Here is a 56,702-nt window from a genome sequence, read left to right as displayed (position 1 = left end):
GTGCGGACGCAGCCAATCCTGGCGGCGGGTGGTCAGCATATTTCGGGCGACGTGGAGGTTCATGGTTGCACTCTCCTTATGGTTAACAAATACTTATGCTCGATACACGCGCCGGTATGTACACAACGTGCATATGCAATGTATATACATTTACTTAGCGTCACTTTCAACGGCTGGGCCAACAATTATGAACAAAAAGTTGAAATCGCTTCCGAAAGAGGAAGGCGGAAAAAAGAAGGACAGCCAGCTGATCTTGCGGTTGGGAAAAGAAGAACGTGATGAATTTGTTGAACTTTGCAAAGAGCTCGACACAACAGCTGCGCGCGAGATTCGCCATTTCATTCGCAGTTTTGTGAAGAAAAACAAAAAAGGCTGAGCGCGCGGGATGTGGCAAAAGGGCCGCAAACGTGGCCCAAATTCTATTCCGATGCGAGGGAGGATCAGGCGGGACGGCGCATAAAGGCCGTGGCCACGCCCATGCCCATCAGAACCAGCCCGCCACCACGGGTGATCCGCGCAATCGCGCGGGGTTGGGCAATCCACTTGCGCAGCTTGTCCGCCATCAGCGCATAGGCCAGCGCGTTCAGGGCTGCCAAGGTCACAAACGTCGCAATCAGGATCGCAAACTGTGGCAGCAATGGCTGCTCGGGGCGCAAAAACTGCGGGACAAAGGCGATGAAGAAGGCAATCGACTTTGGGTTCAATGCGGTCACCAGCGCATTATGGGCAAAGACCCCGCGCGCTGAAATTTTGGCATTGGGGTCGATTTGCATCCCATCTGCGCCGCGCGCGCTGCACCAGAGTTTGAACCCAAGATAGACCAGATAGGCCGCGCCCACCCATTTCAGCACCACAAACAACTCAGCCGAAGCCATGACCAAAGCGCCCAGCCCCGCAAGCGAGGCGGTCATGGCGATCAGATCCCCGGTTGCCACGCCAAGCGCCGATGAAACCGCAACCTGTCGCCCCTTGCTAATGGCATAGGACAGCACCAGTAAAATGGTGGGGCCGGGGATGATCAGCAAGGCGGTGGAGGCCGCGACAAAGGCAAGCCAAAGATGCAGGTCCATGGGGGCTCCGGTTACATGTGTGAATGGAACCAAGCCTGATCTCGATGCGCCTGTCAAGCTTTAGCGTTTCACAACCCAGCGCATCAACTGTTCCAGCGGGCCAAGGCCAAACGCGCGTGTCCACAGCACGCCAAACACTGCGGAAACAGCGCAGGCCAGCAGGCTGATGGCGAAGATACCGCTGGTCGACAGCTGCCCGCCCAAAAGGCCAAGCGCCTCCAATGTGCCCATGCCCACCAGAATGTGCAGCAAATACAGGCTCAGCGCCATACGCCCCGGCGCAATGAGCCAGGGCGCAATGCGCAGGCGGTCCAAAACGGGTTGCAGCAGCAGCACCAGTCCAAGTGCGGCAACAGCGCTGCCGCTGGCTGCGATCACATAGGTCGGCCCCGGCGGGATCATAGCGGTGTCCAGAAGGGCGCGCAGGTCCGGGTCCTGAAGGGCATGCTGCGGCAGCGCCCCGGCTGCGGCCACAAGGCTGCCGACGGCTGTCATGGTCAGCTGAACCGAACGGCGACGCAGCGGCAAACGGCCAAGCCACAGCCCAAGCAGCAGAAAGGCAAGCCAGGGCAACACCGGATGCCAGCCATTGAACAGCGTATGCAGGGCAAACCCATCAACGGTCCAGAAGCCCTCGTAATACAAAGTGTCCCAGGTCCAATTGCGGTCATAGTCCAGCACCAAATGCGCGGCCATGGACAGGACCAGAATGCCCAGGATCGCAAGCCACAGCTGTTTTGGCGAGGCAGAGAGGAAGGGCAATGCGGCCAGGAAGTAGAACGCGTAGAAATGCAGAATGTCGGCTTCAAAGATCGTCAGATTAAGCAGCCCCAGCGTCATGAGCACCACGGCCCGTTTGAGGGTGTCGCTGGTCCGCGCCCGGCCCAGGGCCAGTCCAACCCCGGCAAGCACCACAAACAGGGCGGCTGCGCGCCCTTCCAGGGCATCTGTGATCCGAGAGGGCCAGTCGCCGGTGCTGGAAACTTCGGCGGCCAGCCGGAAATTCACCAGAACCATGCCGCAGTAGGCAAAAAACCGTGCCGTATCGATCCCGGTGACCCGCATATTTTCCCTCCGCATGTTCACGAGGGACATATGGGGGCTTGTTGGTCTGAAGGAAGACGCGCACATCGGCACGCGCCGGTCTGTTCCGCGGTGTTGTAGAAATGTGTTAGCCCAACACCCGCCCGGCCACGGTGTCCAGTTTGGCCAGCAGTGCAGGGTCGCGTTTGTCTGGAGCGGTCATGATTGCATATTCCAGCGCCTTGTCGCAGCCGTGCGGGCAGTCTTCGCGCGTCGCGCCCAGCAGGGTGGGCAGGCCTTTGACCATTGCTCGGCCCTTGTCCGAATTGCCCTGAAGGGTTTGGATGATGTCGCTGATGTCGACAGCGCCGTGGTCGGGGTGCCAGCTGTCGTAGTCGGTGACCATGGCGACCGAGGCATAGCAGAGCTCGGCTTCGCGTGCCAATTTCGCTTCCGGCATGTTGGTCATGCCGATCACATCGCAGCCCCAAGCCTCGCGGTACATTTTGGATTCGGCCAGTGTGGAAAATTGGGGCCCCTCCATACACAGGTATGTGCCGCCCCGGTGGACAGTGATGCCTGCCGCTTTGGCGGCGGTTTCACAGGCGTCGCTGAGGCGCGGGCAGGTGGGATGTGCGACCGATACATGCGCGACACAGCCCGTGCCAAAGAACGATTTCTCGCGGGCGAAGGTGCGGTCAATGAATTGATCCACCACAACAAAATCGCCCGGTGCGTATGCCTCGCGGAAGGATCCGCAGGCTGAGACTGATATCACATCGGTCGCGCCCAGGCGTTTGAGGGCGTCGATATTGGCGCGGTAGGGCACTTCGGTCGGGGAATGCACATGGCCACGTCCATGGCGGGGCAGAAAGGCCATTTTCACACCGTCGAACCGACCGGTCAGAATTTGGTCCGAGGGCGCCCCCCATGGGGTATCAACACCGACCCATTGCGCGTCCTCCAGCCCGTCAATGTCGTAAATGCCCGAACCGCCGATCACGGCGATCATGGTGTCTTTCGGGGTGGTCGCGGTCATGATCCGTCCTCTCCTGCTGGGTGTGCGCAGATAAGGCCAAGGGGGGTGGCATTTGGCAAGTGTTGGATGCCTCCGGCGGGAGTATTTTAGGCCAAAAGAAAATCAGGATGCGCGTTTGGGCGGGCGGGGGCGTTTCAGGGCCGCATTCATCATGCGGCGAAAGGTCGGGCATTCTCCGTGGCTGGGCGCGGGGCAGTCCGCAGTATGGCGCAGGGCGTCAGCTAGAGCGCTGAGATCTCGGATGTGCGCTTCGATGTCCTCTGCGCGGGACAGCAGGCGTGCGCGGTCAATGGACACCGTGGGAGATGCGGGCAGCATCTCTGAGATTTCGTCGAGGCTGAACCCCGCCCGTTGCCCCAATGCAATAAGAGCGAGGCGTTCCATCACAGACGGCGCGTATTGCCGTCGCAGCCCTTTGCGGGCGGGGGCTTCGATGAGGCCGCGATCTTCGTAATAGCGCAGCGTGGCGGCGGTTAGGCCGGACCGAGCTGCGACCTCTGCAATGTCGAGAAATTCCATATTGACCTCACGCTGACTTTAAGTGGCAGCCTGCGGGCTGACGATCAGAAGTCAAGGATTCCTATCGGAGGGAAGCAGTATGGAAGAGATTTGGCGTGCAGGGCTCGCGGGGCTGGCGGCGACGGCCTTTATGGACGGGGTATCGGTTATGCGCCGTTCGATCACCGGTCGGGCGGGGTTGGATTATGCCCTGGTTGCCCGTTGGGTCGGACATATGAGAAAGGGGCGCTTTGTCCATGAAAACATAATGCAATCCGCGCCCGTTGCGTTTGAGCGCCCGGTCGGCTGGGCGCTGCACTATGTCATCGGTGCGCTTTTGGCATGGGGGCTATTGGGCCTTGCGGGAGCGCGTTGGATTGGCGGTGGGCAGCCTCTGCTGGTGCTGGCCTATGGGGTGGCAACGGTCGTTGTGCCGTTTCTGATTATGCAACCTGCAATGGGGCTGGGGATCGCAGCCTCAAGGATGCCCGCACCATGGGTCGCACGCAAAGGCAGCATGATCTCGCACCTCGCGTTTGGGGTGGGTCTGATGCTTGCGGCCTATTTGGTTTGACCATCATGTGCGGGGGGCGCGTCCTGTCCTCCCCCGCCCCCCTGTACAGCGTCTGTATGGCCCCGTAACACCGGGGCGCAGGCGCGCCTCAAAGGAGAGATTTATGGAAGAGCAGTTTTGGCAAGACCGGTGGCAGACCGGTCGGATCGGGTTTCACGCAGCAGAGCCGAATCCGTTTCTGACACAAAACCTGTCTGCTTTGGACCTGAGCCAAGGCGCGCATATGTTCGTGCCGCTTTGTGGAAAGACGGTCGATATTGACTGGCTGCTGGCGCAGGGATTTCGAGTTTCGGGGATCGAGTTCAACCGTGGCGCGGTTGAAGCCGTGTTCGCGCGGCTGTCGCTGACACCCGTGGTCACCGTACAGGGGACCCTGACCAAGTTTTCGAACGGCGATCTGACCCTGTGGCAGGGGGATTTCTTTGCGCTTGCGGCGGCGGATCTGGGGCATGTTGACGCAGCCTATGACCGTGCCGCCCTGGTGGCCCTGCCACAGAACATGCGCCCGGGCTATGCCCGGCATCTTGCGCAGGTGACAGGCGCTGCGCCGCAGCTGCTGATCAGTTTTGACTATAACCAAAGTCAGACCGACGGTCCGCCGTTTTCTGTGCCAAAGGGCGAGATCGCGGCGCTGTATGAAGGTGTCTACAGGCCCGAATGCCTTGCCAGCGCGCCGCTTTCCGGCCCGATTGCCACGCGCTGTGCGGGGGCGGAGCAGACTTGGAAACTTGCGCCGGGGTAAGCGGGATTTGGCGGACGACCTGCGCCTGCACCGTGCAGGGGCAGCCCCACGCGATCCACTGGTATGTCACTTGATGATTCGACCCGTTCACAGACCGGCGAACCGGCCTTAGGGTGTTTCCTATCACCGCAGTGTTGATTGGAGACACCGAATGAATTCGCAAAACCCGTTTGACGGACCGGACCTGTCCGGCACCCGCTATGAACGTGCCAATATGGCGGCAGCAAAGTTTGAAGGCGTCAACCTCCAGGGCGCGCATTTCTATGCCGTTCTGACCAATGCGGTGTTCACCAATACGAACCTTGGCGCAGCCCGTTTTGATGACGTAAATCTTACAAAGTCGACGTTCCAAAATGTGAACCTTTCTGAGGCCTTGATCAGTGATGCAAACCTCTCGGGCGTCAAGATATCCCAAGCCACGCTTGCTGACGTGGAGATCGCCGATGCCGATCTGAGGGGGATGAAGATCAACGGGGTGCTGGTTTCGGATCTTTTCGAGGCCTACGAACAGACGCGGGGCTGACGTTCTGATTTGACCAGTGTTCAAAGGCCGCTCGGCCGTTGATTTGGGCCCTCTGTTGCAGCGGTTGCGCACATTGAGCCGACCTTTGCCGTGCCGCAGCCCGGAGACATTGTTTTACGCGAGTTGTTTTACGTGGGTTCCGCGCGTCCAGCGCGTCCTGGATCGCGCGCTGAGCAGTGATCTGCGAAGTGGCAGGGCAAGGCGTGTGCCTTTTGGGCAGGCGTGGCCTCGGGGGCGCGGCTTTTGGGGGAAAACCGGGGCAAAGCTTGCTCCACGCGGGCTTTGACGCTAACAGGCGGGTAACTCCTCCCTTCTCCGACGACAGGTATATCCATGACACGCGGCATTATGGCGACGCTCGCCAAGAACATATCTCCTCCGAACCTTTCGATCATGCAGGACGAGGGCTTTACCGCCTCGCGTATTCGTACGGAACTGCTGTCGGGCCTGACGGTGGCGCTGGCCTTGGTGCCGGAAGCGGTGGCTTTTGCCTTTGTTGCTGGGGTGCACCCTTTGGTGGGGCTTTATGCGGCGTTTCTGGTGGGTTTGATCACCGCCGTGTTTGGTGGCCGTCCGGGGATGATTTCCGGCGCGACCGGTGCGCTGGCTGTGGTCATGGTGGCGCTGGTCGCCGAGCATGGGGTCGAGTACCTGTTTGCGACCGTGGTGCTGATGGGGATCCTGCAGGTGATTGCGGGGGCGATGCATTGGGGCAAGTTCATCCGTCTGGTGCCGCATCCGGTGATGCTGGGCTTTGTGAACGGTTTGGCGATTGTGATTTTCCTCGCGCAGCTGACGCAGTTCAAGGACCCGGCCTCGGGCGGGGCGGACTGGCTGGGCAGCGGCCAGATGATGATGATGCTGGGTCTGGTGGCCCTGACCATGGCGATCATCTGGGGCATGCCGAAGATCACCAATATAATCCCAGCGCCGCTGGCGGGGATCGGGATTGTTGCGGTTCTGGTCATTGTCTTTGGTCTGGATGTGCCGCGTGTGGGCGATATGGCCTCGATCGAAGGCGGGCTGCCGATGTTCCACGTGCCCTTGGTGCCGTTGAACCTTGAGACGTTCCAGATCATCCTGCCCTATGCGGTTATTCTGGCGGCAATCGGTCTGATCGAGAGCCTGCTGACGCTGAACCTTGTGGGTGAGATCACCAATAAACGCGGTGGCGCGAGCCAGGAATGTATTGCGCAAGGTGCGTCCAATATTGTCACCGGTTTCTTTGGTGGCATGGGCGGCTGTGCGATGATTGGTCAGTCGATGATCAATGTGAAATCCGGTGGCCGGACGCGGATTGCGGGCATTGCAGCGGCGTTGTTTCTGCTGCTGTTCATCGTTGTGGCCTCGCCGTTGATTGAGCAGATCCCGCTGGCCGCCCTTGTGGGCGTGATGTTTATGGTGGTGATCGGTACCTTTGCGTGGAACAGCTTTAAGATCATGACCAAAGTGCCGTTCACGGATGCTTTTGTGATTGTGCTGGTGACCGTTGTGACCGTGATGACCGACCTTGCGATTGCGGTTGTGGTTGGGGTGATCGTCTCCGCGCTGGCCTATGCGTGGAACAATGCACGCCGCATTCATGCGGTGACCCGTGACAGTGCCACCGAAGAAGGCGCGAAAGTCTATGAGATCCAGGGGCCGCTGTTCTTTGGCTCTACCGATGGGTTTGTGGAGCTGTTTGACGTGTCCGGCGACCCGGCGGTGGTGATCGTTGATTTTGCCGCGTCGCGCGTGGTGGACCAGTCGGCGCTACAAGCGATCGAGACCGTGGCGGCGAAATACGAGGCGGAGGGCAAGACCCTGCAGCTGCGTCACCTGAGCCGCGATTGTCATGAGCTGCTGTCAAAGGCCGGGCATCTGGTTGTCGAGAATGACGACGATCCGGAATACGCGCTGGCGGTGGACTATTCGGTCCGTACCGGGATCCTCGGCGGTCATTGAGGCGGCGTAACATTTTGGCGACTTGGGGCCGCGCCTTCCTTTGGGAAGGCGCGGTCTTTCTTTTGGGGCGAGGGTTTTTGTGAAGGGGCGCTGCCCCTCTGGGCCTGCGGCCCATTCACCCCGGGATATTTGGGAAAAGATGAAGACGCGGGCGTGGTTGTGAGTTAGGGCGCGAAAGTTTCTAGGCGTGCGATATCGCCTTGTCGCAGGGCTGTTTCGGCCTGTTCCAAAGAGGTAATCGGCCAATCCCACCATGCCAATTCCAACAGACGGTCAATCGTGGGGCGGTCAAACCGGTAACGGGTCACGGTCGCCGGGTTGCCAATGGCAATGCCATAGGGCGGGACCCTTCCGCGCACCACTGCGCCTGCGCCAATGATTGCGCCATCGCCGATCTGGGCACCGGGCAGGATCATCGCGCCCGCGCCGATCCAGACGTCATTGCCGATCACTGTATCGCGGGTGTCAGGCTGAAAACCTGTGCGGGTCTCGGCGCTGAAGATCGGGAAGGGATAACAGCTGAGTCCGTCGGTGGCATGATTGGCCGAAGCTGTTATGAACCGCGCCCCATGCGCGATCTGGCAGAATTTGCCGATGATCAGCTTTTCCTGCGAGAAAGGGAAGAGATAGGGGGCCAGATGTCTGCCCCAGTTGGATGGTGGAGCGAAATCCGAGGCATAGGTGTATGCACCCACCTGAAAATTCGGGTTCTCGATAACGGTGCACAACATCACGGTGCCCTTGTGCGCGCTGCCGTCGGGCAGGCGGATTGGATAGGGGGCGTTGGGGTCGGGAAGGGGCATATCAGTCCTTGGAGGGCGGCAGGGTAAAGACATCGCGCACGCGGGTGAAATCCTTGTAGCCCAGCCGGGCCAGCGCGCTGAACTTTTTGTGGTCAAAGCGCCCCGCGGTCAGCAGGTCTTCGCGCAGGTGGATGCCCAGTACCTCGCCCACGGCCATGGTGTTCTGCTGCCCTTTGAGCGGGACCAGCTGGGTCAGGCGACATTCAAGCGCGGCAGGTGCATCGGGCAGGCGCGGGCAGGGAATTGTCTCGCAGGGCACCGTCGTAAGACCCGCCAGCGCGGCCTCGTCCGTTTCGGCGGGGAGGTCCTGTGCGGTGACCTGCATGTTAAAACGCTGGGAATACTCCACGAGGTTGACGCAGAACACCCCGGTGTTGCGGACGTTTGTGATGGTGTCTTTCTCCTGACCGTTGGTTTTTGGGTCATGGGAGGAAAACATCACCTGCGGCGGGTTCGGGGCCAGCAGGTTGAAATAGGAATAGGGTGCGAGGTTGGCCACGCCGTCTGGCGACAGGGTCGAGATCCACGCAATGGGCCGCGGCGCGACCAAGGCGTTCAGGGGGTCATGGGGCAGGGCGTGGCCGTCCTCGGGTGTATAAAACATCAGCGCTGAGGGGCAGGGGGGCGGGGCATCGGGAAGGTGTCTTCGACAACGGCATAGTCCAGGTACCCCATACGGGCGAGAGGCTTGAAGGCGCGAGCATCGAAATAGTCGTCGGTCATGCAGTCATCGCGCAGATGCACACCTGTCACCTCACCAAAGGCGACAAGGTTGGTGTTCCCGGGCAGCTCTACGATCTGTGTCAGCTTGCATTCCAGCGCGGCGGGGGCTTTGGCGACTCGCAGGCAGGGGATGGTCTCGCAGGGCGTCGCCTCCAGCCCGGCGGCGGTGAATTCATCCACATCGGCGGGCCATGCGGCAGCGGTGGCATTCATTGCTTCGCGCATCGCGTATTCCACGATATTGACGCAGAAGACGCCGGTGTCGCGTATATTGGCCATTGTGTCCTTGGTGCCGTCCTGATCGGGTTTGGCCGAGGTGGAGGCAAACATCACCTGTGGTGGCTCGTAAGCCACTGCATTAAAAAAGGAATAGGGGGCGATATTGTCGTGATCGTCGGCACTGCGCGACGAAATCCAGCCGATGGGCCGGGGGGCGACAATTGCATTGAAGGGGTTGTGCGGCAGGCCGTGGCCGTCAGCGGGTCGATAGAACATGGTTCCTCCAAATGTTTGCCCCAGACTGTTTGCTCGAGACTGTTTGCTCGAGACTATGCCTCGTGCTAGGGGCAAATCCAGCCCGTTTCCGGCACGCGACACAGAAGTTGAGACCCCGTGATTACCATTTCGCCAGAACAGCCCGAGGACCAGTGGGAGGTCGAAGCGCTTTATGACCTGTGCTTTGCGCCCGGGCGCACGGCGCTGTCGTCTTATCGGCTGCGCGATGATGTGCCGCCGGTTGTGGGGCTGAGCCAGGTGGCCCGCGACGCGGATGGCATTCTGGCAGGCGCAATCCGGTTCTGGCCGGTGCATATTGGCGCGCAGGATGCGCTTTTGTTGGGCCCCGTGGCCGTGCACCCGACACGTCAGGGCGAAGGCTTGGGCGCGTCCCTTATTCGCGACAGTCTGGAAACGGCGCGCGAAAGCGGCTGGCAACGGGTTTTGCTGGTGGGGGATGCCCCCTACTACGCGCGCTTTGGCTTTTCGCAGCTGTCGGGTGTTGAGATGCCACCGCCGACAAACCCCGAACGCGTGTTGGGGGTCGAGCTGCAAGAGGGCGCCTGGCGTGGTGTTGTCGGGGATGTGACCCGCTGGCAAAGCTGAGCTGTTTTTCGCCGCAGTGCAGAAAAGCCACGCAAGCGGGTTGAAATCTGACACTATGACCCGACTCTCTATCTCAGAGCGGAGGCGGATCTATGGTACAGACGGACGCGGAAATCCTTATCACTCAGCAGGCATTGGACCCATCGGCCATCGAGGCCGAGCTGGACGCGCTGGCCAAACGCTATCGATCTGCCGGGCGGCATGGGGTGCAGCTGATGAATGCGCTGGGCACAAAGGCGGAGGCGGCGTTGACACGTCTGCCGTCACCGGCGCGCGGCGCGATTGAAAAAGCGATACGTCAGGCCTTGCTGCTGTCTCTGCACGGGGCCGGGCACAGCCGACGCCTCTGGCCTGTGCAACCCGAAGGCTGGAGCCGCGTGGTCACGGCGGGTCTTGGCGCGTTTGGTGGGGCCACCGGGCTTCCCGGTGCCTTGGTCGAACTGCCGCTTACAACCACCGTGTTGTTGCGTTCGATTCAAGATGTGGCAGCGGAACATGGGTTTGATCCCGATAGCGAACCCGTGCGTTTTGACGTGCTGGAAGTGTTCTCCTCTGCCGGGCCCCTGCGGCATGATGATGGGGTTGATACTGCCTTTGTGACCCAGCGCCTTGGGCTTGCTGCGGGCGGATTGGATGCGCTGGTGTCACTGGTCGCGCCGCGCATGGCAGTGGCCTTTGGCCCCAAAGTTGCGGCGCAGATGGTGCCGGTGATCGGCGCTGTGGCGGGCAGCAGCCTGAACTTTGCCTATGCGGGGTATTACCGCGATATGGCCCATGTTCATTTTGGTCTGCGCAAACTGGCGCTGGAGGCCGATGAGGAGCACGAGGCGATGCGGGCACGCCTCGCAATCAAGCTAAGTGGCCCGGCCGGGTGAGCGGACCGGCCCGACCTCTTGCATTTGCCCATGTTCAGGATTTAATCAGCCTTTACTGATAAGAGACTGACAATGATACGCTATGCACTGAAATGCGCCGAAGGGCACAGCTTTGAAAGCTGGTTCCAGTCGGCCTCCGCTTACGACAAGCTGGCTGCGGCCGGAATGGTCACCTGTGCGGTTTGCGGCAGCACGTCGGTGGAAAAGGCGATCATGGCACCGCGGGTGCGCCCTGCGCGCTCGGCGGTGTCTTCGGTGGGCGACGCGCCGACTGAAGCGCCTTCTGCAACGACCACCACTCCCGCGCAAACGCCAACCCCGGTGTCTGCGGCGGCTGCCATCCCAGCCCAAGCCCCCGCGACCCCGTCGCTGAGTGCGCCAAATTCTGATCTGGAACGCGCGGTGTCCGAGCTGCGCAAACAGGTTGAGGCCAATTCCGACTATGTCGGCGGCAATTTTGCCGAGGAAGCCCGCGCCATGCATCTGGGCGATGCCCCGGAACGGGCCATCCACGGGGAGGCCAAACCCGAAGAGGCCCGCGCGCTCTTGGAAGAGGGCGTGCCGGTTATGCCTCTGCCGTTTTTACCCAGTCGCAAGACAAACTGAAGGAGACCCGCCCATGCATGTTGTCATTACCGGAACCAGCCGGGGCATTGGGCGGGAACTGGCCCGACAGATGCGAGAGGGTGGCCACGAGGTCACGGGCACCTCGCGCGATCATTCGTCGGGCACGCAGCTGGATGTGACCGACCCGGGCCAGCAGGCGCGTTTTGCCGCGCGCATCAAGGGCGAACCGGTGGATCTGCTGATCTGCAATGCGGGTGTTTATATCGACAAGGCCATGGGCATCGCCGATTATTCAGCCGAGGTCTGGGCAAAGTCACTGGCGGTCAACGTCACCGGTGTTTTCTTGACCGTACAGGCGATGCTGCCCAACCTTCGGTTGTCACATGATCCGAAAATCGTCATCATTTCCAGCCAGATGGCCAGTCATGAGCGGGCGCCGGGGGGCTCTTATGCGTACCGCGCTTCAAAGGCCGCGGCGCTGAATATCGGGCGCAATATGGCCACCGATCTTGCCCCCGAAGGTATTTCAGTTGGCATTTACCACCCCGGTTGGGTGCAGACCGACATGGGCGGTCAGGAGGCAGAGATCACGGTTCAAGACTGTGCCGCCGGGCTGATCCGGGAATTTGACGCCCTGTCGCCCGAGACCACCGGTTGCTTTCGCACCTGGGATGGCCACGACCACGCCTATTGATCGCAGGTTTGCGCCAACAGGGTTGCAGAAAGCACTGGGTGTCGGCGCGGAAACCGGGTAAGGGACGGGACGAACCTTTCCGATCCATTCCTGTCGGGCCGTGTCCGGCAGATCCTGCACCCGGGTGACAGCACATGACCTCCAAGACACGTATCGTGATTTCCAGCGACCACGCCGACATCGGCCTGCGTCAGCGCATTGCCCAATATGTGGCTGACAAGGGCTTTGAGGTCACTGACCTTGGCCCCAACACTGCTGAGAGTACCCATTACCCCAAACACGGTGAAGAAGCGGCGCGGGTGATCGCGGCGGGCGATGCGGATCTGGGCATCCTGATCTGTGGCACCGGTCAGGGCATCATGATGGCGGCCAATAAGGTCAAAGGCATCCGTTGCGGTGTCTGTTCCGACGTGTTCTCTGCCAAGATGATCCGCGCCCATAACAACGCACAGATGCTGTCCATGGGCGCGCGTGTCATTGGCGAAGGCCTCGCGCTTGAGATTGTGGATGCGTTTCTTGCAACCGAATTCGAAGGCGGCCGTCACGGCACCCGCGTGGATATGATCACAGCGATCGAAGACTAATCCCCGCACCCGCCGACCAAAAGAAAAGGCTCCCGAAGATCGCTTCGGGAGCCTTTTTTGTTGCGGTGATCGCGAGGGTTACTCCCAGCAGCTGACCAATGTGGTCAGGCCGTCGGCCTTGCGCTGCAGCTGTGCGATGGGCAGGCGGGTGCTTTGAGCATCTGCGCCGTTGGCAGCAAAGCCTGCATTGGTCAGCGCGCTGCGGATGGCATCGGCCTTCAGCGCGAAGCGCACGCCTTGCGGCAGGGTGGTTGCGCCGTTTTCCACCGGCAGCAGCATGCCCTGAACCGCACCATCGCGATCCAGAAGCGGACCACCGGCGTCACCGTCCTGTGCGGTCAGCTGCAGGCGGGCCAGGGTGTCTTCACCGGCAAGGCCATTTAGTGCATCCAGCTGGCCCCAGGTCAGGCTCGGCGCGCCAAGGACGCCACCATAAGAGAAACCGGATACCGCCAGTTCGCTGCGCAGCGCGGGTGATGTATTGGCCAGTTCCGCATGCCCCATCGGCGCAAGGCTCTGGGCGGGTTTCAGGATCGCCAGGCCAAGCGCCGGGTCGGTCAGGGCGACTTCGGCTTCAAAATCCTGATCGAGCGTGATGCGCGAACAGCCTGCCACAACATCCGCAGAGGTGGCGACAAGACCTGCATCGTTCAGAAAGAAGCCAGACCGGCTGAGGATCGGTTTGCGCACCTCAAGGCCCGAGATCAGATCCACGCTTTGTGCGGTATCCAGACCGGCGTCTGCATCGAGCACACCGTCCAGACGGCGGAAAGAGGCCTGCATCGCCGCCAGAACACGGGCGCGGCGGGCCTCATCTCCGGCGGGCCAGATCAGGGTAAAGCCTTTGATTTCGCCATTGGCAAGCGTGGCTTCGCTGTAGGAGACAATCTGGTCATTTCGACCTTCCAGTGTGAAGCTGTTGCCAGAGCGTTTGCGCGGCCCTTCCAGCGGCACGATCTCCAGCGTCTGCATGATCTCGAACAGGCCATAAAGGGTGCGGCGTTCACCCGGCTGGCTGATCAGCAGAAGCTGCGCGCCCTCCAGTTCGCCGGTGCCTTTGAAGTGCGCAAACGGTGCGTCGTAGCGATCAAAGGTGACAAAATTCGCCGGGATTTCCAGCGCAATGCCCGCACGGTCGTCGACGTATTGGGTCATGCCAGAGGAAATCAGTGGCGCATTGTATTCATCCATCAGCGCCTTGCGTTGCGCGGTGGTCAGAATGCCGGTGGCCTCATAGCCACGGGCGGTCTGCCATTCCCCCATAGAGCGACGGGTGCCGCGGCCAAAAGCGCCATCAATGGTGGAGGTGTAAAAACCAGCCGCTTTCAGGGCCACCTGCAGTTCCATGCGCTGTTCGCGGGTCAGAGCACGTTCGCTGGCACGGGCCTGCGCCGGCGTTTCATCGGGCAGGGCGACGACAGCGGGCTCTTCGGCGGGATCAACTGTTGGAGCGGGCTCGGCTACGGGGGCCAGAGGGGGCGCAACCGGTGCGGTCGGTTCATTGCCAATCGGGTAGAATTTGGTCCGCAGGTTGGCAGTGAAGGTAATGAAACTGTCGCGCGGGATCTGGCCTTCGGTGCGATAGACCTGCAGAACCTGTTCTGCATCCGGGCGCGCATAAGGGCCAAGCACGATGCCGTACCAGCCACCGCCAAGCGCATAGCCGGACACATCGGGAAGGCGCGCAGCAAAGGCGCGAGCCTCGGCTTCGGCTTCGGTCAGAGAGGGGCGCGCGGCGACCTGGATCCAGACGCCTTCTGCGTTCTGTGCCATGGCAGGCGCGCTCAGGCCGAACAGGCTCAGCAGCAGCAAAAACGAGGCGAGCAGCTTCTTCATTGTTATAACCTCTGTCACAAATTGGGTCTCGTCCCGTCGCGTCACTTGGCAAGGTGCCGGGCGTGTTAAACCGGGAGAGTGAACGACGATGCTCTGCCCAATGATACCTTAGAGGTAAAGGTGAACTTACCACATTCGTGGCCTTCCGGTGCGGGCGTGGCTCTTTGGTCACGCGGCGGTGCACTGGGGGACGTACGTTTGGACTGTTTGCGTTAAAACGTCGACACATGGAAAGGTTTCGCATATGCAGCCCGCTAACGAAAATTCACGATCAGCAAAAAGCTGGCTTTGGGACCACAAATGGGACGGGAGAACGTGCAATGACAATTACCGAACAAGATATGGCCGCAGCCTATGGCGCATGGGCCAATGCCTTGGTTGCCTTGTCAAAAACTTACGAAGCAGAAGGTATTGATGCCGCGCGGGCCCTGGCAGGCGAAGCCATTGATGCGCTTTATGCCTATGGCGACGGACCGGTTCTGTTCAAGCCGACCCTGGCCAGTGGGGACCAGACGTTCCGCCCCACGCGCGACGGCGCTTTGGCCTATTTTGTCGGCCATGACGATGTCTACACGCGCGATCAAGGCTTTGGCATTCTGGGCTGGCGCAACGCAGAGTTTCACACCAAAGCCACCTTTACCCAAGGTGATGTCGCCATCTGGATGGGGCGCGTGGAATTCACCGACAAGGACGGTAAAGTGATCGAAGCTGACAAGAGCTTTGGGTACAAACGCGACGCAGCAGGCGATCTGCGGATTGTGCTGCACCATTCTTCGCTGCCCTATCAGCCGTAAGGCCGAGCCCGGCGAACCCTCGTATGTCCGGTTGACCCTGTGCGGGGGCTTTACTAGGAAGGCGTGATACATCTCGCAGGGCGGGGCGTGCGACATAAGTCGGGACGTCTCGTCGCTGCTGAGTTCGCGAACAAGAGTTTCCCAGAGGAACAGGACATGACAAACATCGCCGCTCCGCGCTCGTTCCAGGAGATCATCCTGCGGCTTCAGACCTATTGGGCGTCCAAAGGCTGCGCCATTATGCAGCCCTATGACATGGAAGTGGGTGCAGGCACGTTCCACCCGGCGACCACGTTGCGTTCGCTTGGTTCCAACGCCTGGGCTGCGGCCTATGTCCAGCCTTCGCGCCGTCCGACCGATGGCCGTTACGGTGAAAACCCCAATCGTCTGCAGCACTATTATCAGTATCAGGTGCTGATCAAACCGAGCCCGCCGGATCTGCAAGAGCTGTATCTCGGCTCGCTTCAGGCGATTGGCGTCGATATGGAGCTGCACGACATCCGCTTTGTCGAAGACGACTGGGAAAGCCCGACACTGGGGGCCTGGGGGCTGGGCTGGGAAGTCTGGTGTGACGGTATGGAAGTGTCTCAGTTCACCTATTTCCAGCAGGTCGGCGGCCATGACTGTCACCCTGTGTCCGGCGAACTGACCTATGGTCTGGAACGTCTGGCGATGTATGTTCTGGGCGTTGATCACGTGATGGACATGCCCTTCAACGATCCGCAGTCGCCGATCCCGCTGAAATATGGCGATGTGTTCAAACAGACCGAAGAAGAATACGCGCGCTGGAACTTTGACGTGGCCAACACCGAGGTGCTGCTGCGCCATTTTGAGGAAGCCGAGGCCGAATGTGCCGCGATCCTCGCGCAGGAGCATATGGATCCGAAAACCGGCAAGCGCATTATCATGGCGCACCCGGCTTACGACCAATGCATCAAGGCCAGCCATATCTTCAACCTTCTGGACGCGCGTGGGGTGATCTCGGTCACTGAACGTCAGGCCTATATTGGCCGCGTCCGCGCGCTGGCCAAGCAATGCGCCGATGCCTTTGTCCTGACCGAGGCCGGTGGCTTCAAAGGCGAAAACGCGGCGTGATCCTAACCCACCAGTTAGGTCGCCAGTTACGTTGCGAGGCCTGGCAGCAGGGCTTTCAGCCCTGCAACCACCATGCCAACTGCGATGGCCATCAGGATCATCCCCATGATCCGGGTCATAATGGTGCGCATGGTGGCAGTCAGCAGGCGGCCAATATCGCCCGCAAAGAACAGCACCAGACCCAGCGCCCCAATCACGGCGCCGACACACAGCCCGTAGGCAATCCAGTCCAGCGTATCCTTGGCCTTATGGGCAAAGAGGATCAGGGTGGTCATTGTGCCGGGCCCAACCAGCATTGGGAAGGTCATCGGGTAGAAGGCGATGTTCTCCACCGCCGGGTGATCCGCCTGTTCGGTTTTGGTCCCATGGTGGGCAGAGCTGTCGTTGCCATTGAGCATATGCAGGCCGATCTGCATCAGCACCAGCCCGCCTGCGACGCGGAAGGCATCGACCGAAATGTCAAAGAACGACAGGATCGCCGATCCCGCCGCCGCGACGACCGCGCAGGTGATCGCGGTATAGATCAGGATCATCACCGCCGTCTTGCGTTGGGCCCCGCGGTCCGCACCCGCCGTGAGGCTCAGAAAGATCGGCAGGTTCACAAATGGGTTCATCACTGCAAACAGCGCGCCGAACATGGCAATGGCGAAGTCTGTGTTCATCCCGAAAGGCCCTCCTGGCGTGCTGGGAAACGTGACTTTCTTCCGATTACCCCATCGTTCAGTGCAGACAAAATGAAATCTCGCCCCTGTGTCGGGGCCTTGGGCAAGGACTGGGCCACATGACCGGTAAACTCCTCTCCGTTATTCTGATCCTCAGCGGTCTTCTGGCCGGTGCGGCTATGTATTACCTGCAGGTCTATGGTTTCTACCAATCGGTCGACGCGCGACCCGGACAGGATGTGGTGCTGCTGCCGCTGGGCCGTGAGACGCCGCAGGCGATCCAGTATTCCGCATTCGAGGCCATCGATGCCGACAGTTCGCCCATCCGCTACCGGGCCTGTTTTGAAACCACGCTGCGCGCCGATGAACTCGCGCAGCTGTACACCCTGTCCGAAACCCAAGATCCGCGCAATGCACCGGGGTGGTTTGACTGTTTTGATGCCGCCGCCTTGGGGGCCGCGCTGAAAGACGGCTCGGCGACCGCCTTTATGGGGCAAAAAAACATTGAGTTTGGCGTCGACCGGATTGTGGCCATCACCAATGACGGGCGCGGCTTTGTCTGGCACGAGCTGAACAACTGCGGCAAGAAAGCCTATGACGGCACTGTGGTTGGGGAAGTCTGCCCCGAACGCCCCGAAACCCACTGACCACCAGTCGCAGCGCTTGACAGTGCTGCGGTATCACCTATTCACCTTTCCACGTCGCCACTGCGGTTCTGCAGGCTGCGACGATCCGTTTCCCGGCCCCGCAACAGGGGAAAGACCTTAAGGACATCCGATGCCCGACCTGCTGATTGAACTCTTTTCCGAAGAAATCCCGGCCCGCATGCAAGCGCAGGCTGCCGAGGATCTGAAAAAGCGCATGACCGATGGTTTGGTCGAGGCGGGTCTGACCTATGCCGGTGCCGCAGCCTTCTCAACACCGCGCCGCCTGACACTGGCTATCGACGGCCTGCTGGATCATTCCCCGACCGTGCGCGAAGAGCGCAAGGGCCCGAAAGTGGGCGCGCCGGAAAAAGCCATTGAGGGCTTCCTGCGTGGGGCTGGCCTGACCATGGAGCAGCTAGAAGAGCGCGAAACCCCGAAGGGCAATGTCTATTTCGCCACGATCGAGAAACCCGGCCGTCCGGCAGCCGAGATCATTGCCGAGGTGCTGGATACAACGATCCGCAACTTCCCCTGGCCGAAGTCCATGCGCTGGGGGGCGGGCACCCTGCGTTGGGTGCGCCCGCTGCAGTCGATCCTGTGCATCCTGTCCAAGGACGAGGGCACCGAGGTTGTGCCGTTTGAAATCGAAGGCATCAAAGCAGGCGATACCACCAAGGGGCACCGCTTTATGGCGCCTGCTGAACTCACCGTGCGCAGTTTTGAAGACTACGCCACCCAGCTGAAGCGCGCTTTTGTTGTGCTGAACGCCGAGGAACGCGCCGAAGCAATCTGGCAGGACGCCACAAACCAAGCCTTCGCACTGGGTCTTGAAGTGGTTGAGGACAAGGGCCTGTTGCGCGAGGTGGCTGGGCTGGTCGAATGGCCGGTGGTCCTGCTGGGCGCCATCGACGAGGAGTTCCTTGAACTGCCGCCCGAGGTCCTGCAGACCTCGATGAAAGAACATCAGAAGTTCTTTTCCGTGAAGAACCCGCAAACCGGCCGGATCGAACGTTTTGTCACCGTGGCGAACCGCGAAACCGCGGACACTGGCGCGACAATTCTGGCGGGCAACCAAAAGGTTCTGTCGGCCCGTCTGGCGGATGCGAAATTCTTCTGGGAAAACGATCTGCGCACCGCAAAATCCGAGGTCGGCATGTCCGCTTGGGTGCAAAACCTGGGCAATGTGACCTTCCACAATAAACTCGGCACGCAGGCCGCGCGCATTGATCGCATTGCCGCGCTGGCACGCGAGATCGCGCCGGTGGTTGGCGCCGACGCTGATCTGGCCGAACAGGCTGCGCGTGTGGCAAAGGCGGATCTGTCCTCTGAAATGGTCTATGAGTTCCCGGAACTGCAGGGCCTGATGGGCCGTTATTATGCCGAGGCAGCGGGCCTGCCGCAGGAGGTCGCAAACGCTTGCGAGCTGCACTATTCGCCGCTCGGCCCATCTGATGACGTGCCGTCCGAGCCGGTCTCTGTCGCGGTGGCGCTGGCCGACAAGATCGACACGCTGACCGGCTTCTGGGCGATTGACGAAAAACCGACAGGCTCCAAAGATCCATATGCGCTGCGCCGCGCGGCGCTGGGGGTGACCCGCCTTGTTCTGGAAAACAATGCACGCGTCGGTCTGAAAGAGATCTTTGCCAAGGGCTTTGACGGTGCAGATGCCGACAACCTCCTGTCCTTCTTCCACGACCGTCTGAAGGTGTTCCTGCGCGACCAAGGCATCCGCCACGATGTGATCGACGCCTGCATTGCCATGGACGGCAATGACGACCTGACCCTGCTGGTCAAACGCGCCCGCGCGCTGGAAGATTTCATGAAATCTGAGGATGGTGAAAACCTGCTGCAGGGCTTCAAACGCGCCAACAACATCCTGACTCAGGCCGAAGACAAGGACGGGGTCGAATACTCCTTTGGGGCGGACGAAAAGTTTCTGGAAGACGACAGCGAAAAAGCGCTTTTCGCGGCGCTTGCAGCGAGCGAAGGGGCGATCTCCTCGGCCATCGAGGCCGAAGATTTCGCGGCAGCCATGGGCGGCATGGCAGCCCTACGCGCACCGGTTGATGCGTTTTTCGAGGCCGTACAGGTCAATTCCGACAATCAGATCGTGCGCCGCAACCGCTTGAACCTGCTGTCCCAGATCCGCAAAGTCTGCACCCAGGTGGCCGATCTGACCAAGATTGAGGGCTAAGCCCCTTCTTTTGGCCGAAAATACTCTCGCCGAAGGCAGCGGCCTCCCAATTGGGAGGCCGCTTTTGTATCTGCGGCAGTGGTTCTTCCCCTTGCGGGTCGCGATGCCTGCTTTATTGTCTTTGGCAACAAGGAAGGTGCTGCAGTGCAGAAAATGACCACTGATACCCCGCAAGCCACGTTGATCACTCAGGCCGCCCCGATCGCGGTGGTGACCCATGGCGGGCGGGCCAAATGTCTGCAACGTCTGGTGCGGCTGGACCTGCCGGTGCCGCGCACGGTGGCGCTGTCTTTTGATGCGGTTCATGCAATCGCAGCCGGTGAAATGGTGGATCTGGATGCAATCCTGTCCGAATTTCCCGAAGACGCCATCCTTTGTGTGCGCCCCTCGTCCGAAGACCCTGACTGGGGGGGGCCGGGGGCGGTTTTGAACATTGGCATGAACGACGCCCGTTTTGTCAGCCTCAGCGACACGCTGGGCAAAGAAGCGGCCTCGGCGCTTTATCTGCGGTTTGTGCAGGCCTATGCGGTGCATGTGGCGCGACTGGACCCGGATGTGTTTGAGGATGTCGAAGACGGCGGCCCCGATGCGCTGTCCGAGGTTCTGCATGCCTATGAGGCCGAAGCCGAGGAACCTTTCCCGCAAAACCGGGGCGAGCAATTGGCGGCTGTGCTGCGGTCGATGGCGCGGGCTTGGGAAGGCACCACAGCACGGCTCTTGCGCGAAGCCAAAGGGGCGCCCGCAGATGCAGGCCTTGGGTTGATTGTGCAGGAAATGGCGCTGGGTCTGGGGCAGGGCGAATGCGGATCCGGTGTGATGCAGCTGGCCAACTCCCAAACCGGAGAGCCTCAGGTCACCGGACGATACCTCAGCCAGTCGCAGGGGCGCGATGCGCTTGGCGGTGGCGTTGAAGCCATGTTCCTTGCCCAAGATGACCGGGGACGGTCGTTGCAGGATGAGGCACCAGAGGCCTTCGCGGATCTAAGCCGACATGCCGCCCTGATGCGCGCGCGTCTGCGCGAAGAAATGCAGGTCGAATTTGTGATTGAAAACAATCAGGTGCATATCCTGGATGGGGTACGTATCCAACGTTCGGCCCGGGCGGCGGTGAAAATCGCCGTGCGTCTGGCCGAAGATGGTGTGATCCCTGCAGAGGAAGCCTTGATGCGCGTGGATGCCCATGCCCTGAACGAACTGCTGCACCGACAGGTGGCCCCGGATGCCACCCGTGACGTTTTGGGGCGCGGGATCGCGGCCAGCCCCGGTGCGGCGCGTGGCAAACTGGTCTTTACCGCAGCCGAGGCGCAGGCCAGTGCCGCCCGCGGCGAACCCTGCATTCTGGCCCGGCGCGAGACCTCTCCCGAGGATGTGCGCGGCATGCATGCGGCCGTGGGGGTTGTGACTGAAAAAGGCGGCATGACGTCTCATGCGGCGGTGATTGGTCGCGGGCTTGGTCTGCCCTGTATCGTGGGCGTGTCGTCCCTGCGGTTCAATATGCGCCGCAAGCAGCTGATTGCGCCGGATGGGCGCGTGGTCTCTGCGGGCACACAGGTGACTTTGGATGGCTCGACCGGAGAAATCCTGCTGGGCGAGCCAGAGATGCTGGAAGCGGCGCAGGATGACGCGTTCCAGACGATGATGGCCTGGGCCGATGAGGCCCGCGATATTGGCATCCGCGCCAATGCCGACACGCCCGAAGACGCGATCACTGCGCGCAAATTTGATGCTCAGGGCATTGGTCTGTGCCGGACGGAACATATGTTCTTTGAACCCGGTCGTCTGACTGTGATGCGTGAGATGATCTTTGCCGATACCTCTGAAGGCCGGGCAGCGGTTCTGGCGCGTCTGTTGCCGATGCAGCGCGATGACTTCCGCGAGCTGTTCCGGATCATGGGCGGCCTGCCGGTCTGTATCCGCCTGTTTGACCCGCCGCTGCATGAATTCCTGCCGACAACAACGACTGGACAGCGGGAATTGGCCGAGGCCCTAGGCCTGCCGATTTCTGATGTGACCCGCCGGGTTGAGGAAATGGGCGAGTATAACCCCATGCTGGGTCTGCGCGGCGTGCGCCTTGGCGTTACGGTGCCTGAAATCTATGACATGCAGGCGCGGGCAATCTTTGAGGCCTCGCTGGAGGCCAGCAGCACGGAACCGGAAATTATGATCCCGCTGGTCTCTGCCAAACGCGAGGTCGAGCTGGTCAAAGCCCGCATTGATGCTGTGGCCGCGGCTGTGCGGGCTGAACGCGGGCAGGATTTCAGCTATCGCCTTGGTGTGATGGTCGAAACACCGCGTGCAGCCCTGCGCGCGGACGAGATTGCACAAAGCACCGAGTTCATGAGTTTCGGCACCAATGACCTGACGCAGATGACCTATGGTCTGTCGCGCGATGATGCGGGGCGGTTTATGTCGGACTATGTGCAGAAAGGCGTCTTCCCCGAAGACCCGTTCCACCGTCTGGATGTGGACGGCGTGGGCGAGCTGTTGCAGCTTGGGGTTCAGCGCGGCCGCGAAGGGCGCCCGGATGTGGTTCTGTCGATCTGCGGCGAACACGGCGGCAACCCCGAATCAATTGCCTTTTGCCGGATGGTTGGCTTTGATTACGTCTCTTGTTCGCCCTTCCGGGTGCCCGTTGCGCGGCTTGCGGCGGCTCAATTGGCGATTGCGGAAAAAACCGGCCAAATTTCGCCGACATACGCAAATAATTAAGGTTTTCAGGGTTTTTGCTCCCTCGGCAGCAGGCTGCCACAGAGTATCTCGTTCCCCATTTGTTCCAACGCATAGCTGGGTTGACTAGACGTTTGTGAACAAATCCGTTACTTCGTGCCGTCGCTTGGGGCGGGCTTGCCTGCCGCACGCAGATTGGATGGGGGTATCCACGTATGAAATGTTTGGTGATGGCAGCCGCGGTTATGGCGGCTCTTGGTTTTGGAAGCGCGGCATCTGCGGATGTCGATCTGGGCGCTCTGTTCGAACAGGAACAGACGACGCTTCAGGCTGCGCCAAAGAACCGGATGGAACGTTTTTTGGGATCGTCTCATGGCGCGCGCAAAGCCAAGGCGACCCAGGTTGAATACACCAAAGGCTGGATCGATTCCCGCCCGCTGCCCGATGGTGGGTCCGAATTCGCCTGTCTGGCTGAGGCGCTGTACTTTGAAGCCCGGGGCGAGACCATCAAAGGTCAGTTTGCGGTCGCCGAGGTGATCCTGAACCGCGTGGCCTCCAAACAGTTCCCTGACACCGTCTGCGGTGTGATCAATCAGGGCACAGGCCGCAAGTATCAGTGCCAGTTCACCTATACCTGCGATGGCCACAAAGAGGTCATCCGCGAGCCGCGCGCTTATGAGCGGGTGTCCAAAGTGGCGCGTCTGGCGCTCGATGGGGCGGCCACAGACCTGACACAGGGCGCGACCTACTATCACACCACGGCTGTGAACCCGCGCTGGGCCCGCAGCTTTACCCGCACCGCGCGATATGGGGTGCATCTGTTCTATCGTGACGAGCGTTACCGCACCGCGTCGAACAATTAAATTTCCCGAAAACGGCACGCAGGACCCCCTCGTGCCGTTTTCTGTATCTGGTGCGGCGGTTTTGAGGCTGTTACTTCGGGTCGACTGGGATAGCCAGTGCACCCCGGCACGCCACTCGCCAGATAAAGGCCTGAAGCCATGACCCAAGATCCGAAAACCGACGCCCCAAGCGAAATTGCGCTGGCGTTTGATCATCCCGAGGCCCGCGCGCGTGCGGTGCCCCATGATCCCAGCTCCCTGCCGCTGGACCGGCTGATGGTGCGCGATCATGTGGTCGAGGTCGAAATCGGGGCTTTTCAGGCCGAACGCGATGTGACCCAGCGGGTGCGTTTTAATGTCGTGGTCGAGATCGCCGCCCTGCCGGCGGACCTGGACGACGATGTGGACCGCATCCTGTCCTATGACAAAGTGACCGAAGCGATCACTTATGAGTTGGAAGCCGAGCGGCTGAACCTGTTGGAGACGCTGGCGGAACGCATTGCCGACCGCATCCTGCTGGAACCTCAGGCCCGACGCGTCTTTGTCCGGATCGAGAAACTGGACCGTGGTCCCTATGTGCTGGGTGTCGAGATCGTGCGCGCCGCAGATCAGTTGGCGACACAGGCAGAGGTTGCCACAGGCCCACTGCCGCAGCTTGTTTATCTGTCAAATGCTGCTGTTGCCTCGGGCAATCTGAGCGCATGGATTGATCAGCTTGCGGGGGATGCGCCGCTGGTGCTTTGTGTGGGGCCTCATGATCTGGTCCAGCCGACAGCGGCAACCCCCCGGAGCCAAAAGCATATCTCCCTTCTGGCCACAGAACAAAACGCTTGGGTTCTGGCGGCGCAGGACGACCGCTGTGCGGTGGTTGAAACCCGCACCGAACTCGACTGGGCCATTAAGAATGGCCAGATTTGCGTCTGGGCACCGACGAAGATTGTGCTAGATTCCACGGACGCTCAGGCCACGCCGCCTGCTGAGCCCGTGGCCCTTGCCGCGTGGTTTGCAGATTGGCTCGGGGCCAAGCAACTGACCGTCATTGGCGCGGATCTGCCCGAGGCACCGGGCCTGACCCTGCGCAGCATCTCTGAGGAGCAGAAAGACCTGTGAGCTATTACCGTCCCCTGGTTCGTCACGGAGAAGCCCGCCCCGAAGGCGCGCTGCATTTGGTTGGTGGAGCATTGTGGTTCACCGAGGTGGAGATTTTGGACAGGGGCGCACCGCCGCGGGTGGTGCCTGCGGGGCTGTTGCCCGAGGATCTGAAACTGCGCCTGACCGGGCGTCGCGCCGCGATTGCGGGTCTGGATATGACCCAGCAGCACATCATGGGCATTCTGAATGTCACCCCGGACAGTTTCTCGGATGGTGGCAAACACGATACCGAGACCGCCGCGATCGCGGCGGCGCAGAAGATGATCGCGGATGGCGCCTCGATCATTGATATTGGCGGCGAATCCACCCGTCCGGGCGCAGAAACCGTAGAGGAACTCGAGGAAATCGCCCGCACCGCCCCGGTGATTGCGGCGCTGCGCGACAAAAGCTCGGTTGCGATTTCTCTTGATACCCGCAAGGCGACGGTGGCGATGGAAGGGCTCGAGGTGGGCGCAAGCCTGATCAATGATGTCTCGGGCTTTACCTTCGACGCCGCACTTGCGCCCTTGGCCGCACAGGCGGGCGTGCCGGTCTGTATTATGCATGCCCAAGGTGACCCCGCGACCATGCAGGATGAACCGAGCTATGACAATGTGCTGCTCGACGTCTATGATTTCCTGTCGGCGCAGGTGGACCAGCTTGAAGCGATTGGCATCCTGCGTGAACAGATCATGATTGATCCGGGCATCGGCTTTGGCAAAACGCAGGCGCATAATCTGACGCTGCTGAAGAACCTCAGCCTGTTTCACGGTATTGGCTGTCCGATCCTGCTGGGCGTGTCGCGCAAACGGTTCATTGGTGATATTGGCCAAGCACCTGACGCGGGCGCACGTGCGCCGGGATCGATTGCGGTAGGGCTTGCAGGTCTGGCACAAGGCGTGCAAATGCTACGGGTGCATGATGTGGCCGAGACCGCCCAGGCGCTGCGCCTGTGGAAGGCCCTTCTGTAATCGCACCGGCACGCGAACCGCCGGAGAGACAAGAACCGGCAAGGGACGAGCAAATGCGTAAGCTTTTTGGCACCGATGGTGTCCGCGGCACAGCCAATATCCATCCTATGACCGCCGATATGGCGCTGCGCATTGGCGCCGCCGTGGGGCGCTATTTCCGCCGCGATGCTTCGGCTGGACATCGGGTTGTGATCGGCAAGGATACGCGGCTGTCTGGCTATATGTTTGAAAACGCACTGACGGCGGGGCTCACATCCACCGGCATGAATGTGCTGCTGCTTGGCCCAGTGCCAACACCGGCTGTGGGGCTGATGACCCGCTCCATGCGCGCGGATCTGGGCGTGATGATTTCCGCCAGCCACAACCCCGCCGACGACAATGGGATCAAGTTCTTTGGCCCCGATGGCTACAAGCTGTCGGATCAGGCCGAGATCGAAATTGAAGCCCTGATTGAGGCCGGCGTTGAGCCTGCGCAATCCCAAAACATTGGTCGTGCCAAGCGGATCGACGATGCGCGCTTCCGCTATGGGGAGCGGGTGAAGGGCTCCCTGCCGCGTGATCTGCGTCTGGACGGGCTGAAGGTGGTGATTGACTGCGCCAATGGCGCCGCCCACCGCGCCGCGCCAGAAATCCTTTGGGAGCTTGGCGCCGAGGTGATCCCGGTGGGTGTGTCGCCCGATGGCACCAATATCAACCGCGGCTGTGGCTCGACCCAGCCTGCGGTCGCAGCGGAAACCGTCGTGGCCCATGGCGCCCATGTGGGCATCTGTCTGGATGGCGATGCGGACCGGGTGATCATGATCGACGAAACCGGGCAGGTTGCCGATGGTGACCAGCTGATGGCTCTGTTGGCGGCGACCTGGGCCAATGACGGGCGTCTGGCAGGCGATGCGCTGGTGGCGACCGTGATGTCGAACCTTGGGCTCGAACGCTTCCTTGAGGGCAAGGGACTGGGTCTGGAGCGGACCTCGGTCGGCGACCGCTATGTCGTGGAACGGATGCGCCAAGGTGGGTTCAACCTTGGCGGGGAACAGTCTGGCCACATTGTCATGAGCGATTTTGCCACCACCGGCGACGGTCTGATGGCGGGCCTGCATTTCCTGGGCGAAATGGTGCGCACAGGCCAGAAGGCATCAACTCTTGCGCAGCAGTTCCAGCCGGTGCCGCAGCTGTTGCAGAACGTCCGCTACGCCGCAGGCCAAACCCCGCTGGAGAGCGATCAGGTGCAATCCGCTATTGAGACCGCCGAGCGCGCGCTGGTGGGGCAGGGGCGTCTGCTCATTCGCAAATCCGGCACCGAACCGCTGATCCGCGTGATGGCGGAATGCGAGGATGCGGGCCTGTTGCAAACCACTGTGGCCGATGTTGTGGCGGCAGTTGAGGCGGCGACCGCCTGACCCAAGCCCTGAGGAATTTCGCCCCCTTCGGGGACGACCAGCGCGCCGGGCCTTTGGCCCGGCGCGTTTTCTGTTGCGCTTTGCGATCTGCGTTTTGAACAGATCAAGAAAACGGACAAAAGAAAACGGGGCCGACAAAGTCGACCCCGCCTCCTGATTGCAAATCAAAGACCGATTAGTTTTTCGCTTTGTCGACCATTTTGCCTTCGGAGATCCAGGGCATCATTTCGCGCAGTTTTGCGCCAACCTGTTCGATCTGGTGCTCGTCGTTTGCACGGCGGGACGCTTTGATGGTCGGCTGACCCACAGCGTTTTCCAGCATGAAGTCGCGCACGAACTTGCCGGACTGGATGTCCTGCAGAGTTTCTTTCATCGCTTTCTTGGTCTGCTCGTAGGGCAGGATGCGCGGGCCGGTGACGTACTGGCCATACTCCGCGGTGTTGGAGATGGAGTAGTCCATGTTCGCGATGCCGCCTTCGTAGATCAGGTCCACGATCAGCTTGGTTTCGTGCAGACACTCGAAGTAGGCCATTTCCGGCGCATAGCCCGCTTCAACCAGAGTTTCAAAGCCGCAACGGATCAGTTCGACGATACCGCCGCACAGAACCGCTTGTTCACCGAAGAGGTCGGTTTCGCATTCTTCGCGGAAGTTGGTCTCGATGATGCCGGAGCGGCCGCCACCGATGGCGGAGCAGTAAGACAGCGCGGTTTCCAGCGCGGAGCCGGATGCGTCACGGTCGATAGCCACCAGGCAGGGCACGCCGCCGCCTTTGGTGTATTCGCCGCGCACGGTGTGACCCGGGCCTTTCGGCGCCATCATGATCACGTCGACGCCTTCTTTCGGCTCGATCAGGCCGAAATGCACGTTCAGGCCGTGTGCGAATGCAATCGCGGCACCCGGCTTGATGTTGTCGTGGACGTATTTCTTGTAGGTCTCTGCCTGAAGCTCATCGGGCATGGTGAACATGATGACGTCACACCATGCGGCCGCTTCGGCGATGCCCATTACTGCCAAGCCTTCGGCTTCGGCTTTTTTCGCGGAAGGGGAGCCGTCGCGCAGCGCGATGACGAGGTTCTTTGCGCCAGAATCGCGCAGGTTCAGGGCGTGTGCGTGGCCTTGGGAGCCGTAGCCCAGGATGGCTACTTTTTTCTCTTTGATGAGGTTCACGTCGCAATCGCGGTCGTAGTATACGCGCATGGATCTGTCCTTTCGGGTTGCGTTTGACGGGCATCATACGGGGTGGGCGCGCGAAATCGACCGGGATGCGCGCATAAATTCGCGAAAATTCGCAATGGTCATTCGTGAATTTGACATTTATGCTTTCAATCATGCTTGATGACCTCGACCGACGCATACTTCGCAATCTGCAGGCTGATCCGGCCCGGTCGATTCCTGATCTGGCCGATCATCTGGGCCTGACTGCCTCGCGCCTGTCGCGGCGGCTGGAGAAACTGCGGGAGGGGGGCGTGCTGCGCGGGTCCCGCGCGGTGATCGATTGGCAGGCCTTGGGCTATGCAGTCGAAGTCAGCCTGCGCGTGACGCTGGACAAGACAAACCCGCGCGCCTTTGACGAATTTATCCCAGCCGCGCGGCAGATCCCCGAAGTGCTGGAGATCCAGACCTTCCTCGGTCAGGTGGACGTGCGCCTGTCGCTGATCGCGCGGGACATGCGGCACTATCAATCCATCTACCGCGAAAAGATCCTCTATCTGCCGCATATGGCCGACATCGAGGCCCTGACCCATGTGGCGCGGATCAAGGCGAACAAAGGTTTGCCGATATGAGTCTGGATGATCTCGACTTTGCCTTGCTGCGTGCGCTCTCCACGGACGCAAGCCAATCGGCAGGCGCATTAGGGCGGGAACTGGGACTGTCACAGCCTGCCACGTGGCGCCGGATCAAGCGGCTGGAAGAGGCGGGCATTATCACCGGTCGGCGTCTGGAACTAGATGCAGAGAAGCTCGGCTTTGGGGTAACTGTGTTTCTTGGTGTGAAGCTTGCGACCAAAGGGCGGCTGAGCCTTGAAGATTTCGAACGCGCCGTGACCGCCATCCCCGAAGTCCAGAGCATTGAACATGTGCTGGGTCTCTATGATTATCGTCTGCGGGTGGTGGCGCGCGATATTTCTGACTTTGAGCGCGTCCTGCGCCGCCGGATCATGACCCTGCCGGGGGTCGGCAATGTGGATGCCAACGTGCTCTTGTCGGACGAACGTCGTCCCGGACCGCTGGGCGCGGCCTAGCAGTTCTTCAGGAAAATCCTGAAACTGACCTGATGAATTTCTCTTGAGTGGCGAAGATTGCTCTGCAAGAACATGGGCAAACTCCCCTGAAGGAACGTCCCATGGCCCTGCTTGATACTGTTGATCCCACCGGTCTTGATGAATTTTCTGTGGTCTTTACCGACCGCTCTTTGAACCACATGTCGCAGGCGTTCCAGACTGTGATGCGCGACATTGATGGCATGCTGAAAGAGGTCTACAGCGCCTCTGCCACCGCATTGGTGCCGGGCGGCGGCACCTTCGCGATGGAGGCCGTGGCGCGCCAGTTCGCCCGCGACCAGGATGCGCTGGTGGTGCGCAATGGGTGGTTCTCCTATCGCTGGTCCCAGATCTTTGAGGCCGGGGGCTTTACCAAATCCGCCACCGTTCTGAAAGCGCGCCCAACCGGCAATGCGGTCGGCAGCCCCTTTGCCCCCGCCCCGATCGAAGAGGTCGTTGCGACCATTCGCGACCAGAAACCGCAGATCGTTTTTGCCCCGCATGTGGAAACCTCGGCAGGTGTGATCCTGCCCGACGACTATGTAACCGCCATGGCCGAGGCCGCGCATGAGGTCGGCGCGCTGATGGTGCTGGACTGTATCGCCTCGGGCTGTGCCTGGATCGACATGAAAGCCACCGGCGTTGATGTGCTGATCTCTGCGCCGCAAAAGGGCTGGTCGGCCTCCCCGTCGGCTGGCTTGGTGATGATGTCGGACCGGGCGCTGGCCCGTCTGGAAGAGACCACCTCTGACAGTTTTGCCATCAACCTCAAGCAGTGGCATGCGATCATGCAGGCCTATCTGAACGGCGGTCATGCCTATCACGCCACCATGCCGACGGATGCGCTGCGCGCGTTCCGCGACACAATGGCCGAGACGCGTGACTACGGCTTTGAACGCCTGCGCGAAGCGCAATGGAAGCTCGGCAATGGCGTCCGCGAGATGCTGGCAGTCAAAGGTGTGACTTCGGTTGCCGCCGAAGGTTTTGGCGCACCGGGCGTCGTGGTCAGCTACACCTCGGACCCTGAAGTGCAAAACGGCAAGAAGTTCGCAGCACTTGGCATGCAGATTGCCGCAGGCGTACCGTTGGCCTGTGACGAAGGGGATGCGTTTAAAACCTTCCGTTTGGGTCTCTTTGGGCTCGACAAACTCTATGACGTCGATGAAACCCTCGCGCGCCTGAAAGCGGCGGTCGATCAGGTTCTCTGACGGCTGCAACGCCAACCGCAGCTTCTTTTGGCGAAAAATACTCCCGCCGGAGGCAGGCCCTTTCCCGATGGGAAAGGGCCTTTTTCTTAGCGCACCCCCAGCCCCATCTGCATCAGCATCCGCCGCACCTGCGGCAGGGAATACAGGGCGGCCAAACCCGCCGCACGCATGTCGCGCAGGGGGCGGGCTTCGATCATGGAGGCCCGGTTCAAGGCATCAATACCCGCAACGCGCAGGCCAATGTCGTTGTGTCTGGCGCGGTGGTAAGCCTCTAGCATCACTTCATCGCCCAAGCCCTCGGGGCGGGCTGTGGCCAGCTCCAGCAGGGTGCCAAGATCTGCCAGTGACATATTCAGCCCCTGCGCCCCAATGGGCGGCACAACATGGGCAGCCTCCGCCATAAGGGCCACGCGTTCGCCGCTCAGGCGCGCGGCGCTTTGGGCAATGATCGGCCAGAGCGTGCGGCGCGACGCCAGCTTCATCGGCCCGAGTACTTCGCAGGACCGTTCGTTCATAGCCGCTTCAAATGCCGCCTCATCCAGTGCCGCAAGCGCGTCGGCATTGGCCGAACGCTCCATCCAGACAATCGCCGACGAATGTTGCCCTTCAAGATCGGGCAACGGGACCAAAGTGAACGGCCCACCCGAGCGGTGGATCTCGGTCGAGACATTTTCGTGCGGCTTTGGATGTGTGACCGCAAAGGCCAGCGCTTTCTGGCCATAGCGGGTGGTCTTAACGCTGATGCCTGCGGCATCTCGCATGGGGGAGCTGCGCCCGTCACAGGCCAGCACCAGCCGACAGGAAACCTTTGTGCCATCGGTCAGCGTGACGCGCGCTTCCTGCGTGCGGGTGAACAGGGACTTGGTGCCGACGCCTGCGCGGAACGTCGCATTCGGCAGTTCGCCCAGACGCGCCAGCAGTTCACGGCGCAACAACCAATTCGGCAGGTTCCAGCCAAAGGGCAGCTCCGAGATCTCGGTGGCATTGAATTCGCGCACCACGCGGGGTTTGGGCTCTGCGCCGCCGGCATCAATAATGCGCATGATCTGCAGCGGCGCGGCATAGGGCGCCAGGCGTGTCCAGATGCCAGCTGCTTCGAGCAGGGCTTTGGCGGGTTGCAGAAAGGCCGTGGTGCGCAGATCAGACCCTTGCGCATTGCGTTCGGTCACAGGCGCGCTTGGGTCGACGCAGATCACCGAAAACCCATTGGCGGCAAAGGTTGCAGCCGCCGTGAGCCCTGCAATTCCGCCACCGGAAATCAGGATGTCGCAGCTTGTGGTCCCGGTCGTTGTCATCGCGCCCGCCCTTTCGTCACGTTTCGTCAATGACATAGAGCGCGGCGGACGGGAAAGACAAGTGACATCCTGTCACTCACCCAAGGGTCTTAGCCGCGCGAGACTGCGATCAGCAAACCCATCACCACCGGCACCAGGCACAGTGCCGGAATATAAAGACCCGGCAGGCCAAACAACAGGATCGCACAGCCCCAGGCGCTGACAAAACTGGCAAGCGCATAGTAGATATTGTCCGCATCGCCATATGTGACCTCTTTTGCCATACGGCCCAAGACGGGCACGGCAAACAGCAGGCGCTGGGACAGGGACAGGCGCGGGGGCAGGGTATAGGCGGTCAAAACGGGGTTCCTATAAACATTCATCCTTTATGAAGGATATAGGATGGCCGGTATTTGAGGTGGATGCGTCCTACCGCCGCAGATCAGCTCAATGCCTGTAAAAACTGTGCCAGCACATCCGTGTGGTGATGCACGTGATCGCCTGCGTGTTCGCCGGTGTGGGGTTCGTCCGCCACATGGACGGTTTTCATTCCCATCGCATGGGGCACCGCGAGGTTGCGGGGGTCGTCTTCGAACATGGCGCCAACAGATCCATCTATCCCTGCTTTGGCAAAGACGGTTTCAAAGGCTGCGGCTTCCGGTTTTGGGCGGTAGCCTGCGTGTTCCACCCCCCAGATGCTGTCAAACAACCCGTCCAGCCCGCGCGCTTCCAGAACCCGGGCCGCGTAGGGCGCGGTGCCATTGGTGTAGACGATCTTTTTGCCGGGCAGGGCGGCGATGGCCGCGGCCAGTGCGGCGTCTTCCTCCAGATGCGCGAGGTCGATGTCATGGACATCCAACAGGAACGGGTCTGGGTCGATCTGGTGGACTTCCATCAACCCCGCCAGCGTGGTGCCATGGTTGCGCCAATAATCGGCGCGCAGGGTGCTGGCTTCGGCCTCGGTCAGGTTCAACTCCGCCACCATATAGGCGTTCATCTTCGCCTCGATCTGATCGAACAGCCGGGCGGAAGGGTGGTAGAGGGTATTGTCGAGGTCGAACACCCAGTGACGCACATGAGAGAAGCTTTGTTTCACCATAGCTTGCACTTAGGCCGCAGACGGCCCCTTTGCAATGATTTCCGCAGCCGGAGCGTCCCGATGGGTTGATTGCAGTGGCTTTGGGCAGGTAGGAAAGGGGATCGACGAAATCCGGAGCCGACATGAGCCAGTCCCGCAGCCCTTCGCATAAAGACGCCTATTCCCTGATCCTTGACGCGATCGATGTGGGCATGTTCAAGCCGGGCGATCGTTTGGTCGAAAGCGATCTGGCCGATCGTTTTGGGGTGTCGCGCACGCCGATCCGCGAGGCGCTGCAGCGGCTGGAAACTCAGTCCCTGCTGGAACGCGATGGCCGGTCGTTGATCGTGGCGTCGCTGGATCACAATCAGATGGCTGAACTTTATGTGGTGCGCCGCGAGCTCGAGGGTCTTGCGGCCAGCCTTGCCGCCCGCCACGCCACCGCAGAAGAGGTGCAGGTGCTGCATGACATGGTCGCCGCCGATGATGCGCTGATTGACGACCCGGTAGAGCTGGCCAAGGCGAACCGCCGCTTTCACCAGCAGATCCATTTGGCCTCGCACAACCGCTATCTGGTGCAGCAGCTGGATCTGGTGCACCGCTCCATGGCGCTGATGGCGACCACGTCGTTGGCGGCTGAGGGGCGTGGTAAGATCGCGCAGGACGAACATAAGGCGATTGTGGCAGCCATTGCCAACCGGGACGAAGCCGCAGCAGGGCAGGCGTTGAAAGACCATATCTCGGTTGCCTTCACGACCCGCCTGAAACAAGACGCCGACGGGCGCGCGACGAATAGCTGACAGCCCTATTCGGCACCGCCATGGTCGCCATGCTGTGTCTTGTCCCAGAAAAACGGCGCGGCAAAAACCTCGTAAAGCGCCTTTAGGGCTGCCGCGCAGGACATCAGGAAATAAAGCGGCATCAGGGGCGCATTCCACGCCAGATACCCCCGTCCTGATGCCCGTGCCCCGGCAATCCAGATGGAAATGCTAAGCGCCTCGAACAGGATCAGCGCGGTTGCGCTGAAATGCAAAATCGCGGGCGGCACATAGGCCGATGCGGGATGACCCAGCCCCAGCACAATCAGCCAGAAGCTCCATAACACCGGACCCATCAGCGACTGACCAATAGTGCCGAGGAAAAACGCCTGAAACCCGAGAAAACGCCGGGGTCCCAATTCGCGCCACAGACGGCGGGGATGGCGCATATGCACCAGATAGGTCATCATAAATCCCTTCAGCCAGCGCGAGCGCTGCTTGATCCAGGGGATGACGCGGCTGTTGGCTTCTTCATAGGTGGTGACGGCAACCATTTCGGTGCGCAGCCCGCGGCGGGCAATGCGCACCCCCAGATCGGCGTCCTCGGTCACATTATGGGCATCCCATGCGCCAAGCTGTTCCAGCGCATTGCGGCGGATGAACATAGTGGTACCACCCAGCGGCAGCACCAGACGCAGCCGCGCAAGACCTTGCATCAGCACCCGGAACCAGCCGGCATATTCCAGCGTGAAACAGCGCGAGATCCAATTGTGATCGCAGTTGTAGTAGTCCAGCACCCCTTGCAGGCAGACGACTTCGGGTGGAGCGGTGGCAAAATGATGGGCCACGCGGTGCAGCTGGTGAGGCTCTGGCGCGTCTTCTGCATCCCAGACCCCAATAATATCGCCCCGGCAGAAATTCAGCGCATAGTTCATCGCGCGGGGCTTGGTCTTGAGCGCGCCGTAACCCGGTACTTCGACCACCCTGAACCAATCGGGCAGGTCCGCCAGGCGTATGGCGTCTTGGGTGATCTGGTCGTCCTCTTCGACCACCAGCAAAACTTCCAGCCGGTCGCGTGGATAGCTGAGGCGGCAGAGCCTGCGCAGAAGGTGGCGGCCAATCTCGGCCTCGCGAAACAGCGGCACCAGCATCGAAATACGCGGCAACACTTCGGAGGGCAGGGCAACGGGTTTGAGGCGGGGCGGCCGGAACTGACCAATCAGCCCGGTCGCGCGCAGAGCAGTGAACATAAGCAGCCCAATCAGGGCAAAGCCAGAGGCAAGCGTCGCCAGAAAGGCTGGGGCGACGAAACACAGGGTGATCAGCAAGCCGAGGCAGGCAAAGGCCAAGGGGCGCGCAGCCGTTGGGTCAAAGCTGCGGCAGCTTTCGACAGCCGGGACAGATTGGCTGGCGTCTTTGGTCAGCTCTGGGTCGAACTGGGCCAAGAGGTGCTTTTCTATAACATCGGCTGCGGCCATGACGGGCAATAGCGTGTCGAAATCGTCTTTTAGGGCCTCTTGCAGGCTGGGCAGCACGGCCGGGTCGGCCACCAACACCAGGGCTGTTCGGCCCAGCCGGTCAAAGGGCAGGGCCGTGTGGCGCAGCCAGAATTGTGGCGGGTATTTGGCCAGTACATCGGTCAGCGGCCCCCGCGTGGGCACCAAAGGGCGGCCCTGATGCAGATGGCCGACCGTGTCGCGCGCGGGTTTTCGCAGCACACGATCCACCGCGTCGGCGCGCAGTTTTTTCAAGCGTTGAATATTGCGCAGATGGTCTTCGTGCAGCGCATCTGCGGCAATAGAGTGCTGTTTTCCGCGCGGCCCAAGCGGTGACGGCGGTGTGTCAAAAGAGGTCGGCGTGCCGGGGGTGGGGGCCTCCGGACGATGGCGATAGAGGATCCGCGCGCGCGGTCCGTGAGTGGCACGGATGTTCGATACCTTGCTGGCCATGCTCTAGGGCTAGCAGGGTTTCTCCGTTCTCCTAAGTCAATCGCGCATAAGCCCGCAAAGGCTTCATAAGAAACGCCCCCGCGCGATGGGCGCAGGGGCGTGTGTAAACGTCGTCCAGATCAGCCAGTTCAGGAGGCTTTGCGGGTCGCCATGGCGTCGGCAAAGCGTTCAAACAGGTAGAAGCTGTCCTGCGGACCCGGGCTTGCTTCCGGGTGGTGCTGCACTGAAAACACCGGGCGGCCGGACATGGCGATACCACAGTTCGAACCGTCGAACAGCGAAACGTGGGTTTCTTCCACGCCCTCGGGCAGGGATTGCGCATCAACCGCAAAGCCGTGGTTCATCGAGGTGATCTCGACCTTGCCGGTGTTGTTTTCCTTCACCGGGTGGTTCGCACCGTGGTGGCCGTGGTTCATCTTGATGGTCTTGGCCCCCAGGGCCAGCGCCAGCATCTGGTGGCCCAGGCAGATGCCAAAGACCGGCAGGTCGGTATCGCCGAGGATGGATTTGATCATCGGCACCGCATATTCACCAGTCGCGGCCGGGTCGCCCGGACCGTTGGACAGGAACACGCCATCGGGATTATGGGCCAGAACCTCTTCTGCGGTGGCTGTCGCCGGCAGGACGGTGACGTCACAGCCCGCAGAGGCCAAGCAGCGCAGGATATTGCGCTTGGCGCCATAGTCGATGGCAACAACCTTATGCGCGGGCGCATCCTGCTTGGTGTAGCCTTCGGGCCAGGCCCAACGCATTTCGTCCCAGCGATAGGATTGCGCGCAGGTGACCTCTTTGGCGAGGTCCATGCCTTCAAGACCGGGCCAGGCGCGGGCTTCTGCCACCAGCGCCTCAATGTCGAAGTTGCCTTCGGGATCGTGGGCCAGCGCCACATGCGGCGCGCCCTGCTGGCGGATCGCACGGGTCAGGCGGCGGGTGTCAATGCCGCCGATGGCGATGCGGCCGGTGCGGGTGAGCCAGGCTTTCAGTTCTTCGGTGGCGCGCCAGTTGGAGGATTGTGTCGGGTCCCATTTGACAACCATGCCAGCAGCGACGGGATCACCGGTTTCGTCGTCTTCCGGGGTCACGCCAACGTTGCCGATATGCGGGAAAGTGAAAGTCACGATCTGGCCCGCATAAGACGGGTCTGTCATGATTTCCTGATATCCGGTCATCGCGGTGTTAAAGCACAGCTCGGCGACACATTGACCGGTTGCGCCAAAGCCGTGACCGTAAAAAACGGTGCCATCAGCAAGGGCCAGACAGGCGGTGGGCTTCATTTGGGCGGTCTCAGCCATGACGCGACTCTCCATGCGGGCAAAATTCATGGGTGTTTAAGGGGCGCACGGTTTCTGGTCAAGCGTTGTTCGGGGCGTTGTTGCGGGTTGTGGGAGGCAGATATGCATATCGCCGCGCCCCGATTTGGTTGGGTTGAAATGGTAAAGGGTTTTCTGTAACCCTGCGCTTTCTGGATCCACTTGGACGACGAGAACACATGGACACGCGAACCCGGGTCAACACGGCCCTCAAACAGGCGATGAAAGACAAGGACGCAAGCCGTCTTGCCACCCTTCGCCTGATCAATGCCGCCATCAAAGACCGCGAAATTGCGGCCCGTGGCGCAGGCGAGGACACCGTGATTGGTGACGCCGATATCCTTGCCATTATGGGCAAAATGACCAAACAGCGCAAAGAAAGCGCACGCGCTTACGAGGAAGGCGGCCGCCTTGATCTCGCTGAGCGCGAACTGGGCGAGATTTCGATTATCGAAGAGTTCCTGCCCAAGCAGCTGAGCGATGACGAAGTTGAAGCCGCGATCAAAGAGGCCGTCTCTGAAACGGGGGCCGAATCGATCCGCGACATGGGCAAAGTCATGGGCGCGCTGAAAGAGAAGTACACCGGCCAGATGGACTTTGGCAAAGTGGGCGGTTTGGTGAAATCCGAACTGTGTACGGCCAAAGACGCCTAAGCGGGGCCAAAGCCACCGCAGATTGAATAAGGAAAGGGGCCCGCCAGTCGGGCCCTTTTTCTATTGGTGTGTCGTCTTTGATCGCAAAGAACCGTCTGGTCCGCGCAGGATGTGGAAAATTTGTTAGGCTTTTTCTGTGATTGTCCCTGCAAACCAATGTCCTGAGAAGAGGGAGCGGTCCTTTGCAAACGACCACCACAGATTTGAGCCTGCGAGAGCAGGAGCTTGTTCGGATTGTGTCTCAGAAAGCGATTGATATGCATAAGACGCATGTTCAGGCGCAGATCGATGTGATCCCGAAATTCAAACTGCGCAAAGAACATGTCAAAGGCGCAGAGCTGCTTGTTGATCGCGATGAGCTGTTGGAGCGCATGCCAACAGGCGGCAAGGTTGCGGAACTGGGCGTCGATGAAGGCAACTTTAGTGCCCGGATCCTTGAGATCACCAACCCCGCGACACTGCATCTTGTCGATGTCTGGGGGGATGCGCGCTACCACGAAGGCAAGGCGCTGTCCGTACAAAGCCGCTTTGCTGATGAAATTGAAAACGGCCAGGTGGATATCACCCGTGGCCTGTCTCTCGAGGCGGTGGATGCGTTCGAAGACGGGTATTTCGACTGGATCTACATCGACACTGACCACAGCTACCAGACAACCATCCAAGAATTGCAGCAATGGGCCCCAAAGGTGAAAGCCAATGGTGTGATTGCCGGGCACGACTACACCATGGGCAATTTTACCAGCGGCTACAAATACGGGGTGATCGAAGCCGTGGCAGAATTCTGCACGCAGAACAATTGGACCCTCTCTTACCTGACGGCCGATTTTGCAGAGAGCAACAGCTTTGCGATCAAGCGGATGGCGAATTGATCAGCTGATAGACTAACCTGCTGGGGCATCACATTGTGGTGCCCTTTTGCATTGTTTCCCTTCAGGGTTTGCCGAGCGCGACGCGGAGATCGTCGAAAAGCGCCTTGCGTTCGTCCTCGGACAGAAACGCACCGATCTCCACCTCGCGGCCGCCGCCCTTGAGCGTCACATAGTGCGGAACCGGGCCTTCATGCGGGTGCAGGGTGACCTGCGCCCAATAGCGGTTGCAGGACCACTGCTGTTCACCCTGCCGGTCGCGTCGCACCAAAGTGGCCTCATCCGGGCCAAGCGTCAGAACCTCGAGCACTTGCGCATGTGCCCGATTGCGATCCAGCGCGAATTTCATGCCAAACAGCGCAAGCGCCAGAAACGGCAGCAGCCCCCACAGCAGCACCGATCCCAACAGCACCAGCAGTGGCAGCGCAATCAACAGCGCGGTCACGGCCAGAAACCCGGCATAACCCTTTGGGGTCAGGGATTGATGCGGCCAAAGGTGCAGCTCTCCTGCATCTGGGGTGGGCGGTTTTGTCCAGTCGTAGGGCATGGGGAAAGTTTAGCGTGCTTGAGGCAAAGAAAAAGCCCCGAAGCGGTTGCTCCGGGGCTCTTTTGATCAGGTCGCGCAAGCCTTAGTGGGCGTGCGGTTTGTCCCAGTCTTCCTGCTTTGGCAGGATCTCGAACGTGTGCTCCGGCGGCGGAGAGGGCAGGGTCCACTCCAGCGTGTCGGCATATTCGTTCCAGTAGTTGTTCTGCGTGATCTTTGCACCGCGCAGCAGCGAGTAGATCACCACCCCAAAGAACAGGATAAAGGAGGCAAAGGACAGGAACGCACCGTAGGAGGAGACCTTGTTCCAGAAGGCAAAGCCTTCGGGATAGTCAATATAGCGGCGCGGCATGCCCTGGCGACCCAGGAAGTGCTGCGGGAAGAAGGTGAGGTTGGCACCGATGAAGAACATCCAGAAGTGGATCTGTGCGCCCAGCTCGTTGTACTGACGGCCGGTCATTTTGCCGAAGTAGAAGTACACACCGGCAAAGATCGCAAAGACCGCACCAAGGCTCATCACATAGTGGAAGTGGGCCACAACATAGTAGGTGTCATGATACGCCCGGTCCACAGACGCCTGCGACAGCACCACGCCGGTCACACCGCCAACGGTGAACAGGAACAGGAAGCCAAAGGCAAACATCATAGGTGCTTTGAACTCGATCGAACCGCCCCACATGGTGGCAATCCAAGAGAACACTTTCACGCCGGTCGGAACCGCAATGACCATGGTGGCCAGCATGAAGTAGGCCTGTTGGTTCAGGGTCATACCCACGGTGTACATGTGGTGCGCCCAAACAACAAAGCCCAGAACACCGATTGCAATGATCGCCCAGACCATCGGCAGATAGCCAAAGACCGGCTTGCGCGAGAAGGTGGCAATCACGTGGGAAATGATACCAAAGCCCGGCAGGATCACGATGTACACTTCCGGGTGGCCGAAGAACCACAGGATGTGCTGATACAGGATCGGGTCGCCGCCGCCAGCAGGGTCAAAGAAGGTGAAGCCAAAGTTGCGATCCATCAGCAGCATGGTGATCGCACCCGCCAGAACCGGCAGTGACAGCAGGATCAGCCAGGAGGTGACAAAGATCGACCAGCTGAACAGCGGCACTTTGAACAGGGTCATGCCCGGTGCGCGCATATTCAGGAAGGTGGTGATCATGTTGATCGCACCCAGGATCGAGGACGCGCCCGACACGTGCACCGCAAAGATCGCCAGATCCATGGAGTAGCCGCCCTCTTTCACCGACAGCGGCGGGTACAGAACCCAGCCCACGCCAGAGCCCATCTGGCCATTGCCACCGGGAGAGAAGACAGAGCAGACCGCCAGCGAGGTGCCAGCCACATACATCCAGAAGGACAGGTTGTTCATACGGGGGAACGCCATATCCGGCGCGCCGATCTGCAGCGGCATGAAATAGTTGCCAAAACCACCAAACAGCGCCGGGATCACCACGAAGAACATCATCAGGATGCCATGTCCGGTGATCAGAACGTTCCAAAGGTGTCCGTTGGGTGTACAGGGATCGGCCATAAAGCCTTCCTGACACATGTACTGAACACCGGGATCCATCAGCTCGAGGCGCATGTAGACGGTGAATGCCACCGAAATGAAGCCCGCGATTGCCGAAACGATTAGGTAGAGAATGCCGATATCTTTGTGGTTCGTGCTCATGAACCAGCGGGTGAAGAAACTCCGCTCGTCCTCATGGCCGTGACCTTGAATGGCTGCGTCTGCCATTTGGGGTGCCTCCTGTTCAAACCCGACAGGCCTAAACAGGGGTCCCGTACACAATCGTGCACATTGGTGGAGCCCCGGCAGCTCTGCCTCCACCGCTAGTTCTAGATCGCCAATGGTTACCCATCAATGGCGGAGTTTGATCTAGATCAAGAATAATTGTCGCATGTAGCGGCCAGCTCTTGGCAATTTCGGATGGTTTTGCGGTCGGACCCTGTCTGTCAGCGCTAAAGGGGGGCTCTGGGCGCGGATGGCTTGACCTTTGGGGCTATTGCCAGCCACAAACGCGTCAAATAGATCAACGAAAGTGAGCGCCCCATGACTGCGTCCGACCAGAGCCCCGCATATGATTCTGACAATATCTTTGCCAAGATCCTGCGCGGCGAGATCCCGTCGACAGCTGTGTACGAAGATGATGATACGCTGGCCTTCATGGATATTATGCCCCGTGCCGATGGGCACCTGCTGGTGATCCCGAAAACCCCGTGCCGCAATGTGCTGGATGCCAGCCCCGCGCAGCTGGAGGCCGTGATCCGCACGGTGCAGAAACTGGCGGTTGCCGCCAAGGCGGCTTTTGCGGCCGAAGGCGTGACCATTCAGCAATTCAACGAAGCAGCGGGCGGGCAGGAAGTGTTCCACCTGCATTTCCACGTGCTGCCGCGCCACGAAGGTCTGCCGCTGCGTCCGGCAGGTCAGATGGGCGATATGGATGCAATTGCGGGCCACGCCGAAAAAATCCGCGCCGCGCTGTGATGGATCTGGGCACTGCCGCTAGCGCGGCAGCAGCCCTTTTTCCTTCAGAACCGGAAGATAGGTGCGCGATACTGGCAGTGCGCGCCCGTCGCTCAGGGTGACCTCTGCTGCAGAACTCTTGCGCTGGGCTGCGGTCACCGCACCATCGGCGACCCAATGCGACCGGTGGATCTGAAACCCGCCGCCCGCTTCGCGAATGGCATCGGTCAGCCGCATCAGAACCATTTCCCGTCCTTTGGTGGTGGTCACTTCGACATAGTGATCCTGCACCGACAGCGAAATCAGATCGCCGCGTTTGTCCAGGGGCAGCCTGTTGATGAGCGCGGGCACAGGACGCGGGGCGGCCTCGGCTCGGGACCCACTGTCTTGCGATAGCTGATCGGTCACCCATGTAATCAGCCCGTTGACGACAATGGAAATGGCAAGCGTGTTGAGCGCAATTGGCACCGTATATCCCCGGCGCAAAGGCGACAGGCCAAAAACCAGCCAGTTCATGAAGAACACTTCAGCCAGAACCGCCGCGCCGATTGCGCCTCCGACAAGCGCCACCACTGCAATGCCGCCGGGATGGGGTAGGGGCGGGAAGCGTTGCGTGAAAGACCGCATCAGGCAATTCACAAAGCTGCCGGTAAACAATGTCAGGCAGGCCAGAAACACCCAATAGAACAACCGCATCGCCAGAGACAACGTGTCCTCGGTGCCAAAAGGCGCCAGCAGCCCCAGGATCAACCCTGCGCCTGCGGCACAGATCCATGGGGTCGGTATCCGCATCAGGGCATGCAGTTCACGTATCGCGAAGTGCAGAGCGGTGAAGTCCACGTGGTTTTCCTTCCATTGGCGTATGTTCGCTTTTGGCAGCGCGCAGGCTGGGCGAGGGTCGGGTCAGAACTTTCTGCGGCCAGTCTCTTGGCCCCTGATAAACTCAAAGGAGCCCACCCTTGGCAAGTCTTTCCATTGATTTCAGCGTCTTCCTCGCGGTTTCACCAATTGTGCAGGTCCATAGTGTTGCCGGTCTTGCGGCGCTTGCCCTGACGCCGACGGTACTGTGGCGTCAGCGGCGGGATCGGCTCCACAAGGTCTCAGGCTATATTTGGGTGGCGGCGCTTGCGGTGCTGGCGCTGAGTTCGTTTGGGATCTCGGGGATCGGCACGTTTGGCTGGCTCAGCCCTCTGCATGGGTTGGCGGTGCTGACACTTGGTACGCTGGTTGTGGCCATTCGTGCGGTTGTGCGCGGCGATCTCGTCACGCATGAACGCGCAATGCGCAACTTGGCGACCTTTGGAATGGGCCTGCCGATGGTGTTGAATTTCCTGCCGGGCCGCACGTTTTCAAAGGCGGTTTTTGGGGCCAACCCGACGGTTGGCCTGTGGAGCATGGCCACGATTTTTGCAGCGATCCTGATCTGGCGCTTCTGGCGCGGCCGACTGCGGTCGGGGTTCAGTGCTCTTCCGGCGGAGTAAACACATCTTCAAAGGCCCGGCGCAGGGCGACATCGACGTCGTCCATTCCCACGGGCAGGCCCAGATCCACAAGGCTGGTGACGCCAAATTCGGTAATGCCACAAGGCACGATGCCTTTGAAATGGTCGAGGTCAGGTTCCACATTGATCGAAATGCCGTGGAAACTGACCCATTTGCGCAGGCGGATGCCAATGGCGGCGATTTTGTCTTCGGCCAGCGCGCCGGTCACGGTGCGGGGGCGGTCAGGGCGTTCAACCCAGACCCCCACTCGGCCTTCGCGGATGTGGCCGGTGATATTGAACTCGTTCAGCGCATTGATCACCCAAGCTTCGAGCTGCTGAACAAACTTGCGCACGTCCTTGCCGCGTTTGTTCAGGTCCAGCATCACGTAAACCACCCGTTGGCCGGGCCCGTGATAGGTGTACTGGCCGCCACGCTTGGTCTCGTAAACCGGGAAGCGGTCCGGGTCGGTCAGATCTTTGATATTGGCTGAGGTGCCCGCCGTATAAAGAGCCGGGTGCTCCAGGAACCAGATGCATTCCTCCGCCTCGCCTTTGGCAATCGCCTCTGCCCGCGCTTCCATAAAAGCGGCGGCCTCTTCATAGGGCACAAGCGCATCCGATGTGATCCATTCTACCAAGGCCGAAGTCTCCTTTTCGTGTGGGCCGCGCTTATGCGCGAACAAGCTGCAGGATATCCGGACTCGCCACAAGGGCGAAGGCTGGGTTATCCTGCAGACGTAGTATCCAAGTTTCCCAGTGCATAGAGGGCCGTCCCATGACTTCCAAGCCCAAGACCCAAATACAATCTTCAAAATCTGTAACCACAGCCCGTCGTGCCGCGCCCTTAAAGGCAGCACTTGCGGCCTGTCTGTTGACCACAGCAGCAAATCCCGTGGCAGCCGACAATCTTGGTGCCGCTTTGCTGGGCGGTATTGTTGGCGGCGTGATCGTCAATGAAGCCAATAAGAACAAGCAAAAGAAACGCACCGTTGTGCGCAGCAGCAATTACAGTGCCGCGCGGGCTGCCAATCGCGAAACGCAGACCTCGCTCAATTACTTTGGATTTAATGCGGGCACCCCGGACGGTGTGTTCGGCAGCCGGTCGCGCGCCGCGGCGAGCCAGTATCAGGCCTATATGGGCTTTCCCGCCACCGGGCGGCTGACGCAATATGAACGCGATTTCCTTGTGTCATCCTATAACCGCGCTCTGGTGGGCGGCCCGCAGGTGATCAAAGCCATGCAAAGCCCGAATGGCGTGCGCAATGTGCTGATCGTATGGCGCGACGAAGCCATGGGCGGTGGCGGGGCTTCTGGCCACGGGGGCTATGGCTATGCCGGTCTGCCCGTTGAGGTCTCGGATGCGGTGGATGAAATTGCGGCCAGCGCCGAACCCACGGCAGAGCAATTGCTGCAACGCTCGGGTTTTATCTCGCTGGCGGATATGAATGGGGACGGGCGCAACGATTATATGATCGACACATCGGTGTCGGGGTCGTCTTTCTGGTGTGGGGCGTCGCAGTGTTCGGTGATGGTCTTTGCGTCTACCCCCGGTGGCTATCAGCGCAACGATTTCCTTGCCCGGGGTGTGACGGTGGCGGATTTCTCCTGTCATCAGGGCACTTGCCGCCTGAATCAGCAGCCGCAGACGCAGTTGGCCGCCACCCCGGCGCAACCGGCAGCCCCGGCGCCTCAGCCGCAGCAAGAGGCCACCGTTCTGACTAATACAGCGCCACAGCCCGAGCAGGGGCTGGGTGGTTTGCAGCTGTTCCAGGCGCCGACCCCCGCAACGCAGACCGCGTCCCTGACCAGCCATTGTTCGAAGGTGAGCCTGCTGACCAGTTCGAACGGCGGCTATGTCACGGCGGCGACGATGACCGACCCGGAACTGGCGCTGGGCGAACAATTCTGTCTGGCGCGCTCTTATGCGATCAATAAGGGCGAAACGCTGGTCAGCAACCTGTCAGGGGTAACGCCCGCGCAGGTTGATGCGCAATGCGACCAGTTTGGCCCCGCTGTGCAGCCCTATCTGGCAAAGCTGCCCACCCGCAGTTCTGCCGCGCTGATTGCCGAGGTGCAGAAGTTCATCCTGTCGTCCAACATGTCTTTGGAGCAGCTCGAGGTGACCGCGGGCATCTGCCTCTACTCCGGGTATCGCCGCGACAATATGGATGTGGCGCTGGGCGCCGCGCTGACCATGTCCGGACTGGGCAAACGCCCCTATGCCGAATTGGTGGGTCACCATCTGGCCTTGGGATTTGGTGTGGCCCCAATGGTGAGCCAGGCGCAGGACTGGTATTCCACTGCGCTGACCGCGCTGGATGGCGGGGCAGAGCCGGTTTTTGCGCCCGGCCAACCTGAACGCATTGCGCTTTTGAAGGCAGCTGCGGCGGGTCTGGGCGGTCAGACATTGGCGCAGCCGGTGCCGGCCGCAGCTGAAGGCACTGGCCTGCCAAGTTTCTCACTTGGTGACTGATCCGTTCCGGGGTGGTTTTCCCCAGAAAGCAAGGCTTTAGCGAGGGGGCGCGACAGGTTCGTGCCCCCTTTTTTCCTGTTTCGGCCAAAAGTCGAAAAAAACGCGATTTTGCTCTTCACATCCCCAGCGGGCTGGTCTATACGCCCCTTCACCAAGCCTAAGACAGTGCGGTCGTGGCGGAATTGGTAGACGCGCAGCGTTGAGGTCGCTGTGGGGTAACTCCCGTGGAAGTTCGAGTCTTCTCGACCGCACCATTCACACTCTGATGTGAGACTGGCTGAATATCCCCAAAGATCCTGAGCATGAGAGTTCGCGTTTTTCTGGTGGGCTTTTGGGTCCTGTGCTGTTGTGTTCGCTGTTAAATGCGGACGCCTTTCGCCGGCGCCAGCGCATAGCCTTCCCCTTCCAGTCGCGCTTTGAGGTGCCGTGCCATCTGAAGCGCAGTCTCGCCGTCGCCATGCAGGCAGATGGTGTCAATCTGTGCCGGTATGCGTGCGCCACTGGCCGCAAGAAGGGCGCCATCGTGGAGCATCGTCAGGACCCGATCCGCGGCCTCGGCCGGGTCGTGGATGACCGCGCCGGGTTCCCCGCGTGATACCAAAGTTGCATCGTCATTATACGCACGGTCGGCAAATATTTCGCCCGCCCAAGTGCAGCCAAGCGCACGGGCGACACGTTCCTGCGCCGTGCCGGAAATGGCGAAAATGACCAGTTCGGGATCCACCATCAGTGCGGCCTCATAGCAGGCGCGGGCAATCGCTTCGTCCTCGCTGGCCATATTGGCAAGCGCACCATGCAGTTTCAGATGGCGCAGCTGGCCGCCTGCCGCCCGCGCCATCGCCTGAGCTGCCCCCAGCTGGTATGTGACCAGGTTGGCCAGTTCCCGCGGCGACAGCGACACCCGACGCCGACCAAAACCTTGCAGGTCCGCAAAGCCCGGATGTGCGCCAAGACCAACACCGTTGCGTACGGCCTCTGACATGGTCTGTGCCATTGTGTCGGCATCGCCCGCGTGAAATCCGCAGGCGACATTGGCCGAAGTCACGATGTCCAAGAGGGCGGCATCATTGCCCATGGTCCAGGGGCCAAAGCTTTCGCCCATGTCGGCGTTCAGGTCGATGGTTTTGGGCTGAGAAGACATGGGGGCTCCTGTTGGTTTGGCGCTATGGGATGTCCAGATCATCCCCGGCGGTGACGCCGCTGACCAATTGGTAACTGAGCAGGTCACGAATGTCTTGCGGTGCTCGGGTGAGGGGGGTCAGTTTCTGGCGCAAGGCAGATAGGATTTCACTGTCGCATCGCATCGCATCACGGGCCATATCCAGTGTCACCTGCTGGAATTGCAAAGTGGCGCCGGGTTGGCATTGTGCCACACGGGGCAGATCTTCGGGCAGCACAGTGCCAAGTCGCGGATAGCCGCCGATGGTCTGACATTCGCTGAGTAGGACAAAGGGCTGGCCATCGCCGGTCATCTGGATGTCACCTGCGGCAATGAAATCAGACAATAGGCCGGTGGCCGCCGGGGTCGAGAAGCCTTGCCCTGTGCTTTCCAGCGCGACGCCCTGCCGATTGGCGCGCTGACCTTTTGTGAAGCGGGTGTCGTAGAAACGGGCGCATGTCTCGGCTGCAAACAAATCGGTTTGCGGACCCGGCATCACCCGGCAAAGCCCGCCCTCAAAGCGGGTGTCCGTTGGCAAACACAGCGGAGGGGCGTCCGTTTGAACGGCGTCGCCAAATTCCAGCTGGCAGCCCGCTGTCAGCCGCGCTCCGATCCCTGCGGCGAAATGCGTGGCAATACTGCCCTGCCAGGGTGTCACAGCGGTGCCTGTTGGCAGATGCGCAGACAACACAGGCGCAGAGAAGCTCAGATAGCCGTAGGTGCCCGCGCGCACGCCGCCAATCCGAAGCTCTGCGCCGACAGGCAGCAAATGGGACGCATTCCATGCCAAAGGCTGCCCCTCTAACGTGGCGGTCATTGGCGCGCCGGTCAAAGCGATGCGCAAAGGGGCAGTGGCCGTAAAGACCCCACCGGCACCGGCCATTTCGAGCGCGGCCAGGGGCGCAGGCAAAGACAGCAGCGCAGCGCCTTCGAGCAGAGCAAGCCGGTCGGCCGCGCCACCGGGGGATACGCCCTGGCTGACCAGACCATTGCGGCCCATGTCTTGCAGGCTCAGCCCCGGGGCGGCTTGAAGAATTTGCAATTGTGTCATGACAGGATTTCGCAACGTGCGCCTCCGCGGCCGTCGCGGTTGTCTGCCAAAAGACTGTGCATTTCAGCGTCAGAAACGGCGCGGAAGCAGAGCGCATCGCCAGCGTCCAGCAGGAACGCAGTGTTGCGATCGGCAAGAAAGGGGCGAAAGGCGGTCAGCCCCACCTGACGCCAGCCGGTTGGGCTGGGGTTGGCAAAGAGTACAAGCTGTCGCAGCGCGGCCGTGAGCGCGCCCGCCGGAACTTCGGGGGTCAGGTCGCTTTGTCGGGGAAAGTCCCACACGGGCGGCAAGAGCCCAATATAGGGCTGCCCTGGTGCAAAGCCGATGGCCAGCACCCGCAGGTCTGTGTTTGTCAGTGTCCTGATCGTTTCCTGGGTGGTTTGCCCGGTCAGGGTTGCGACCTCGGTCAGTTGTGGGGCGAAATCAGGACCAAAAGCCACCGGGATCTGCCACCGTCGACGGGGCGGAGGGCTGCCGTCCTGATACCAGTCGCGGCTTTCAGCCAGATCTCTGAGCAGCGCAGACAGCGCCCCGACATCTGTTCGGGCCGGGTCAAACACCACGCGCAACGACGCCAGCGCCAGGGCCACCTCGACCACACCATCAAAGGCGATCTCTTTGAAAGCCTGCGCATAAGCCTGCACCGCCCCTGGGTGGTCGCGGCCCCCATGGGTGGCGAAACGCACCACAAAGCTGTCCAGCCCAAGCGGGAGAACGTCGGGCGCAGCGCAGGTGGGTTGAAACGGAGGATCCGAAAGGGAAGGCGGCATAGCTGGATGTGCGGGATCTTTATAGGGGGGCCGAAAGCGGGTGTCCTTTCATGGCGCAAGCTCGTGACCCTATCAAGGGGCAGGCGAAGGCCGTCGTGCCGAGAGTGGCCATTTCTTGCTGAGTGCCTCCAGACAGTCCCAAACGGGGGTTGCGCCCTTCTTTCCTTTGAACGGTTTCCCGACCGATAGGTTAGTTTTTGGACCAAAAGTGATTCGGTTTCATCGATGGTTGGCTGTCGGGGCGTGCGGAATTCTTGCCAAAGCGGTGGCATTGGTTCCATTTCGGCAACTGTGGGGCGGGCAGGGCATTTGGCCTGTGTCTTGTCGACTGAAGCAGGCGCAGTATTTCCGCCCTTGCGCAAATATGGGCCAAAAAGGGGCATTATTTCCGGAAACGGGAAACAATCAGGGCGTCAAGCCGCTTATTGCCAACCAAATCCGAGAATTCCCAGCGCCTCTAAGTTGAAAATATGGCAGGCGGCACACACCGGTTTCCTGCCTACAACGTGTCTATTGAATAGGCTCTTAAAAAATGGGGAGAATTTATTGGCATTTTTATCTTTTTCCGCAGCCCCTTGATGGGGTACCTCCATTACTGCCCATCTGGGGATGGTGGTCTGACGCCTGGCGTCGGCATGGAGTGAGGTGACGGGGGTACGCTTTCGTCACGACATAGACAGGCAAATCTCTTCCTCTGAGAACGGAGGGAATTGCGCAAAGCGGGGGCTCTGCCAAGCGCCCGCCTTGGAATTCTGTCGCGGACGCGTTGCGTCCGCCCATGCTGCTATTTGGATTTCGGTCTGCTTCCCCCGGAAAGTCATGTCCCCGCCGCGCCTGTTGCGCTGTGGACTGGGCATCTTGAAGAGGAGAGTTTGATGATCACGTCGATGAATTCGATTTATCAGAGCCAATATTCCACTGCGCCGACCGCGGTGCAGGACCAGCGGATGGCGTCCGTAAACTCTGCTTTGACCCAAACGACTCTTCTTTTGATCGGCTGAGCCCGACTTGACACGCGCCCCACGGGCTCGCTGACAGCATAAGGACATTTACGATGACAACACCTCGCCAGTTTACACTTTATACCTTCGAAGACCTCAATATCACCGCGACCTTGGGCGGTGTGTTTTACGACGGCGGCGAACCCGCGACCGCGACAGATGGGGATCTGAACGCGATCACCGTCAACCTGACCGACGATGACGGCTACCTCGAGGATCAACCGGGCGCGTATGGTGCGAACGACAGCGGCGACAATCAGGTTCTGACCGAGGACGTCTCTGACGAAGGCACGACCTACCTTGAAGCGGGCGAAAATATTTATGCCTTGGGGTCCGGCACCTATTACAACGAAACAACTGGCGAAACCGGCACCTATTGGGTGATCGGTTCGAGCTCATATACCTCTTCGGAATTCGGCATCTCGACCAGCAGCCCCATCAATGCGGGGGATGTGATCAGCTATGGTCAGATCGACTACTACGACAACGCGCTGCCTTATGGCACCATCGTCGCCCCCGAACCAGAGCCGGATGGGGTTGTGGACGGTGAGGCCACCGGTGAAGTCATGGATGTGGGCTACGACGACGCGGACGGCGCCACCGATGGCGGCGGCGACCTGATCACCAATGGCGACGACACCATCCTGGGCAATGGTGGCAATGACACCATCACCGCAGGCGGCGGCGATGATCTGGTTGAAGGCGGCTCTGGCGACGACAGCATCGACGGCGGCACCGGCGCAGACACCATCTATGGTGACAATGCGTCTGCTGCCGAGGCCACATTCGTACGCGAAAGCTTTGAGTGGGACGAACTGAACGGTGGTGCAATCACCGACGGCACTGCGATTTCCGACGTCACACAGGACACCGGCAATGTGACCGTTGGCTTCCGCGTGCTGTCCAGCAGCGGCGCAGAGAACCAGTTTGCCATCGAAGAACAGAATGTATCCGGCATTGATGACGGCTCAGAGACCATCGACAACACCAGCGGTTTCAGCTCTGATCTGACGCCTGCGGCCGGTGGCTCTGCCAGCTACGAGCTGACTTTTGATCAAGGCGTTGAAAACCTCGACTTCCGTATCAATGACGCGGATGGCTCGGCCATCGTATCTGTGCGCGCCTATGATGCAGACGGCAACGAAATCCCGGTCGATTTCACCCTGGGCAGTGGCCTCAGCGCCTCTGGCAGCACCGGCTTTGAAACGGCACCGGGCAGCATTGGTCATTATGCAGATGAAGACAGCGCCCAATTCTCTGCGCTGGTCGAGGTCGCAGGCCCCGTGTCGCGCATTGTGATCGACCACGGTGAAGGCGACTACAACTCTGGCATCTGGTTCTCGGACGTCTATTTTGACGCGCCCGAAGGCGTCGTGGACACCGGAGAACCCGGCGATGACACCATTGATGGCGGGGAAGGCGCGGACCTGATCTATGGTCAGGACGGCGATGATAGTATTCTGGGCGGAAGCGGCGAAGACACCATCTACGGGGATGGTACCGGCGAGCTGACCTATGCCTACACTGCGACAGCAGATGTTACCAAACAGGCGAGCTTTACCAATCAGGACGGTGATGTGGTCACGCACACCGTCACCAGTAGTATCGGAACCCCCGACACGGTCGCGTATAACGGTTTGGACGGCTATTGGGTCGCAAATTCCAACGACGGCGACAACGAGACCCACACCCACAGCTTCAGCCAAGAAGTCGCAGGCACTTCAATCGCATTCAACGGGACAAATATAGGTGAAGAGTGGTTCATCGTTTTGGATGGCGTCACACTCGACCTGAATGAAGCGATTGCCGAAGGGCTTGTTACCCTGAACGACCCGAGCGGCGATTACGCGATCACTGCAAATGGAGCCGTGACGGGGTTGATTGTGGCGGGTTCTGGTGTAGATCCGGCGGTCGCCACGCTCGACATTCAGATCCCGTTCACCTCGTTGCAGATCCAGCATGTGGATACAGACGGGGCCACCAGCTTTGGCACGGCTTATGAGATTTCAGCTTACACCGACGTCCTATCCACAACCGAGTTCACCGGCAACGACACCATCGACGGCGGTGCAGATGCGGACTTGATCTATGGTCAGCAGGGTGATGACAGCCTGCTGGGTGGCACCGGCGACGACACCATTTATGGCGACAGCGGCTCTGCGGGCAGTGTCGTCTCCGGTGGCGAAGACTACACCCTCGACTGGAGCGGTCTGCCTGCCTCTGGTTCCACTACGTTGACCAGCGGTGGCGAAGAGGTCGATGTGACCTATACCTCTGGTTCGGGCTGGACCACGGGCAATATTGGCGGCACGGACGTTCTGCAGCGCGCCAGCCAGAACGATGATGCACCGGTCGAGATCGCCTTTGACACCCCGGTTGAAAACCTGACCTTTGAACTGTTCGATATCGACGAAGGTACAGGCAGCTGGGACGATGAGTTCACCATTCTGGCGCTGGATGCCGATGGCAATCCGGTCGAAATTCAGGTGACCAACACGGCGCACCATGTCGTGACCGAAAACCCCGATGGCAGCGTCGAGATCGACTCGGGCGGGGCTTCCAACCCGGGCGTCGAAGGTTCCGGCGCGGTAGACAGCGTCACCGTGACCATCCCGGGTCCGGTGAGCGAAGTCACCATTATCCACGGTCCGGGCGAGGTCGCCTCGATCACCGGCACCGTTGGCATTGCCGACCTGAGCTTTACCACCGTTGAAACCACCGAAGGCGACGAGGGTGGCAATGACACCCTGATCGGCGGAGAGGGCGCGGATGTTCTGTACGGTGAAGGTGGCGATGACACCTTTGTTGTGGCTTCGGGTGAAGATGGCGACGGCGACGTGATCACCGGCGGCGCAGGCCCTGACGACACGGCTGACAATGATACGCTGGATCTGCGCGGCGCGGGTCGTGTGACCATTGACCAGACCACAGATGCCACCGACAGCGGGGCCGTCACCGGGACTGTCACGTTTGAAAACGGGGAAACGCTTGAGTTCTCGCAGATCGAGACCATCCTGACCGATCCGCAGAATGTTGACCCGGACGCGCAGGACGACAGCGAAACGCTGGACGAAGATACCAGCGTTACCTTCAACCCGCTGGCCAATGACACCGATGGCGATGGTGATGACCTGACCGTTGTCAGCTTCACCGATCCGGAGCACGGCACCCTGGTGCAGAACCCGGACGGCACCTTCACGTATACGCCGGATGCGGATTACAACGGTGACGACAGCTTCACCTACACGGTTGAGGACGGCTTTGGGGGCAGCGACACCGCGACCGTCAACCTGACGGTGACCCCGGTCAACGACGCGCCGGTTGCCGAGGATGACACTGCGACCACGCCGGAAGACACCCCGGTCATCATCGATGTTCTGGGCAATGACAGCGATGTGGACGGCGATGATCTGACGGTGACTGCGGCGTCGAGCCCGAACGGTGATGTGACCATCAACCCCGATGGCACGCTGACCTTCACGCCGGACGAGAACTACAACGGCCCGGCCGAGATCACCTATACGGTCGAAGACGGGGAAGGCGGTTCGGACGAGGGGACCGTCACGGTTGACGTGACCCCGGTCAATGACGCGCCGGTTGCCGAGGATGACACTGCGACCACGCCGGAAGACACCCCGATCATCATCGATGTTCTGGGCAATGACAGCGATGTGGACGGCGATGATCTGACGGTGACTGCGGCGTCGAGCCCGAACGGTGATGTGACCATCAACCCCGATGGCACGCTGACCTTCACGCCGGACGAGAACTACAACGGCCCGGCCGAGATCACCTATACGGTCGAAGACGGGGAAGGCGGCTCGGACGAGGGGACCGTCACGGTCGACGTGACCCCGGTCAACGACGCGCCGGTTGCCGAGGATGACACTGCATCCACCGACTTCGAGACCGCGGTTGTTATTCCGGTTCTTGCCAATGACACCGATGTGGATGGTGACGATCTGACCGTGACCGAGGCCACCAGCCCGAACGGGACTGTTGTGATCAATGGCGATGGCACCCTGACCTTTACCCCGGATGCGGGCTTTGAAGGGCCGACCACCATTGAATACAGCATTTCCGATGGCAATGGCGGCACGGACTCTGCAACAGTTGATGTGACTGTGAACGACCAGCCGCTGGACGGTATTGTCGAGGGCACCGATGGCGGTGATCTGATCGACGTGGATTACGTCGGCGACCCCGAAGGCGATAGGGTCGACAACAACGACGAAATCCTGCCGGGTGAAGGCCCCAACGACGATATTATCGAAGCAGGTGGCGGCAATGACACCGTCTTTGCAGGCGAAGGCGACGATGACATTCGCGGCGGAACGGGGAATGACAGCCTCGTTGGTGAGGAAGGCGACGACTCGATCAAAGGCGGCAGCGGACAGGACACGCTGGACGGCGGCGAAGGGGACGACACCCTGCTGGGCGGTGGCAATCGTGACACCATTCTTGGCGGCGAGGGCAGCGACAGTGTTCTCGGTGAGGGTGGCAATGACCTGATTGAAACAGGAAATGGCGAAATTCGCCCGGATATCGGCTACCCCGGCCTGTTCCCGGCAGACGATGACCCCGAAGACGACCGCGACTTTGTCGATGGCGGCTCTGGCGATGACACCATCTCGACCGGTGATGACGCTGATACGATTATTGGTGGCAGCGGCAACGACGAAATCGACGGCGGCATTGATGCGGACTCCATCACCGGCGACGAAGGGGCGGACCGTATTGTCGGCGGCGAGGGCAGCGACACCATCCTCGGCGGCATTGGCAATGACACCATCTACGCGGGCAATGACCCGGATGATGGTCTGGACAGCCTGAACATCGAAGATGATGGCTCCAACCCGTTTGGCCCGGATCTGGCGCCCGACAATGGTCAGGATCTGGTCTATGGCGGCGAAGGCGATGACCTTATCTTTGGCGCTGATGACGACGATACGCTCTATGGTGAAACCGGCAATGACACGATTGATGGTGGCATTGATGATGACCTGATCGATGGCGGCGCCGATGACGACAGCCTGATCGGCGGTCAGGGGGACGACACCCTTCTTGGTGGCAGCGGCGATGACGTCCTGTCCGGTGGTATCGGTGCTGACAGCCTGGACGGTGGCGCAGATCGCGACACCTTTGAGGACGTCACCGCAGGCGATACCGTTGATGGTGGCGGCGCGGGCGACGACTATGACGTGCTGGACCTGACGGGCTCTATTCAGGATCCGGACGGGGATCTGACCGTGACCATCACCGGTCCGGACAGCAACGGCAACGGTGTCGACGGCTTTGTCACCTACTTCGACGAAGACGGCAACGAGACAGGTCGTCTGGACTTCACGGAAATCGAAGAGATCATCCCCTGCTTCACTCCGGGCACGCTGATTGCAACCCCGCGGGGCGAGGTCGCTGTCGAGCTGCTGAAGGAAGGCGATCAGGTCATCACCCGTGACAATGGCCTGCAGACCATCCGCTGGGCCGGCGTGCGCACCATGTCGACCGAGGAGCTTTCTGAGGCAGGCAAGCTGCGTCCGGTGATGATCCGCGCAGGCGCATTGGGCAAAGGCCAGCCGCAGCGGGACATGGTTGTGTCGCCGAACCACCGCGTTCTGGTGAACTCTGGTCAGGTCGAGCTGCTGTTTGAAGAGAACGAGGTTCTTGTGGCAGCCAAGCATCTGGTTGGCCTGGAAGGCGTGGAACGTCTGGGCAATGATGAGGTGACATACATCCACATCATGTTCGACCAGCACGAGGTTGTGTTGTCCGACGGTGCCTGGACCGAAAGCTTCCAGCCCGGCGACATGTCCCTCAAAGGTGTGGGCCGTGAACAGCGCGAGGAGATCCTCGCAATCTTCCCAGAATTGGCGACCCGCGATGGTGTCGATGCCTATGTGGCGGCGCGCCGGGTGCTGAAAAAGCATGAAGCCGCGCTGCTGCGCCACTAAGGGCGGGCCTTCTGGCCTCACAGATTGAACAATCGGACACGGGGCGCGCCAAGCGCCCCGTTTTCTTTTGGCGATAGGGTACCGGTGGCCTGCCACGGTAAGGATACTTTTTGATCGTGGTTTTGCGTTCAGGACCGCTCTGCGCCGCATTCTCTGCACTTGCAAACTGAGGATTAAGTGAAGTGCAAGATTGCCTTGTTACAAGGACCGAAGGCTTGAGTAAGTGGTTTGAAAAAGGCGGTTTGAATGAAGTTGGGCCCGATCCTTGCGTTGTTTGCACTGTTGTTGGTGACGGCGACTGGGGTATCTTTCTTGGGGTATCGCTACCTGCTCTTGGCGAGCGAATATCGCGAGCGGAACCTGATCCATCTGAGCACGGTACATGACGCTTTGGCGCTGGCAACGAAACAACGGGTGCCGGGGCCTGTGGACGTTCTGGCGCTCATGGAAAAGATCGACCATGCGGGAAATCAGGCGCGCTGGTGTCTGGACACGCTGTCGGCAGTGGATCGGATGGCGTTTCGGCAAATGGGCGCTGGCCGCGCACTGGAGATTTGCGCGCAGGACATTACCAAGTCCGAACGGGCAGTTGAGCAGGCAACGATGTTGCTGCTGCCGGAACCACAACATGCGATACTGACGCAAAGCGCCATTGCCACCGCCAAAGACTTGGTGTCCAGCCTAGAGACGATGCGGCGCGACAGCCTGCATTTCCAACCCTATGTGGATGTGGTCGAGGAAAAGATCGCCCGTATTGTTAAGTTTGGCACCGGTATTGTCAGCGTCGCCCTGGCGGTCGTGTTTTCTTTTCTGTCACGGCAGTTGCTGCGCGCATGGCGGCTGCAGGCGCAAAAAACCCGCGAACTTGATCTGATCACGCAGCGTTTTACCAGCGCCATTGCAGCAGCGCGTGAAGGTTTTGCTATTGTGGATAGCAACAACCGGATCGTGGCCTGTAATCCGCAATACAGCAATTTGCTTGCCGGTAAGCCGGACTTTGTCAAACTGGGTGAAACACTTTTTGATCTTGGGATCCGTGTGGCAGAAGACGGGGAATATGATCTGGGCGACTTGTCTGCCGAAGAGTTTGTCCGTTCCCATATGCGCCAGATGGAGGCCGCGGGTTTTCATTTTGAACGCCAAATGGAAATGGCGGGAGACCGCCATATGATTGTACGGGGCAGGCCAACAGCGCATGGCGACAAGGTCCTGACGCGCATTGAAATCACCGATCTTGTGCGCAGCGAACGCGAGCAGCGCGAGGTGGCCGAGGCCCTGCAAAACGCCAAGGATCGTATGGAGTATCTGTCTCTCACCGATCCTTTGACCGGGCTTGGCAATCGCCGGTGTCTGGATCGGGCATTGTACGAACGGCTGGAACAGGCGGATGTGACCCTCGTTCGCATCGACTTGGACCGTTTCAAACAGGTGAACGATATTCTGG

At 60.4% G+C, this 56,702-nt stretch carries 53 protein-coding genes and 1 tRNA gene (1 of these 54 running past the window's edge); 32 read left to right on the top strand and 22 right to left on the bottom strand.

Annotated elements, in window-relative coordinates:
• Positions 1–199: 199 nt before the first annotated feature.
• Positions 200–376, top strand: coding sequence for a hypothetical protein (locus tag TRM7557_RS02085; protein WP_165592399.1), 177 nt, complete (start codon positions 200–202; stop codon positions 374–376).
• A 64-nt stretch (positions 377–440) separates the two neighbouring features.
• Here the strand turns inward: TRM7557_RS02085 and TRM7557_RS02080 are convergent, their stop codons facing one another.
• The 4 genes from TRM7557_RS02080 to TRM7557_RS02065 form a co-directional block, all read right to left on the bottom strand.
• Positions 441–1,070: a LysE family translocator gene (locus TRM7557_RS02080; protein WP_058288548.1), complete on the bottom strand. Its 630-nt coding sequence runs from the start codon at positions 1,068–1,070 to the stop codon at positions 441–443.
• Between the two features lie 60 nt (positions 1,071–1,130).
• The gene (locus tag TRM7557_RS02075; protein ID WP_058288547.1) at positions 1,131–2,135 is read right to left on the bottom strand and encodes a DUF418 domain-containing protein; all 1,005 of its coding nucleotides are present in this window, start codon (positions 2,133–2,135) and stop codon (positions 1,131–1,133) included.
• Between the two features lie 106 nt (positions 2,136–2,241).
• The gene (locus TRM7557_RS02070) at positions 2,242–3,132 is read right to left on the bottom strand and encodes an S-methyl-5'-thioadenosine phosphorylase (protein WP_058288546.1); all 891 of its coding nucleotides are present in this window, start codon (positions 3,130–3,132) and stop codon (positions 2,242–2,244) included.
• A gap of 102 nt (positions 3,133–3,234) precedes the next feature.
• Positions 3,235–3,651, bottom strand: a complete 417-nt coding sequence (locus TRM7557_RS02065) for a helix-turn-helix domain-containing protein (RefSeq protein WP_058288545.1) — start codon at positions 3,649–3,651, stop codon at positions 3,235–3,237.
• A gap of 79 nt (positions 3,652–3,730) precedes the next feature.
• On the opposite strand from TRM7557_RS02065, the gene TRM7557_RS02060 reads away from it, so the two are divergent.
• From TRM7557_RS02060 to TRM7557_RS02045, 4 genes are all read left to right on the top strand, one after another.
• Positions 3,731–4,204 carry a DUF2938 family protein gene (locus TRM7557_RS02060; RefSeq protein ID WP_058288544.1) on the top strand — a complete coding sequence of 158 codons (474 nt, stop codon included), beginning with the start codon at positions 3,731–3,733 and terminating at the stop codon, positions 4,202–4,204.
• Positions 4,205–4,307: 103 nt separating this feature from the next.
• Positions 4,308–4,946, top strand: coding sequence for a thiopurine S-methyltransferase (gene tmpT / locus TRM7557_RS02055; protein WP_058288543.1), 639 nt, complete (start codon positions 4,308–4,310; stop codon positions 4,944–4,946).
• A gap of 151 nt (positions 4,947–5,097) precedes the next feature.
• The gene (locus tag TRM7557_RS02050; RefSeq protein ID WP_058288542.1) at positions 5,098–5,469 is read left to right on the top strand and encodes a pentapeptide repeat-containing protein; all 372 of its coding nucleotides are present in this window, start codon (positions 5,098–5,100) and stop codon (positions 5,467–5,469) included.
• Between the two features lie 333 nt (positions 5,470–5,802).
• Positions 5,803–7,413, top strand: a complete 1,611-nt coding sequence (locus TRM7557_RS02045) for a SulP family inorganic anion transporter (protein WP_058288541.1) — start codon at positions 5,803–5,805, stop codon at positions 7,411–7,413.
• A gap of 164 nt (positions 7,414–7,577) precedes the next feature.
• Here the strand turns inward: TRM7557_RS02045 and TRM7557_RS02040 are convergent, their stop codons facing one another.
• The 3 genes from TRM7557_RS02040 to TRM7557_RS02030 are packed head-to-tail and all read right to left on the bottom strand — an operon-like array spanning position 7,578 to position 9,434.
• Positions 7,578–8,216, bottom strand: a complete 639-nt coding sequence (locus TRM7557_RS02040) for a CatB-related O-acetyltransferase (protein ID WP_058288540.1) — start codon at positions 8,214–8,216, stop codon at positions 7,578–7,580.
• 1 nt (position 8,217) lies between these two features.
• Complete coding sequence (locus tag TRM7557_RS02035; protein WP_058288539.1) at positions 8,218–8,820, bottom strand: flavin reductase family protein; 603 nt, start codon at positions 8,818–8,820, stop codon at positions 8,218–8,220.
• Positions 8,820–9,434, bottom strand: a complete 615-nt coding sequence (locus TRM7557_RS02030; protein WP_058288538.1) for a flavin reductase family protein — start codon at positions 9,432–9,434, stop codon at positions 8,820–8,822. The genes TRM7557_RS02035 and TRM7557_RS02030 overlap by 1 nt, the downstream gene beginning before the upstream one ends.
• A gap of 117 nt (positions 9,435–9,551) precedes the next feature.
• Between TRM7557_RS02030 and TRM7557_RS02025 the strand changes: the two genes are divergently transcribed.
• From TRM7557_RS02025 to rpiB, 5 genes are all read left to right on the top strand, one after another.
• Positions 9,552–10,040, top strand: coding sequence for a GNAT family N-acetyltransferase (locus tag TRM7557_RS02025; RefSeq protein ID WP_058288537.1), 489 nt, complete (start codon positions 9,552–9,554; stop codon positions 10,038–10,040).
• A gap of 92 nt (positions 10,041–10,132) precedes the next feature.
• Positions 10,133–10,915, top strand: a complete 783-nt coding sequence (locus TRM7557_RS02020) for an EcsC family protein (RefSeq protein WP_058288536.1) — start codon at positions 10,133–10,135, stop codon at positions 10,913–10,915.
• Positions 10,916–10,987: 72 nt separating this feature from the next.
• A complete protein-coding gene (locus TRM7557_RS02015) occupies positions 10,988–11,521 on the top strand; it encodes a DUF1178 family protein (protein ID WP_058288535.1) in 534 nt (177 codons plus the stop codon).
• Between the two features lie 13 nt (positions 11,522–11,534).
• Positions 11,535–12,176, top strand: a complete 642-nt coding sequence (locus tag TRM7557_RS02010) for an SDR family oxidoreductase (protein WP_058288534.1) — start codon at positions 11,535–11,537, stop codon at positions 12,174–12,176.
• 134 nt (positions 12,177–12,310) lie between these two features.
• Positions 12,311–12,760 (top strand): ribose 5-phosphate isomerase B, encoded by a 450-nt coding sequence (gene rpiB / locus TRM7557_RS02005; protein ID WP_058288533.1) that lies wholly within the window; start codon positions 12,311–12,313, stop codon positions 12,758–12,760.
• A gap of 78 nt (positions 12,761–12,838) precedes the next feature.
• Here the strand turns inward: rpiB and TRM7557_RS02000 are convergent, their stop codons facing one another.
• Complete coding sequence (locus TRM7557_RS02000; protein WP_058288532.1) at positions 12,839–14,596, bottom strand: serine protease; 1,758 nt, start codon at positions 14,594–14,596, stop codon at positions 12,839–12,841.
• 320 nt (positions 14,597–14,916) lie between these two features.
• Here TRM7557_RS02000 and TRM7557_RS01995 point away from each other — a divergent pair, with 320 nt between their 5' ends.
• Both TRM7557_RS01995 and TRM7557_RS01990 read left to right on the top strand, forming a co-directional pair.
• Entirely contained in the window at positions 14,917–15,390 is a 474-nt protein-coding gene (locus TRM7557_RS01995; RefSeq protein ID WP_058288531.1) for a hypothetical protein, read from the top strand.
• A gap of 156 nt (positions 15,391–15,546) precedes the next feature.
• Positions 15,547–16,485: a glycine--tRNA ligase subunit alpha gene (locus TRM7557_RS01990; RefSeq protein WP_058288530.1), complete on the top strand. Its 939-nt coding sequence runs from the start codon at positions 15,547–15,549 to the stop codon at positions 16,483–16,485.
• A 26-nt stretch (positions 16,486–16,511) separates the two neighbouring features.
• Here the strand turns inward: TRM7557_RS01990 and TRM7557_RS01985 are convergent, their stop codons facing one another.
• On the bottom strand, positions 16,512–17,147 hold the full coding sequence (locus TRM7557_RS01985) for a MarC family protein (protein ID WP_058288529.1): 636 nt from the start codon (positions 17,145–17,147) through the stop codon (positions 16,512–16,514).
• A 119-nt stretch (positions 17,148–17,266) separates the two neighbouring features.
• Here TRM7557_RS01985 and TRM7557_RS01980 point away from each other — a divergent pair, with 119 nt between their 5' ends.
• From TRM7557_RS01980 to glmM, 7 genes are all read left to right on the top strand, one after another.
• Positions 17,267–17,794 carry a DUF6446 family protein gene (locus TRM7557_RS01980; protein ID WP_058288528.1) on the top strand — a complete coding sequence of 176 codons (528 nt, stop codon included), beginning with the start codon at positions 17,267–17,269 and terminating at the stop codon, positions 17,792–17,794.
• Between the two features lie 130 nt (positions 17,795–17,924).
• A complete protein-coding gene (glyS, locus tag TRM7557_RS01975; protein ID WP_058288527.1) occupies positions 17,925–19,988 on the top strand; it encodes a glycine--tRNA ligase subunit beta in 2,064 nt (687 codons plus the stop codon).
• 153 nt (positions 19,989–20,141) lie between these two features.
• Positions 20,142–22,697: a putative PEP-binding protein gene (locus TRM7557_RS01970; RefSeq protein ID WP_058288915.1), complete on the top strand. Its 2,556-nt coding sequence runs from the start codon at positions 20,142–20,144 to the stop codon at positions 22,695–22,697.
• 188 nt (positions 22,698–22,885) lie between these two features.
• Positions 22,886–23,518, top strand: coding sequence for a cell wall hydrolase (locus TRM7557_RS01965; protein ID WP_235811376.1), 633 nt, complete (start codon positions 22,886–22,888; stop codon positions 23,516–23,518).
• Positions 23,519–23,656: 138 nt separating this feature from the next.
• Entirely contained in the window at positions 23,657–24,607 is a 951-nt protein-coding gene (locus TRM7557_RS01960; protein ID WP_058288525.1) for a dihydroneopterin aldolase, read from the top strand.
• Positions 24,604–25,599 (top strand): dihydropteroate synthase, encoded by a 996-nt coding sequence (gene folP, locus TRM7557_RS01955; RefSeq protein WP_058288524.1) that lies wholly within the window; start codon positions 24,604–24,606, stop codon positions 25,597–25,599. The genes TRM7557_RS01960 and folP overlap by 4 nt, the downstream gene beginning before the upstream one ends.
• Before the next feature lie 53 nt (positions 25,600–25,652).
• Positions 25,653–26,996, top strand: coding sequence for a phosphoglucosamine mutase (gene glmM / locus TRM7557_RS01950; RefSeq protein WP_058288523.1), 1,344 nt, complete (start codon positions 25,653–25,655; stop codon positions 26,994–26,996).
• Between the two features lie 175 nt (positions 26,997–27,171).
• Here the strand turns inward: glmM and ilvC are convergent, their stop codons facing one another.
• Positions 27,172–28,194 carry a ketol-acid reductoisomerase gene (gene ilvC, locus TRM7557_RS01945; RefSeq protein WP_058288522.1) on the bottom strand — a complete coding sequence of 341 codons (1,023 nt, stop codon included), beginning with the start codon at positions 28,192–28,194 and terminating at the stop codon, positions 27,172–27,174.
• Between the two features lie 131 nt (positions 28,195–28,325).
• Between ilvC and TRM7557_RS01940 the strand changes: the two genes are divergently transcribed.
• From TRM7557_RS01940 to TRM7557_RS01930, 3 genes are all read left to right on the top strand, one after another.
• Positions 28,326–28,781 (top strand): Lrp/AsnC family transcriptional regulator, encoded by a 456-nt coding sequence (locus TRM7557_RS01940; RefSeq protein WP_058288521.1) that lies wholly within the window; start codon positions 28,326–28,328, stop codon positions 28,779–28,781.
• Positions 28,778–29,239, top strand: coding sequence for an Lrp/AsnC family transcriptional regulator (locus TRM7557_RS01935; RefSeq protein ID WP_058288520.1), 462 nt, complete (start codon positions 28,778–28,780; stop codon positions 29,237–29,239). The genes TRM7557_RS01940 and TRM7557_RS01935 overlap by 4 nt, the downstream gene beginning before the upstream one ends.
• A gap of 101 nt (positions 29,240–29,340) precedes the next feature.
• Complete coding sequence (locus TRM7557_RS01930; protein ID WP_058288519.1) at positions 29,341–30,465, top strand: aminotransferase class V-fold PLP-dependent enzyme; 1,125 nt, start codon at positions 29,341–29,343, stop codon at positions 30,463–30,465.
• An 86-nt stretch (positions 30,466–30,551) separates the two neighbouring features.
• Here TRM7557_RS01930 and TRM7557_RS01925 read toward each other — a convergent pair whose 3' ends face one another.
• The 3 genes from TRM7557_RS01925 to TRM7557_RS01915 form a co-directional block, all read right to left on the bottom strand.
• Positions 30,552–31,760 carry a UbiH/UbiF family hydroxylase gene (locus tag TRM7557_RS01925; RefSeq protein WP_058288518.1) on the bottom strand — a complete coding sequence of 403 codons (1,209 nt, stop codon included), beginning with the start codon at positions 31,758–31,760 and terminating at the stop codon, positions 30,552–30,554.
• 89 nt (positions 31,761–31,849) lie between these two features.
• On the bottom strand, positions 31,850–32,098 hold the full coding sequence (locus TRM7557_RS01920) for a hypothetical protein (protein WP_207382609.1): 249 nt from the start codon (positions 32,096–32,098) through the stop codon (positions 31,850–31,852).
• Positions 32,099–32,181: 83 nt separating this feature from the next.
• Positions 32,182–32,838 (bottom strand): pyrimidine 5'-nucleotidase, encoded by a 657-nt coding sequence (locus TRM7557_RS01915; protein WP_058288516.1) that lies wholly within the window; start codon positions 32,836–32,838, stop codon positions 32,182–32,184.
• A gap of 122 nt (positions 32,839–32,960) precedes the next feature.
• On the opposite strand from TRM7557_RS01915, the gene TRM7557_RS01910 reads away from it, so the two are divergent.
• A complete protein-coding gene (locus TRM7557_RS01910) occupies positions 32,961–33,617 on the top strand; it encodes a GntR family transcriptional regulator (RefSeq protein ID WP_058288515.1) in 657 nt (218 codons plus the stop codon).
• A 5-nt stretch (positions 33,618–33,622) separates the two neighbouring features.
• Here the strand turns inward: TRM7557_RS01910 and TRM7557_RS01905 are convergent, their stop codons facing one another.
• Both TRM7557_RS01905 and carA read right to left on the bottom strand, forming a co-directional pair.
• Complete coding sequence (locus TRM7557_RS01905; protein WP_082626482.1) at positions 33,623–35,524, bottom strand: glycosyltransferase; 1,902 nt, start codon at positions 35,522–35,524, stop codon at positions 33,623–33,625.
• 128 nt (positions 35,525–35,652) lie between these two features.
• Entirely contained in the window at positions 35,653–36,816 is a 1,164-nt protein-coding gene (gene carA, locus TRM7557_RS01900; RefSeq protein ID WP_058288913.1) for a glutamine-hydrolyzing carbamoyl-phosphate synthase small subunit, read from the bottom strand.
• 197 nt (positions 36,817–37,013) lie between these two features.
• On the opposite strand from carA, the gene TRM7557_RS01895 reads away from it, so the two are divergent.
• Positions 37,014–37,487: a GatB/YqeY domain-containing protein gene (locus TRM7557_RS01895; RefSeq protein ID WP_058288514.1), complete on the top strand. Its 474-nt coding sequence runs from the start codon at positions 37,014–37,016 to the stop codon at positions 37,485–37,487.
• Between the two features lie 257 nt (positions 37,488–37,744).
• Entirely contained in the window at positions 37,745–38,356 is a 612-nt protein-coding gene (locus TRM7557_RS01890) for a class I SAM-dependent methyltransferase (protein WP_074941879.1), read from the top strand.
• A gap of 61 nt (positions 38,357–38,417) precedes the next feature.
• Here the strand turns inward: TRM7557_RS01890 and TRM7557_RS01885 are convergent, their stop codons facing one another.
• Both TRM7557_RS01885 and TRM7557_RS01880 read right to left on the bottom strand, forming a co-directional pair.
• Positions 38,418–38,900 (bottom strand): DUF2244 domain-containing protein, encoded by a 483-nt coding sequence (locus TRM7557_RS01885; RefSeq protein ID WP_058288512.1) that lies wholly within the window; start codon positions 38,898–38,900, stop codon positions 38,418–38,420.
• Between the two features lie 82 nt (positions 38,901–38,982).
• Positions 38,983–40,641 carry a cytochrome c oxidase subunit I gene (locus tag TRM7557_RS01880; protein ID WP_058288511.1) on the bottom strand — a complete coding sequence of 553 codons (1,659 nt, stop codon included), beginning with the start codon at positions 40,639–40,641 and terminating at the stop codon, positions 38,983–38,985.
• Between the two features lie 315 nt (positions 40,642–40,956).
• Between TRM7557_RS01880 and TRM7557_RS01875 the strand changes: the two genes are divergently transcribed.
• Complete coding sequence (locus tag TRM7557_RS01875; RefSeq protein WP_058288510.1) at positions 40,957–41,391, top strand: HIT family protein; 435 nt, start codon at positions 40,957–40,959, stop codon at positions 41,389–41,391.
• An 18-nt stretch (positions 41,392–41,409) separates the two neighbouring features.
• Here TRM7557_RS01875 and TRM7557_RS01870 read toward each other — a convergent pair whose 3' ends face one another.
• Positions 41,410–42,210, bottom strand: coding sequence for a LytTR family DNA-binding domain-containing protein (locus tag TRM7557_RS01870; protein ID WP_058288509.1), 801 nt, complete (start codon positions 42,208–42,210; stop codon positions 41,410–41,412).
• Between the two features lie 119 nt (positions 42,211–42,329).
• Between TRM7557_RS01870 and TRM7557_RS01865 the strand changes: the two genes are divergently transcribed.
• Positions 42,330–42,851 (top strand): DUF2306 domain-containing protein, encoded by a 522-nt coding sequence (locus TRM7557_RS01865; protein ID WP_058288508.1) that lies wholly within the window; start codon positions 42,330–42,332, stop codon positions 42,849–42,851.
• Here TRM7557_RS01865 and lipB read toward each other — a convergent pair.
• The gene (gene lipB / locus TRM7557_RS01860; protein ID WP_058288507.1) at positions 42,829–43,491 is read right to left on the bottom strand and encodes a lipoyl(octanoyl) transferase LipB; all 663 of its coding nucleotides are present in this window, start codon (positions 43,489–43,491) and stop codon (positions 42,829–42,831) included. The genes TRM7557_RS01865 and lipB overlap by 23 nt on opposite strands.
• Positions 43,492–43,724: 233 nt before the next feature.
• Here lipB and TRM7557_RS01855 point away from each other — a divergent pair, with 233 nt between their 5' ends.
• Both TRM7557_RS01855 and TRM7557_RS01850 read left to right on the top strand, forming a co-directional pair.
• Positions 43,725–45,326 carry a peptidoglycan-binding domain-containing protein gene (locus TRM7557_RS01855; RefSeq protein ID WP_328586531.1) on the top strand — a complete coding sequence of 534 codons (1,602 nt, stop codon included), beginning with the start codon at positions 43,725–43,727 and terminating at the stop codon, positions 45,324–45,326.
• Between the two features lie 167 nt (positions 45,327–45,493).
• Positions 45,494–45,580 (top strand) — tRNA-Leu (locus TRM7557_RS01850).
• A gap of 104 nt (positions 45,581–45,684) precedes the next feature.
• Here TRM7557_RS01850 and TRM7557_RS01845 read toward each other — a convergent pair.
• Genes TRM7557_RS01845 through TRM7557_RS01835 form a run of 3 tightly spaced genes read right to left on the bottom strand, consistent with a single transcriptional unit; the run spans position 45,685 to position 48,306 of the window.
• Positions 45,685–46,467 (bottom strand): LamB/YcsF family protein, encoded by a 783-nt coding sequence (locus TRM7557_RS01845; RefSeq protein ID WP_058288506.1) that lies wholly within the window; start codon positions 46,465–46,467, stop codon positions 45,685–45,687.
• 22 nt (positions 46,468–46,489) lie between these two features.
• Positions 46,490–47,536, bottom strand: coding sequence for a 5-oxoprolinase subunit C family protein (locus TRM7557_RS01840; protein WP_058288505.1), 1,047 nt, complete (start codon positions 47,534–47,536; stop codon positions 46,490–46,492).
• On the bottom strand, positions 47,533–48,306 hold the full coding sequence (locus TRM7557_RS01835) for a 5-oxoprolinase subunit B family protein (RefSeq protein WP_058288504.1): 774 nt from the start codon (positions 48,304–48,306) through the stop codon (positions 47,533–47,535). The genes TRM7557_RS01840 and TRM7557_RS01835 overlap by 4 nt, the downstream gene beginning before the upstream one ends.
• An 875-nt stretch (positions 48,307–49,181) precedes the next feature.
• Between TRM7557_RS01835 and TRM7557_RS20335 the strand changes: the two genes are divergently transcribed.
• The 3 genes from TRM7557_RS20335 to TRM7557_RS01825 all read left to right on the top strand — a co-directional run.
• Positions 49,182–49,307, top strand: coding sequence for a hypothetical protein (locus TRM7557_RS20335; RefSeq protein ID WP_268873704.1), 126 nt, complete (start codon positions 49,182–49,184; stop codon positions 49,305–49,307).
• A gap of 53 nt (positions 49,308–49,360) precedes the next feature.
• Positions 49,361–55,258, top strand: coding sequence for a cadherin-like domain-containing protein (locus TRM7557_RS01830; RefSeq protein ID WP_058288503.1), 5,898 nt, complete (start codon positions 49,361–49,363; stop codon positions 55,256–55,258).
• Positions 55,259–55,504: 246 nt separating this feature from the next.
• Positions 55,505–56,702 carry the 5' portion of a putative bifunctional diguanylate cyclase/phosphodiesterase gene (locus TRM7557_RS01825; RefSeq protein ID WP_058288502.1) on the top strand. Its footprint extends 1,178 nt past the window's final position, so 1,198 of the gene's 2,376 nt are visible here — the first part of the coding sequence; it begins with the start codon at positions 55,505–55,507; its stop codon lies off the right edge, out of view.

Origin of the sequence: Tritonibacter multivorans (assembly GCF_001458415.1) — a bacterium.
Taxonomy (GTDB): domain Bacteria; phylum Pseudomonadota; class Alphaproteobacteria; order Rhodobacterales; family Rhodobacteraceae; genus Epibacterium; species Epibacterium multivorans.
The sequence above is the reverse complement of the archived record's forward strand: the minus strand, read 5'-3'. Positions and strand labels throughout refer to the sequence as shown.

Bases quoted from the DNA above. Each gene is read 5' to 3' on its own strand.
- TRM7557_RS01895 (WP_058288514.1), top strand. From the start codon at position 37,014: ATGGACACGCGAACCCGGGTCAACACGGCCCTCAAACAGGCGATGAAA.
- TRM7557_RS01980 (WP_058288528.1), top strand. From the start codon at position 17,267: ATGACCGGTAAACTCCTCTCCGTTATTCTGATCCTCAGCGGTCTTCTG.
- TRM7557_RS01965 (WP_235811376.1), top strand. From the start codon at position 22,886: ATGGCAGCCGCGGTTATGGCGGCTCTTGGTTTTGGAAGCGCGGCATCT.
- TRM7557_RS01890 (WP_074941879.1), top strand. From the start codon at position 37,745: ATGCATAAGACGCATGTTCAGGCGCAGATCGATGTGATCCCGAAATTC.
- TRM7557_RS01985 (WP_058288529.1), bottom strand. From the start codon at position 17,147: ATGAACACAGACTTCGCCATTGCCATGTTCGGCGCGCTGTTTGCAGTG.
- TRM7557_RS02015 (WP_058288535.1), top strand. From the start codon at position 10,988: ATGATACGCTATGCACTGAAATGCGCCGAAGGGCACAGCTTTGAAAGC.
- TRM7557_RS02070 (WP_058288546.1), bottom strand. From the start codon at position 3,132: ATGACCGCGACCACCCCGAAAGACACCATGATCGCCGTGATCGGCGGT.
- TRM7557_RS01970 (WP_058288915.1), top strand. From the start codon at position 20,142: ATGACCACTGATACCCCGCAAGCCACGTTGATCACTCAGGCCGCCCCG.
- TRM7557_RS01940 (WP_058288521.1), top strand. From the start codon at position 28,326: ATGCTTGATGACCTCGACCGACGCATACTTCGCAATCTGCAGGCTGAT.
- TRM7557_RS02000 (WP_058288532.1), bottom strand. From the start codon at position 14,596: ATGAAGAAGCTGCTCGCCTCGTTTTTGCTGCTGCTGAGCCTGTTCGGC.
- carA (WP_058288913.1), bottom strand. From the start codon at position 36,816: ATGGCTGAGACCGCCCAAATGAAGCCCACCGCCTGTCTGGCCCTTGCT.
- TRM7557_RS02080 (WP_058288548.1), bottom strand. From the start codon at position 1,070: ATGGACCTGCATCTTTGGCTTGCCTTTGTCGCGGCCTCCACCGCCTTG.
- TRM7557_RS01925 (WP_058288518.1), bottom strand. From the start codon at position 31,760: ATGACAACGACCGGGACCACAAGCTGCGACATCCTGATTTCCGGTGGC.
- TRM7557_RS01885 (WP_058288512.1), bottom strand. From the start codon at position 38,900: ATGCCCTACGACTGGACAAAACCGCCCACCCCAGATGCAGGAGAGCTG.
- TRM7557_RS02020 (WP_058288536.1), top strand. From the start codon at position 10,133: ATGGTACAGACGGACGCGGAAATCCTTATCACTCAGCAGGCATTGGAC.
- TRM7557_RS02050 (WP_058288542.1), top strand. From the start codon at position 5,098: ATGAATTCGCAAAACCCGTTTGACGGACCGGACCTGTCCGGCACCCGC.
- TRM7557_RS01905 (WP_082626482.1), bottom strand. From the start codon at position 35,524: ATGGCCAGCAAGGTATCGAACATCCGTGCCACTCACGGACCGCGCGCG.
- tmpT (WP_058288543.1), top strand. From the start codon at position 4,308: ATGGAAGAGCAGTTTTGGCAAGACCGGTGGCAGACCGGTCGGATCGGG.
- TRM7557_RS01845 (WP_058288506.1), bottom strand. From the start codon at position 46,467: ATGTCTTCTCAGCCCAAAACCATCGACCTGAACGCCGACATGGGCGAA.
- TRM7557_RS20335 (WP_268873704.1), top strand. From the start codon at position 49,182: ATGATCACGTCGATGAATTCGATTTATCAGAGCCAATATTCCACTGCG.
- TRM7557_RS01880 (WP_058288511.1), bottom strand. From the start codon at position 40,641: ATGGCAGACGCAGCCATTCAAGGTCACGGCCATGAGGACGAGCGGAGT.
- TRM7557_RS01840 (WP_058288505.1), bottom strand. From the start codon at position 47,536: ATGACACAATTGCAAATTCTTCAAGCCGCCCCGGGGCTGAGCCTGCAA.
- TRM7557_RS02035 (WP_058288539.1), bottom strand. From the start codon at position 8,820: ATGTTTTATACACCCGAGGACGGCCACGCCCTGCCCCATGACCCCCTG.
- TRM7557_RS02030 (WP_058288538.1), bottom strand. From the start codon at position 9,434: ATGTTCTATCGACCCGCTGACGGCCACGGCCTGCCGCACAACCCCTTC.
- TRM7557_RS01910 (WP_058288515.1), top strand. From the start codon at position 32,961: ATGAGCCAGTCCCGCAGCCCTTCGCATAAAGACGCCTATTCCCTGATC.
- TRM7557_RS02065 (WP_058288545.1), bottom strand. From the start codon at position 3,651: ATGGAATTTCTCGACATTGCAGAGGTCGCAGCTCGGTCCGGCCTAACC.
- rpiB (WP_058288533.1), top strand. From the start codon at position 12,311: ATGACCTCCAAGACACGTATCGTGATTTCCAGCGACCACGCCGACATC.
- glyS (WP_058288527.1), top strand. From the start codon at position 17,925: ATGCCCGACCTGCTGATTGAACTCTTTTCCGAAGAAATCCCGGCCCGC.
- TRM7557_RS01875 (WP_058288510.1), top strand. From the start codon at position 40,957: ATGACTGCGTCCGACCAGAGCCCCGCATATGATTCTGACAATATCTTT.
- TRM7557_RS01995 (WP_058288531.1), top strand. From the start codon at position 14,917: ATGACAATTACCGAACAAGATATGGCCGCAGCCTATGGCGCATGGGCC.
- TRM7557_RS01960 (WP_058288525.1), top strand. From the start codon at position 23,657: ATGACCCAAGATCCGAAAACCGACGCCCCAAGCGAAATTGCGCTGGCG.
- TRM7557_RS02045 (WP_058288541.1), top strand. From the start codon at position 5,803: ATGACACGCGGCATTATGGCGACGCTCGCCAAGAACATATCTCCTCCG.
- TRM7557_RS02010 (WP_058288534.1), top strand. From the start codon at position 11,535: ATGCATGTTGTCATTACCGGAACCAGCCGGGGCATTGGGCGGGAACTG.
- TRM7557_RS02075 (WP_058288547.1), bottom strand. From the start codon at position 2,135: ATGCGGGTCACCGGGATCGATACGGCACGGTTTTTTGCCTACTGCGGC.
- TRM7557_RS01830 (WP_058288503.1), top strand. From the start codon at position 49,361: ATGACAACACCTCGCCAGTTTACACTTTATACCTTCGAAGACCTCAAT.
- TRM7557_RS01930 (WP_058288519.1), top strand. From the start codon at position 29,341: ATGGCCCTGCTTGATACTGTTGATCCCACCGGTCTTGATGAATTTTCT.
- TRM7557_RS01915 (WP_058288516.1), bottom strand. From the start codon at position 32,838: ATGGTGAAACAAAGCTTCTCTCATGTGCGTCACTGGGTGTTCGACCTC.
- TRM7557_RS01835 (WP_058288504.1), bottom strand. From the start codon at position 48,306: ATGCCGCCTTCCCTTTCGGATCCTCCGTTTCAACCCACCTGCGCTGCG.
- TRM7557_RS02060 (WP_058288544.1), top strand. From the start codon at position 3,731: ATGGAAGAGATTTGGCGTGCAGGGCTCGCGGGGCTGGCGGCGACGGCC.
- TRM7557_RS01990 (WP_058288530.1), top strand. From the start codon at position 15,547: ATGACAAACATCGCCGCTCCGCGCTCGTTCCAGGAGATCATCCTGCGG.
- ilvC (WP_058288522.1), bottom strand. From the start codon at position 28,194: ATGCGCGTATACTACGACCGCGATTGCGACGTGAACCTCATCAAAGAG.
- TRM7557_RS01935 (WP_058288520.1), top strand. From the start codon at position 28,778: ATGAGTCTGGATGATCTCGACTTTGCCTTGCTGCGTGCGCTCTCCACG.
- glmM (WP_058288523.1), top strand. From the start codon at position 25,653: ATGCGTAAGCTTTTTGGCACCGATGGTGTCCGCGGCACAGCCAATATC.
- TRM7557_RS02040 (WP_058288540.1), bottom strand. From the start codon at position 8,216: ATGCCCCTTCCCGACCCCAACGCCCCCTATCCAATCCGCCTGCCCGAC.